This is a genomic window from Mesobacillus subterraneus (genome assembly GCF_000934845.1).
Classification (GTDB): Bacteria; Bacillota; Bacilli; order Bacillales; family Cytobacillaceae; genus Mesobacillus; species Mesobacillus stamsii.
This window is the reverse complement of record NZ_JXIQ01000029.1, coordinates 1-57,671: the sequence shown is the minus strand read 5'-3', so window position 1 is coordinate 57,671 and position 57,671 is coordinate 1. Positions and strand designations below refer to the sequence as shown.

At 42.0% G+C, this 57,671-nt stretch carries 53 protein-coding genes and 2 pseudogenes; 11 read left to right on the top strand and 44 right to left on the bottom strand.

What is annotated here, in order from left to right:
• Positions 1–80: 80 nt before the first annotated feature.
• Together UB32_RS05410 and sirA are read right to left on the bottom strand one after the other, a co-directional pair.
• Positions 81–296: a YneF family protein gene (locus UB32_RS05410; protein ID WP_044391884.1), complete on the bottom strand. Its 216-nt coding sequence runs from the start codon at positions 294–296 to the stop codon at positions 81–83.
• A gap of 168 nt (positions 297–464) precedes the next feature.
• Positions 465–905 carry a sporulation inhibitor of replication protein SirA gene (gene sirA, locus UB32_RS05405; RefSeq protein ID WP_044391882.1) on the bottom strand — a complete coding sequence of 147 codons (441 nt, stop codon included), beginning with the start codon at positions 903–905 and terminating at the stop codon, positions 465–467.
• Positions 906–1,143: 238 nt separating this feature from the next.
• Between sirA and UB32_RS05400 the strand changes: the two genes are divergently transcribed.
• Positions 1,144–1,779 (top strand): FMN-dependent NADH-azoreductase, encoded by a 636-nt coding sequence (locus tag UB32_RS05400; RefSeq protein WP_044391880.1) that lies wholly within the window; start codon positions 1,144–1,146, stop codon positions 1,777–1,779.
• Between the two features lie 27 nt (positions 1,780–1,806).
• On the opposite strand, the gene UB32_RS19995 is transcribed toward UB32_RS05400, so the two are convergent.
• The 7 genes from UB32_RS19995 to yneA all read right to left on the bottom strand — a co-directional run bounded on the left by UB32_RS19995 (position 1,807) and on the right by yneA (position 7,293).
• Positions 1,807–1,956: a hypothetical protein gene (locus UB32_RS19995; RefSeq protein WP_157841614.1), complete on the bottom strand. Its 150-nt coding sequence runs from the start codon at positions 1,954–1,956 to the stop codon at positions 1,807–1,809.
• A gap of 152 nt (positions 1,957–2,108) precedes the next feature.
• Complete coding sequence (locus UB32_RS05395) at positions 2,109–2,741, bottom strand: lysozyme family protein (RefSeq protein WP_044391905.1); 633 nt, start codon at positions 2,739–2,741, stop codon at positions 2,109–2,111.
• 159 nt (positions 2,742–2,900) lie between these two features.
• Positions 2,901–3,647, bottom strand: a complete 747-nt coding sequence (locus UB32_RS05390) for an SDR family NAD(P)-dependent oxidoreductase (protein ID WP_044391878.1) — start codon at positions 3,645–3,647, stop codon at positions 2,901–2,903.
• Positions 3,648–3,726: 79 nt separating this feature from the next.
• Positions 3,727–5,736, bottom strand: coding sequence for a transketolase (gene tkt / locus UB32_RS05385; RefSeq protein ID WP_044391876.1), 2,010 nt, complete (start codon positions 5,734–5,736; stop codon positions 3,727–3,729).
• A gap of 257 nt (positions 5,737–5,993) precedes the next feature.
• The gene (locus UB32_RS05380) at positions 5,994–6,227 is read right to left on the bottom strand and encodes a DUF896 domain-containing protein (protein WP_044391874.1); all 234 of its coding nucleotides are present in this window, start codon (positions 6,225–6,227) and stop codon (positions 5,994–5,996) included.
• Positions 6,228–6,302: 75 nt separating this feature from the next.
• Positions 6,303–6,950, bottom strand: a complete 648-nt coding sequence (locus UB32_RS05375) for a YneB family resolvase-like protein (protein WP_044391872.1) — start codon at positions 6,948–6,950, stop codon at positions 6,303–6,305.
• Positions 6,951–6,978: 28 nt separating this feature from the next.
• Positions 6,979–7,293, bottom strand: a complete 315-nt coding sequence (gene yneA / locus UB32_RS05370) for a cell division suppressor protein YneA (protein ID WP_044391871.1) — start codon at positions 7,291–7,293, stop codon at positions 6,979–6,981.
• Between the two features lie 154 nt (positions 7,294–7,447).
• On the opposite strand from yneA, the gene lexA reads away from it, so the two are divergent.
• Both lexA and UB32_RS05360 read left to right on the top strand, forming a co-directional pair.
• The gene (lexA, locus tag UB32_RS05365; RefSeq protein WP_044391870.1) at positions 7,448–8,071 is read left to right on the top strand and encodes a transcriptional repressor LexA; all 624 of its coding nucleotides are present in this window, start codon (positions 7,448–7,450) and stop codon (positions 8,069–8,071) included.
• Between the two features lie 167 nt (positions 8,072–8,238).
• A complete protein-coding gene (locus UB32_RS05360; protein ID WP_044391869.1) occupies positions 8,239–8,439 on the top strand; it encodes a hypothetical protein in 201 nt (66 codons plus the stop codon).
• Between the two features lie 49 nt (positions 8,440–8,488).
• Here the strand turns inward: UB32_RS05360 and UB32_RS05355 are convergent, their stop codons facing one another.
• Entirely contained in the window at positions 8,489–10,411 is a 1,923-nt protein-coding gene (locus UB32_RS05355; protein ID WP_044391868.1) for an ATP-dependent DNA helicase, read from the bottom strand.
• A gap of 232 nt (positions 10,412–10,643) precedes the next feature.
• Between UB32_RS05355 and UB32_RS19785 the strand changes: the two are divergent.
• The 5 genes and pseudogenes from UB32_RS19785 to UB32_RS05335 all read left to right on the top strand — a co-directional run.
• Positions 10,644–10,771, top strand: a pseudogene (locus tag UB32_RS19785) (glutamate:protein symporter); the annotation flags it as partial.
• A gap of 5 nt (positions 10,772–10,776) precedes the next feature.
• Positions 10,777–10,938: pseudogene (locus UB32_RS20400) on the top strand (glutamate:protein symporter); the annotation flags it as partial.
• Positions 10,939–11,399: 461 nt separating this feature from the next.
• A complete protein-coding gene (locus UB32_RS19775) occupies positions 11,400–11,681 on the top strand; it encodes a hypothetical protein (RefSeq protein WP_128721496.1) in 282 nt (93 codons plus the stop codon).
• A 256-nt stretch (positions 11,682–11,937) separates the two neighbouring features.
• The gene (locus tag UB32_RS05340) at positions 11,938–12,435 is read left to right on the top strand and encodes an RNA polymerase sigma factor (protein WP_044391862.1); all 498 of its coding nucleotides are present in this window, start codon (positions 11,938–11,940) and stop codon (positions 12,433–12,435) included.
• Positions 12,432–13,877 (top strand): zf-HC2 domain-containing protein, encoded by a 1,446-nt coding sequence (locus UB32_RS05335; RefSeq protein WP_044391860.1) that lies wholly within the window; start codon positions 12,432–12,434, stop codon positions 13,875–13,877. The genes UB32_RS05340 and UB32_RS05335 overlap by 4 nt, the downstream gene beginning before the upstream one ends.
• A 497-nt stretch (positions 13,878–14,374) precedes the next feature.
• Here UB32_RS05335 and UB32_RS05330 read toward each other — a convergent pair whose 3' ends face one another.
• The 7 genes from UB32_RS05330 to UB32_RS05300 form a co-directional block, all read right to left on the bottom strand.
• The gene (locus UB32_RS05330; RefSeq protein WP_347230905.1) at positions 14,375–17,470 is read right to left on the bottom strand and encodes a DEAD/DEAH box helicase; all 3,096 of its coding nucleotides are present in this window, start codon (positions 17,468–17,470) and stop codon (positions 14,375–14,377) included.
• 182 nt (positions 17,471–17,652) lie between these two features.
• Complete coding sequence (locus UB32_RS05325) at positions 17,653–17,979, bottom strand: ArsR/SmtB family transcription factor (RefSeq protein WP_044391858.1); 327 nt, start codon at positions 17,977–17,979, stop codon at positions 17,653–17,655.
• Position 17,980: 1 nt separating this feature from the next.
• Positions 17,981–18,394, bottom strand: a complete 414-nt coding sequence (locus UB32_RS05320; protein ID WP_044391856.1) for an SRPBCC family protein — start codon at positions 18,392–18,394, stop codon at positions 17,981–17,983.
• Positions 18,395–18,496: 102 nt separating this feature from the next.
• On the bottom strand, positions 18,497–20,155 hold the full coding sequence (locus UB32_RS05315) for a ribonuclease J (protein ID WP_044391854.1): 1,659 nt from the start codon (positions 20,153–20,155) through the stop codon (positions 18,497–18,499).
• Between the two features lie 886 nt (positions 20,156–21,041).
• Positions 21,042–21,836 (bottom strand): ABC transporter ATP-binding protein, encoded by a 795-nt coding sequence (locus UB32_RS05310; protein WP_044391852.1) that lies wholly within the window; start codon positions 21,834–21,836, stop codon positions 21,042–21,044.
• Positions 21,811–22,842, bottom strand: a complete 1,032-nt coding sequence (locus UB32_RS05305; RefSeq protein WP_044391850.1) for an ABC transporter permease — start codon at positions 22,840–22,842, stop codon at positions 21,811–21,813. The genes UB32_RS05310 and UB32_RS05305 overlap by 26 nt, the downstream gene beginning before the upstream one ends.
• An 18-nt stretch (positions 22,843–22,860) precedes the next feature.
• On the bottom strand, positions 22,861–23,856 hold the full coding sequence (locus UB32_RS05300) for an ABC transporter substrate-binding protein (protein WP_044391848.1): 996 nt from the start codon (positions 23,854–23,856) through the stop codon (positions 22,861–22,863).
• A 269-nt stretch (positions 23,857–24,125) separates the two neighbouring features.
• Here UB32_RS05300 and UB32_RS05295 point away from each other — a divergent pair, with 269 nt between their 5' ends.
• Positions 24,126–24,647 (top strand): gamma carbonic anhydrase family protein, encoded by a 522-nt coding sequence (locus UB32_RS05295; protein ID WP_044391845.1) that lies wholly within the window; start codon positions 24,126–24,128, stop codon positions 24,645–24,647.
• A 40-nt stretch (positions 24,648–24,687) separates the two neighbouring features.
• Here UB32_RS05295 and UB32_RS05290 read toward each other — a convergent pair whose 3' ends face one another.
• The 9 genes from UB32_RS05290 to miaA form a co-directional block, all read right to left on the bottom strand.
• Positions 24,688–25,362 carry an NAD(P)H-dependent oxidoreductase gene (locus UB32_RS05290; protein ID WP_044391843.1) on the bottom strand — a complete coding sequence of 225 codons (675 nt, stop codon included), beginning with the start codon at positions 25,360–25,362 and terminating at the stop codon, positions 24,688–24,690.
• 230 nt (positions 25,363–25,592) lie between these two features.
• The gene (glnA, locus tag UB32_RS05285; protein WP_044391841.1) at positions 25,593–26,933 is read right to left on the bottom strand and encodes a type I glutamate--ammonia ligase; all 1,341 of its coding nucleotides are present in this window, start codon (positions 26,931–26,933) and stop codon (positions 25,593–25,595) included.
• Between the two features lie 60 nt (positions 26,934–26,993).
• Entirely contained in the window at positions 26,994–27,398 is a 405-nt protein-coding gene (locus UB32_RS05280; protein ID WP_044391839.1) for a MerR family transcriptional regulator, read from the bottom strand.
• A gap of 112 nt (positions 27,399–27,510) precedes the next feature.
• Positions 27,511–28,782, bottom strand: coding sequence for an aminotransferase class I/II-fold pyridoxal phosphate-dependent enzyme (locus tag UB32_RS05275; protein WP_044391837.1), 1,272 nt, complete (start codon positions 28,780–28,782; stop codon positions 27,511–27,513).
• A gap of 27 nt (positions 28,783–28,809) precedes the next feature.
• Positions 28,810–30,069: a GTPase HflX gene (gene hflX / locus UB32_RS05270; protein WP_044391835.1), complete on the bottom strand. Its 1,260-nt coding sequence runs from the start codon at positions 30,067–30,069 to the stop codon at positions 28,810–28,812.
• A gap of 118 nt (positions 30,070–30,187) precedes the next feature.
• Complete coding sequence (locus tag UB32_RS05265) at positions 30,188–30,418, bottom strand: glutaredoxin family protein (protein ID WP_044391833.1); 231 nt, start codon at positions 30,416–30,418, stop codon at positions 30,188–30,190.
• An 83-nt stretch (positions 30,419–30,501) separates the two neighbouring features.
• The gene (gene spoVK / locus UB32_RS05260) at positions 30,502–31,461 is read right to left on the bottom strand and encodes a stage V sporulation protein K (RefSeq protein WP_044391831.1); all 960 of its coding nucleotides are present in this window, start codon (positions 31,459–31,461) and stop codon (positions 30,502–30,504) included.
• Between the two features lie 270 nt (positions 31,462–31,731).
• On the bottom strand, positions 31,732–31,962 hold the full coding sequence (gene hfq, locus UB32_RS05255) for an RNA chaperone Hfq (protein ID WP_044391830.1): 231 nt from the start codon (positions 31,960–31,962) through the stop codon (positions 31,732–31,734).
• Positions 31,963–31,992: 30 nt separating this feature from the next.
• Positions 31,993–32,946 (bottom strand): tRNA (adenosine(37)-N6)-dimethylallyltransferase MiaA, encoded by a 954-nt coding sequence (gene miaA, locus UB32_RS05250; RefSeq protein WP_044391903.1) that lies wholly within the window; start codon positions 32,944–32,946, stop codon positions 31,993–31,995.
• 274 nt (positions 32,947–33,220) lie between these two features.
• Here miaA and mreBH point away from each other — a divergent pair, with 274 nt between their 5' ends.
• Positions 33,221–34,228, top strand: coding sequence for a rod-share determining protein MreBH (gene mreBH / locus UB32_RS05245; protein ID WP_044391829.1), 1,008 nt, complete (start codon positions 33,221–33,223; stop codon positions 34,226–34,228).
• A 61-nt stretch (positions 34,229–34,289) separates the two neighbouring features.
• Here mreBH and UB32_RS05240 read toward each other — a convergent pair whose 3' ends face one another.
• The 9 genes from UB32_RS05240 to UB32_RS18955 all read right to left on the bottom strand — a co-directional run bounded on the left by UB32_RS05240 (position 34,290) and on the right by UB32_RS18955 (position 46,031).
• The gene (locus UB32_RS05240) at positions 34,290–34,736 is read right to left on the bottom strand and encodes a hypothetical protein (protein WP_044391828.1); all 447 of its coding nucleotides are present in this window, start codon (positions 34,734–34,736) and stop codon (positions 34,290–34,292) included.
• Between the two features lie 151 nt (positions 34,737–34,887).
• Positions 34,888–36,816: a DNA mismatch repair endonuclease MutL gene (mutL, locus tag UB32_RS05235; RefSeq protein ID WP_044391827.1), complete on the bottom strand. Its 1,929-nt coding sequence runs from the start codon at positions 36,814–36,816 to the stop codon at positions 34,888–34,890.
• Positions 36,817–36,846: 30 nt separating this feature from the next.
• Positions 36,847–39,489, bottom strand: coding sequence for a DNA mismatch repair protein MutS (gene mutS / locus UB32_RS05230; RefSeq protein ID WP_044391826.1), 2,643 nt, complete (start codon positions 39,487–39,489; stop codon positions 36,847–36,849).
• Positions 39,490–39,833: 344 nt separating this feature from the next.
• Positions 39,834–40,451, bottom strand: coding sequence for a response regulator transcription factor (locus UB32_RS05225; RefSeq protein WP_241768426.1), 618 nt, complete (start codon positions 40,449–40,451; stop codon positions 39,834–39,836).
• Positions 40,432–41,469, bottom strand: coding sequence for a histidine kinase (locus tag UB32_RS05220; RefSeq protein ID WP_044391825.1), 1,038 nt, complete (start codon positions 41,467–41,469; stop codon positions 40,432–40,434). Before UB32_RS05220 ends, UB32_RS05225 begins: the two co-directional genes overlap by 20 nt.
• Before the next feature lie 172 nt (positions 41,470–41,641).
• On the bottom strand, positions 41,642–42,538 hold the full coding sequence (gene nrfD, locus UB32_RS05215) for an NrfD/PsrC family molybdoenzyme membrane anchor subunit (protein ID WP_044391824.1): 897 nt from the start codon (positions 42,536–42,538) through the stop codon (positions 41,642–41,644).
• A 6-nt stretch (positions 42,539–42,544) separates the two neighbouring features.
• A complete protein-coding gene (locus UB32_RS05210; RefSeq protein ID WP_044391823.1) occupies positions 42,545–43,081 on the bottom strand; it encodes a 4Fe-4S dicluster domain-containing protein in 537 nt (178 codons plus the stop codon).
• Positions 43,081–45,276 (bottom strand): molybdopterin-containing oxidoreductase family protein, encoded by a 2,196-nt coding sequence (locus tag UB32_RS05205; protein ID WP_044391822.1) that lies wholly within the window; start codon positions 45,274–45,276, stop codon positions 43,081–43,083. Before UB32_RS05205 ends, UB32_RS05210 begins: the two co-directional genes overlap by 1 nt.
• 143 nt (positions 45,277–45,419) lie before the next feature.
• Positions 45,420–46,031 carry a TorD/DmsD family molecular chaperone gene (locus UB32_RS18955; RefSeq protein ID WP_052806960.1) on the bottom strand — a complete coding sequence of 204 codons (612 nt, stop codon included), beginning with the start codon at positions 46,029–46,031 and terminating at the stop codon, positions 45,420–45,422.
• 347 nt (positions 46,032–46,378) lie between these two features.
• Between UB32_RS18955 and UB32_RS05195 the strand changes: the two genes are divergently transcribed.
• Positions 46,379–47,293, top strand: coding sequence for a 4Fe-4S binding protein (locus UB32_RS05195; protein ID WP_128721494.1), 915 nt, complete (start codon positions 46,379–46,381; stop codon positions 47,291–47,293).
• Between the two features lie 98 nt (positions 47,294–47,391).
• On the opposite strand, the gene UB32_RS05190 is transcribed toward UB32_RS05195, so the two are convergent.
• The 9 genes from UB32_RS05190 to rny form a co-directional block, all read right to left on the bottom strand.
• Positions 47,392–47,934 (bottom strand): outer spore coat protein CotE, encoded by a 543-nt coding sequence (locus UB32_RS05190; RefSeq protein ID WP_044391818.1) that lies wholly within the window; start codon positions 47,932–47,934, stop codon positions 47,392–47,394.
• 255 nt (positions 47,935–48,189) lie between these two features.
• Positions 48,190–48,627 (bottom strand): RicAFT regulatory complex protein RicA family protein, encoded by a 438-nt coding sequence (locus UB32_RS05185; protein ID WP_044391816.1) that lies wholly within the window; start codon positions 48,625–48,627, stop codon positions 48,190–48,192.
• A gap of 1 nt (position 48,628) precedes the next feature.
• A complete protein-coding gene (gene miaB / locus UB32_RS05180) occupies positions 48,629–50,173 on the bottom strand; it encodes a tRNA (N6-isopentenyl adenosine(37)-C2)-methylthiotransferase MiaB (RefSeq protein ID WP_044391814.1) in 1,545 nt (514 codons plus the stop codon).
• Between the two features lie 280 nt (positions 50,174–50,453).
• Positions 50,454–51,320: a 2-oxoacid:ferredoxin oxidoreductase subunit beta gene (locus UB32_RS05175; RefSeq protein WP_044391812.1), complete on the bottom strand. Its 867-nt coding sequence runs from the start codon at positions 51,318–51,320 to the stop codon at positions 50,454–50,456.
• A 1-nt stretch (position 51,321) separates the two neighbouring features.
• Positions 51,322–53,055, bottom strand: a complete 1,734-nt coding sequence (locus UB32_RS05170; protein WP_044391810.1) for a 2-oxoacid:acceptor oxidoreductase subunit alpha — start codon at positions 53,053–53,055, stop codon at positions 51,322–51,324.
• A 280-nt stretch (positions 53,056–53,335) separates the two neighbouring features.
• Complete coding sequence (locus UB32_RS05165) at positions 53,336–54,271, bottom strand: dipeptidase (RefSeq protein ID WP_044391808.1); 936 nt, start codon at positions 54,269–54,271, stop codon at positions 53,336–53,338.
• A gap of 92 nt (positions 54,272–54,363) precedes the next feature.
• Entirely contained in the window at positions 54,364–54,624 is a 261-nt protein-coding gene (gene spoVS, locus UB32_RS05160; protein WP_044391806.1) for a stage V sporulation protein SpoVS, read from the bottom strand.
• 369 nt (positions 54,625–54,993) lie between these two features.
• The gene (locus tag UB32_RS05155) at positions 54,994–55,791 is read right to left on the bottom strand and encodes a TIGR00282 family metallophosphoesterase (RefSeq protein ID WP_044391805.1); all 798 of its coding nucleotides are present in this window, start codon (positions 55,789–55,791) and stop codon (positions 54,994–54,996) included.
• A gap of 113 nt (positions 55,792–55,904) precedes the next feature.
• Complete coding sequence (gene rny, locus UB32_RS05150; protein ID WP_044391801.1) at positions 55,905–57,467, bottom strand: ribonuclease Y; 1,563 nt, start codon at positions 57,465–57,467, stop codon at positions 55,905–55,907.
• Between the last annotated feature and the right edge of the window lie 204 nt (positions 57,468–57,671).

Below are 57,671 nucleotides of genomic sequence, written 5' to 3'. Positions count from 1 at the left end.
TTGTTTGCGTCAATCTGTTTTCGATCCTCTCAAAAATAAGAAAAGCACCCATCCATGAGGTAAGTGCTTGTCCATCTTTATTATTTACCAGACTGCTTGTTCATTGCTGACATCATTTGATTGATTTTCTTCTGCGATGGCTTCATACCCATCTGCATCATCATCATTTTAAGCATTTGTTCGTTGATTGGCGGATTTTTCTTTAAGTAGCTCTCCATGTATTTACGAGCAATGAAAAATCCTAGCGCTACACCGACAACCAATGCCAGTATACCAACTAGAATTATTGTCCACATAAAACTTCCTCCTTCGTGTTGTCTAACATACAGTTTACTAAACCAGCAGCTATTATACAATATCTGTGTGCATTTTTTTGTCTATCCAAACCCTATTTTCGATAGTTTTTGTAAGTTTTCCAACAAAGATGAATCAATCTTTACTTCGATCTAGAAAAATCTTTTTTTTCATACGTATTTGCGCTCTTTTATCGGCTTCAGCCAGCCATATTTGTTTGATTCAAGATCGATCGCAAGGAAAGCAGATTCACATTTCCGAAGGATTTCAAAAAAGACTGTTTCCGTGTCAATCTGTCCATCCGATTCTAGCTCTAGCCACCGTTCATGGACTTTTAGTATGGCTGAACTATTGTTTGTTTTGTTTTTATATACATATGATCCGTTATCGACATAGAATCCTTGAGTTTTTTGGAGTTGCTGATGCAAAAGCTGATGGATGCGAAGTACAGGGATGGGCCTAGTTACGAAGTCAACCTGTTTTGAAATGATTGACTTCAGATACCCTTTTGTTTGTCTATATTCTAAAAATAATTGGTAAAACATCCGCTCTCTTCCTAAATAATGGGAGGCGAATTCATCTTCTATTAAATATAGCTGGTAGGATCGCACTTGATCCCCTCCTCTGCAGACAAGCTTTTGTTTTAATTATAGAAAAACATTTGATCTGCGTTTGTCTAATGATGACGATAATTTTCACTAATTTTGTCGAATTCAAAACTTTCTTACTCTTTATTATAAATAATACCTAACACATTGTCACGAATCTCGATGTTCATAATAAGCGAATACTGTTTTGTATTGAGGGGAATATATCAATGTTACTTTGAAAGAGAAAGGATGAATATACATGGCTACAGTACTTTATATTACAGCAAATCCTAAACCAGTTGAGGAATCATTCAGTTTGTCGGTGGGAGAAGAGTTTATTAAGGCTTACCGTGAGAATAACCCTAATGATGAAATTGTAAGACTGGATATTTATAGAATAGACATTCCGTTTATAGATACGGACGTTTTCAGCGGCTGGGGCAAATTACAGCAAGGAACTGCTTTCGAACAGCTTAGTGACGATGAAAAAGAGAAAGTGAGCTCAATCAATCAACTTACTGACCAATTTATTTCTGGAGATAAATACATCTTTGCGACTCCTTTGTGGAATTTCAGCATTCCGCCAAAAATGAAAGCTTATATTGATAACATCGCCATTGCCGGAAAAACATTTAAGTATACAGCCGAGGGACCGGTTGGCTTGTTAGGTAATAAAAAAGCCCTTCATATCCAGGCTCGTGGTGGAGTATACTCTGAGGGGCCGGCAAAAGAATGGGAATTTGGTGATCGCTATCTTCGTGCAGTACTTGCGTTCATGGGAGTGACAGATATTGAAACACTAGCGGTAGAAGGTATGGCAGCTACTCCTGATAAAGCCCAGGAAATTAAGCAGCAGGCAATCCAGCACGCTTACAAACTGGCAAAACAATTTTAGTTTAAAAAAAAGCCTGAAATTCCAGGCTTATTTTACTCCGTCTAATGGGATATCCTTGCGGTGGTCAAAATTAAAAGATGTACCTTCACTGATTTGCCTTTTCTCTTCATTACCTTGTTGAGCAGCCTGATTTACCATAGCACCTTCCAAAGGAATATCCTTGCCATACTCAAACATTCTTTACACCTCCTTACTATTATTATGGGCATTTGTTCCTAATATATTTCCCTTTTCTTGTCAAACCTGCGACATTTTTTATTAAGAAAAGCTATAACGTCACGCCCTGTGGCAAGCAGAGTATTTCCATAATCCTTGATTAGTATATAGAGTTAAAAGGAAATTTTAGTGGGCTCGTCGATTAAATTCGCAGGATTGTTGACAGAAATAGTTTCCATATGCTTAGCAACCTTTGTGCTATAGGTAAAATCTCCATAACAATAAGGATAGCGAAAATTATTCTTATTTCCTCCGCAATTATAAGTTTGCGGATTTTTATCTACCTGAATTTTCGAAAACTTCTTCGCGAGTTCCTCACTGTGCTTTTTCCCGTTTTTGGCTACATAGTCAATATAGCCGATTCCCATGTTATATGACTGAATAACTGTAGGAAAATCAACTTGCATCTTTTCTCCATAACTCATAACCTGTTGAAAATACTTTACACCCTGCTGTATGCTTTTTTGCGGGTCTTGAATGGTATTAGGGGCTAATCCCAAAGATTCAGAGGCTTGCATGGGATCACCGCCCTTCCCTTTGCTTTCCTGCATCATTAAAGCTGCAACGGTAACGGTATACTCCTCCAGATCAATCTTTTCCAATTCTTTTTTTATGACTGGCGTATACTTTGCAACCTCTCCAATCGAACTATTTGCACCAACATTAATTTTCTTTAAACTTTCATTATATAAATCAAAGAATCTATCAAATAGGAATAACCCTATGAAGAACAAAAACAATAACATTACCAGATTAAAGTTTCTTTGGATCTGCTTTTTCTTTTTTGGCTTCTTTTTCGTGGATTTCATTTTATGACTTCTCTCCTAAATGATCTTCTTCCTCTATTTTAATAGAAATCATCTAAAGAATAAAGGGAGCAGCAATTTTTTGCAGCTCCCTTTCCCCTATTCTTCATAGATCATTTTCCGAGTCATGCCACCATCAATAATCAAGTTTTGCCCATTGATAAAATCATTCTCTGGATCCGCCAAATACAGGCATGCCCTTGCTATATCTTCCGATTTCCCGACCCGGTTTGACCAGTGCTGATGATGATCTTTTTCCCGCAGTTCATCATAGTTTGATGTCTGGATCCAGCCTGGGCTAATAGAATTCACTGTGATTCCTTTCTCTTGAAGCGAAGCAGCAAGTGCATGTGTCAAGGCAACGATTCCTCCCTTAGAGGAGGCATAAGCTTCTGAATTTGGTTCAGACATTATTGCCCTAGTTGATGCCATGTTGATAATCCCTCCCCCTTTATTCATCTTTTTCGCGGCTTCACGAGAGCCAATGAAGACGCTCCTAAGGTTCGTGAAAATGACATCCTCCCATTCTTCTGTTGTTAATTCAAATAGAGGCTTGAACCGAGACACCCCTGCATTATTAATCAATACATCGATTTGCCCGAAATCATTCATAATCCTATCTAGTAGGTTAACAATATCTTCTTCTTTCCTAACATCTGTTTTATAAAAAGCAGCTTGTGCTCCGAACTCTTTTAGCCTGCCAATCAATTTCTTTCCCTTTGCTTCATCTATGTCAGCAATACATACATTCGCATGCTCTTTCGCAAATGCTGCTGCGATTCCTTCTCCTATACCATTAGAACCACCGGTTATGATAACGGTCTTGCCCTGAAACTTACCTGCCATAAATAGATCCTCCCTCTCTTTTGTATTAAATAAGCCAGACTGCAATTGCAGTCCAGCTTATGATTACTTTTCTTATCCTTTAGTTTTGATAAAGTAATGCTTTTACACGTGATACGACATTATTTATAGAAAATCCATACTCTTCCATGATTTTTTCACCTGGAGCAGATGCACCAAATGTATCGATTGCAAGTACTTCTCCCTCGTCGCCGACATAACGGTGCCAGCCGAGTGAAGATCCCATTTCGATTCCAAGGCGTTTCTTGACAGATTTCGGAATGACAGATTCTTTGTATTCTTTTGATTGCTGTTCAAAGCGATCCCATGATGGCATGCTGACAACAGACACGTTAATGCCTTCGGAAGCTAAAGCTTCTTGTGCTTTGACAGCTAGGCCGACTTCTGAACCAGCTGCAAGAATCATGGCATCTGCACTTTCTTTCCCTGCCGGAGATATGACATAAGCGCCTTTTGACACACCTTCATATGCATTCTTGTCCGTGTTCTTAATGGTCGGCAAGTTTTGGCGAGTCAGCACTAGAGCAGTCGGATTCTTTGTTGATTCAACTGCTAGCTTCCAAGCAGCTGCTGTTTCGTTTCCATCAGCAGGACGAATCACTGACAAGTTTGGCATTGCGCGCAGCCCAGCCAGTTGCTCAACAGGCTCGTGTGTAGGACCATCTTCCCCTACTGCAATGCTGTCATGAGTAAATACATAGGTCACAGGCAAGCCCATTAATGCAGCAAGTCTGATTGCAGGCTTTAAGTAATCAGAGAACACAAAGAAAGTGCCACCAAAAATTCTTAAACCGCCATGAAGTGCCATACCGTTCATGGCTGCGCCCATTGCGAATTCACGTACACCAAACCAGATGTTCCGGCCCTCGAATGAACCTGGGAAGAAGTCACCTGATCCTTTGATCATTGTCTTGTTTGAACCAGCAAGATCAGCTGATCCACCGATTAAATAAGGCAGGTTTTTAGCGATTTTATTTAGTGTTTCACCGGATGATGCGCGGCTCGCAAGGCTCTTTCCTTCTTCGTAAACAGGGATATCCTTATCCCATCCTTCCACTAGTTCACCCTTCAATGCTTTTTCAAACTGGGAACCCAGTTCAGGATAGTCACTCTTATATTGTAAGAACATTTCATTCCATGCCTGTTCTGTTCGTTCCCCTTTTTCAGCAATTTGCTGTTTGAAATGCTCATAAACTTCATTTGGAACATAGAAATCATCTTCAAAGGTCCATTTATAAGCTTCTTTTGTTAGTTTCGATTCATTCGCACCAAGTGGAGCACCGTGAACATCTGATTTACCAGATAAATTAGGAGAACCATATCCGATGATTGTCTTGACTTCGATCATAGTCGGGCGGTCTGCATCTGTTTTTGCTTCCTCAATTGCTCTCGAGATTTCTTCCAGGTTATTGCCGTCTTCAACACGGATGTACTGCCATCCGTACGACTTGAAACGGCCTTCCACGCTCTCGGAGAATGACTTATTAAGGTCCCCATCCAGTGAAATATCGTTTGAATCGTAAAGGACAACCATTTTCCCTAATTTAAGGTGTGCTGCTAGAGAAGCGGCTTCAGCTGAAACGCCTTCCATTAAATCGCCATCGCCACAAATGCTATATGTATAGTGGTCAACGATGTTATAGTTATCCTTGTTGTAAACTGCTGAAAGATGACGCTCTGCCATTGCCATACCAACTGCCATGGCAATCCCCTGACCAAGCGGCCCAGTAGTTGCATCCACACCAGCAGTGTGTCCAAACTCAGGGTGTCCAGGGGTCTTACTTCCCCATTGACGGAATTGCTTAATATCTTCCATGGATAAATCGTATCCTGAAAGATGCAGCAAGCTGTATAACAACATGGATCCATGTCCAGCAGACAGGACGAAACGGTCGCGATTGAACCATTGGGGATTTTTAGGATTGATGTTCATGTAACGTGTCCACAATGTATAAGCCATTGGAGCTGCACCCATCGGCATGCCAGGGTGACCAGAATTTGCCTTTTCAATCGCATCAATAGATAATGTACGAACGGAATCAATGGAAAGCATATCAATTTCTTTAAACATTAAATACATCCTTTCTATAAGTACTAACTACACCCTTAATATTATAGCGCGAGAAAATATTATACAACAAATTATGCCTGAGAGAGATGGAAAGGCTGTATCATTATTTATTTTGTCTCATACTCGCTACCCTTATGTAACCAAACGATGAAGGCGGAAGGGTCTTTCATTTAACCTATTTCTGCTGTTAGTGTTTTCTACGATGCTGTCGAAATCAAAAAGGGATACATCCTCTTCTGTATCCCAAATTGAATATATCAATGAAGTTTACTCTTCATTTTTTCTTCTTTTAATTTTTCAGGTGTTACATCATTGCCCTCTGGGTCAACAATGGTAACTCCCTTTAGGGTATTAAGCATCGAAGAACGAAATGACTGGAGGTATTCGGCACGAAGCTTAGTTTGCTCCTTTGCTTCTTCTTCAGTCAACATGGATGATTTTGCTTTCCTTGCCAGTTCATTGATCCTAGCAATCTTATCACTTGATAGCATAGTAAAGCTCCTTTGTAAAAAATTATATCAACTGTCATCTTACTAAAAAGCATAATGTATTACAAGAAAGGAGCTTTACTCTTCCTCCGACTCTATATACTCCAGATATCTTCTATTCACGGTTGCTTTGGATACATTATAGCCAAATCCTTTAAGGGTAGCGGCGATTTCTGAAAATGTTAGGCCATTATTTCGCAGCCTTACGATTTCCCCTACCGGCATGTCCTTCCTGTCTCTGCCGGAATGCACACCCTGATTTTTGAGATTCTGCTGCGGCTGGTAACCGTGCTCCACCGCTCGTTTCATTCCGCGTTTAATCTTAATATTATGGATTTTCCTCTGGTACTCTTCTACCATGCTGACAATCTGGAGTACCATAGAATCGGATTCAGATAGTTGAAGCTCCCCATTGTGTGAGATGCTATATAGCTTTACATTCTCCTTAAGGATGCAATGAAGGATTGCGACTTTTGCATTCCCTCTGCCAAGTCTGGTTTCATCCTGAATCAACAGCGTACCGATCGCTTTGTCTTTTATCAATTCTAACAGCTCCAGTATGCCATCTCTTTCAAGGTCATAACCGCTTGCCTGTTCTTTAATTATGTTCACTACTTCAAACCCATATTCATCCGCAAGATGGCACAATTCCTCCTCTTGCCTGGCAAGCGATGTTTCCTGTGTTTCCTTAGTTGTACTTACGCGGCAATAAATAATCGCTTTCATGTTGTCATCACCTTATTCTACGTCTAAGTTATCTTTCCGCGCCAGCGATTTGAGTTGGTTGTCCAAATTCAGCCGTCACAGGAATAACAAGCTCATCTCCCGGAAAAATCCTCTCACCGATAATTCCATTTTCCTTTTCCACCCAGCTCACGAATTCATTTTCAGATAAATGATGCTCAGCTGCATAAGTTTCAGCGATCTCCCATAAGGATTGCCCTTCTTCTATAGTAACAGTTATGTATTGTTCACTGTTATTGAAATGTGCTTTTGCTACAAGTGAAAAAATCAGACTGACAGCAATCAGAATAAAAGTGTATGAATAGCCATCCCAAATTTTTTTCATCTTTGACACCCCTTATCGAATATACGTTCGCTTATTTGAATTTATTATAATGCGAACATCCGTTTCATGTCAACAGAAAAATTCGAACTTATGTTTGTATCTACTGACCGGACATGGTATAATAAGGACAAGAAAATATACGAGGTGCGTGAATATGACAAAGTTATCTAAGAGGCAACAAGATATATTTGAATTCATAAAAGCTGAAGTCAAGAAAAAAGGGTATCCGCCATCCGTTCGCGAAATTGGCGAAGCAGTTGGACTGGCCTCTAGTTCAACCGTACATGGCCACCTGGCAAGGCTTGAAAGCAAAGGGCTGATCAGACGTGACCCCACAAAACCGCGTGCGATAGAAATTCTTGAGCTGGACGAAGAAACGCGAATTCCTAAATACAATGTCGTAAATGTTCCCGTGGTTGGGAAAGTTACTGCTGGTGTGCCGATAACTGCAATTGAAAATGTTGAAGAATACTTCCCACTTCCAGATCGCCTGGTTCCGCATGATGAACAGGTTTTTATGCTGGAAGTTATGGGGGACAGTATGATTGAAGCTGGGATCCTCGACGGAGATTATGTTATCGTCAAGCAGCAAAAAACTGCCAATAATGGTGACATTGTTGTTGCCATGACAGAGGAGGATGAAGCGACGGTAAAACGTTTTTTTAAGGAGAAAGACCATTTCCGACTTCAGCCGGAAAACTCATCGATGGATCCAATTATCCTTCGAAATGTATCCATTCTCGGTAAGGTGATCGGTGTATATCGTCATATGCACTAAAAGCAAGCGGACACCGCTTGCTTTTTTCGTTCTATTATTCTTTTTTATGTGAAAGACTATGAAAAGTGCACATTTTCGTACGAAATAGGTAGAATTACTACCAACTTGTCCCTTTCCGAATAAGATGAGGTGTAAGCATTTTTAGAAGGGAAGGAGTTGAGTCATAGATGGGATACAAACGAAATGGCAATGACGTTGCAGGGGTTTATTATCCTAACCACAACAACAATCAAGTAAAAGCAACGATTGATTTTGAGGACCTTTGCAGAGCAGTTCGACGTTGCATCATCAATGATTTGGTTGCCGATGCTCAAGATGAAAATTCTGAATGTGGTTGCGGCTATAAAAAGTGCAAGTGCAGAAACTAATTGTATCAAAAAATCCCGACAAGCCTAAGCCTGTCGGGATTTTCCCTGATTAATGAATATTTGCAGCAGGAAGCACTTCTCTTATCTCTCCCATGAATTTTTCTTCTTGCGCTTTCGTAAGCCACAAATGAACCGTGCCATAATCCTGGCTGTTCCTAATCAAACGGCCAATTCCCTGTCTTAATCGAAGCAGCATATATGGTATGTCAATTTCTGCTGCAGGATTTTCTGCTTGCTTTCGTTTTGCTTGGAAGACGGGGTCATGAGGTGGGAACGGCAAGGAGGCAACGATCACTTGAATAAGAGGTTCTCCAGGGACGTCTAGACCCTCCCATAAACTGTATGAGCAAAGCACCGTACTAGTAACATTCTGGAAGTCTTTAACCGTTTCACTAATCTCTCGGTCTCCTTCGAACAGAATGGCAAAATCCCATTTTTGATCATTCGACCAGATTCTGAAACGCTCCATTTCTTGTATGGAAGAAAACAATACAAGGGTGCTTCCATTGGTTGTTCGCAGGTCTTCCCCTATCTTTTTCCATTTAATGCATTCATCATCTTGAACATGAATTTTCACACCCATCTGCTCTGCGTAATCAAATGGGGACGCGACAGTGAAGGAGGAATATTTTTCAATTCCAAGACTTTTCGCTATATAGTGGAAATTCCCAGCTTGCGATAAAGTTGCTGATGAAAACACAAACGGGATGTTCTGTGAGAAAACTTCCTTTTTCAAAATGTCCTCCACCAGTCGAGGCATAATGACAAGAGAAGATTGGACTTCATTTTCCTCAAGCCAGAAGATACCTTCTTCATTCTTCAAGAATATGGATAATCCATAAGCAAAAAACTCAAGATATTCCTCCATGATCTTCAAATGATATTCATCAATCAGGAACATTTCCGCATCAAAAACGAGCTGGTCCATTAATTCGCTGACCTTCTTCTCCAGTGTCTCAGCCGTTTTCCTGATAGATAGGTGCATCGCTACTTCTTTTCTGTTTGAACCTTCCACTGCAGTGGCGTTTTCGACTAGAAGATCGAACCATGAATCATGAAGTTCTATTATATCTTCAATTAAATAAAGAGATTCCTCCCTGACATCCTGATGCATATATCCTGTTAACACCGTCGCCAGAGTCTGTGAATTAAATCTGTAAGTCAACCCTTTTTGTGCCGCAAATTCAAGCAGATGGCCTTCATCAAAAATGACAGTGCTTGCTTCGGGCAGCAGGGGCATCTGCCCTTCTCGTTTCCGCGAATCTTTTGTCCAAACATGCTCCATATAAAAATCATGGGAACAGATAATCAAATCCCCGGCATGTCGATAGTAATCCCGATTGAGTGTTTGTCCACAGCGATGGCGCCAGCTGCATGTCGAGCATTGCTGAAGTGGGTCCCACGCCAGCTGTGACCATTTTTCATTTGTCACCCATGGATATTCCTTTCGATCACCATAACGGGTAAACGAATTCATGGAAATGCCTTCATCAAAAATAAAATCAGGAAGCTGATCATGGACGGCCAGGATATCGAGATCGTCTGACGTATTTGAAAGCTCATCCAGCTTCTTAATACAAACATACTGTTCTCTAGCCTTTGCCAGACGGACATCTACTTTCAGTCCCAGTGCCTGCTCAAGTTTTTGGATATCTCCGTCTTCTTTAACAAGCTGTTCGATCAACGTTTCATCTGAACAGGAAACGATAGCAGGTTTTCCCATATAGCGTGCATATAGGATGGCATAAATAAGGTAGACGAATGTCTTCCCTGTTCCAACCCCCGCTTCCGCGAAAACAATTCCTTTGTTCTTAAAGGCCTGCTCTACCTGAAATGCCATATAAATCTGTTCGTCACGCAGTTCATAGCCTTTTTCCGGCAAAATATCATAAAATACATCCCCAATATAATCTCCTAATAAATCAAAGAACGTATCATTTTTAGTGATGGTAAATGGAAGGTTATTTGTCATTCAAGTTCTCCTCAATGAATTGATTCGGGCAAAAAGCCAACTCTTATCATAACAGAAAATAGATCATTAAGTGAAATAAATTAAACCATTGATGCTGCAACTTGTATGAAGAGTACGTATCTCGCCTGCACTTCGTTTCTATTTATATTTATGCAAACACTTTTGTTCCCGATTAAGCTACCTCCTCACGAATTCAAATCAAATGGAAAGCGAAATCCACTTCGTTGTTTTTGCAGATGGCGATACGCTTGCAATCATCATCTTTTTTTTCCTTGTATTTGGTTTAGGAATTTCGGCAATCGGCGAAAAAGAAATACAAGTGATTGCTTCTTCCAAGGAACAGCTGACGCAATGTTATATTGCTTGTTCAAGGTTTAGCGTTCATTGCCGGTATTGACAGAAATCTTGATATGGGTCGCACTGCCGTAAATATAGTCGAAAATTCTCTTGTAACGAATGTAATCGCAAAATGGGAAGGCGTATTCAAGCCAAGAAAGCAATCAGCTGCAATAACGAAAGCTTCCTAAATTTAGCAATAGTCAATAGGGACCCTGTTGACTATTTTTTTTGCTTTATGACCGCAGTCAGGAAGTTTTCCATACTCTTCATAAGTTAAAGGAAAAACCCTGCTTCACTCAAACCTTCAGCTTAAATGCTGCAAGTTGTCCTCCACCAGGGTGAAATTTCTGTCCCGACAAATCCAGCCCTCTTGTATACTGCTCTTACTCCTTCGTTTTCCCGGTTATATGAGTTGTAAATTTAGCATCATGAAATTACTCCTCGTACATTAGTAGTAAGAGCTCTTTCTAGAAAAATTTCCAGTAGATCCGGATCCTCTGAAATTACTCTAGGACCTATTCATAGTTGTTAACAGGTTGACCTCTCGGCTTCCTCAGCTCTTTCAAAGTTATGGAAAAGCTGTTTTAATAAAAAGAGGATTTAATATAATTTTGGAGAATATTCTTATTAAACCACGAGGAGAGACAGCATGAGGATAAATTGGAATACTTTTTCTTTAATATTATCAATATGCTCCTGGATATTATTTTTATTAGTTGCATTTTTCTTTAAAGTTTCAGAAACAATTAGAATCAACATGTTGGGAATAGATTTAATAATTGCTGTTTTGGTTATATATTTCTCAATTTTAGGGTTGAAAAATATCCACAATTGGAAATTTGCTTTAAGTAGCCTTTTAGCTTTAGTGTTAAGTATCTTATTAATTTTAAGTATTAGTTTTATACTATTTGTTGGTAATTTAGCAAACTGAATTATGTGAGGCATTTAAAAACAAAAGTGAAAGCGCCCCTGTTTCCGCAGGGGCGCTTTCACCAATCCAAAAAATTATAAAGGTAACTTTTTTCATTAAAAATATAAAACTTATCCGATGATATTATCGTTGATATTTTAACTAATTTTACCATTTATTCAAACATTCTCAACCTTCCTAATAAAAATTTTTATAAAATAAGGTGTAACTTTTACCATTATCAAATGTCTATGTTTACCAGAGAGAGGGGGATGGAATGTCGGACCCGCGGATTGAATTATATGAAACCTACAAAAATGCGATTTTCTTGTATCTTTACCGTTCCACGTTAAATAAACATGTTGCAGAAGACCTGACTCAGGATACTTTTTTGAAAGCTTTCCAGTCATTAGCCAGGTTTCGGGGAGATTCCTCCTTGAAAACATGGCTTTTTAAGATTGCCAGGAACACTTATATCAATTACAGCAGAAAAAAACAAACCAGCATGGAGTTTCAGACTGATAGGATAAATCAGCAATTAATCCAGCAACATGATCCATACAAACGCGCAGATGAACAATCTGCGATTGAATCAACCTTGATGAGACTGCCGGAAAATTACCGGACATATATTATTTTGCGTGACGTGAACGATCTTACGTATGGGGAAGTTGCGGCCATCACAAACGAAACAATCGGCCAGGTAAAAGTTGGCTTGTATAGGGCCCGTAAGAAATTCAAGGAAATCTACAGGGATTTGGGGGAACGGGAATGAATTTGGAACATGAAATTGTCCAGGATCTATATCCGTTGTATGTAGAAAATGATTTAAGCCCTTCCGTAAAAACAGCAGTGGATGAGCATCTGAAGGATTGTGAGGCATGCCAGAAGTTCTACGAAACTGGGGAGAAAACGATCCAGTTGACTGATATGGAGAAGCCTTTCGTATCAAAGTCTCTTGATGAAAAAATCATTTTAAAAATGAAGCTGAATCGTCTAAGGCTCCTTTCTGTTGTTCTTGCCGGAATTCTTTTTTCGATAATATTGACAGATTACATCAATGAGCGGGAACAATTATTCATGGCGACAGATGGTTATTATGATGTTCTGGAGCAAATGGACATAGTAATTGAGGCAGTTAAAAATAAAGAACAAATGGGCTTTGAATCCTATGAAATGGGGCGTTTCATTGAATATAATAACGCGCTTAAAGAGAATATGAACGTCATTGAGGATTATAGCAGGAATTCAACAGAATTCAAACTAATCCTGAATACTCAAAAGCTGAATGAGATGCTTAAGGTGATGAAAATCCGGTACAATCAGGGCAGGTGGTCTGAAACGGACGAAGCAGCATTTCAGGCGTTAAAGAAGGATATTCAAAGTCACAGACAAGATTTTAGAGAGGCCTATGAAAAAACCCACCATGGGTACAGCTCATACCTTTATACACTAGATGTAAAAGAAATAGATAAATTTTATGAGAATGTTAATTCATTAAGCTACAGCTATACTCGTTTCCACAAACTACCAGATCAAATCAAGCCGTTGAAGGAGTCGGAGTTGAAAAATAGGATCGCCGACGCTCTGGATATCAATAAAGGGGAAATCGAACTAGTAAAGGAAAGCCCTATCAATAACCTATACGTCTACCATTTTGAGAATAAAAATGGATTTGGCGGAGAAATCGATGCAATCACCGGCCAAATCACTCATTATAACGGGGATACTGGCCCGTTATCTGACGGGCCTATTATGAAAGAAGGAAAAGCGGAAGAGAAAGCCAGGTATTATTTAGAAAAAATTTATGGAAAAGATATAAAGCTGGAAATCATATCTTTAGGTTTTAATTATCATTCTTTTTCAGATGATTCCAGATATAAGGTTTATAGCTTCAAAGCGATCCCTAAGGTTGAAGGTTATACATTTTTTACACCATTAGAAACTGAAACATTTCTGCATGTTAATGCCAGGAATGGTAAACTTGAAAGCTTTTATCACAATCGCCATATTCCTTCCTTTGACAAGCTGGATCAAGTAGACCTAACAGCTTCCTTCAACAATAATGGTGACAAACAAGCAGTTGTCATTTACTCCGCTTTAAGCGGAAATTTCGAATTGGTCTACATGAAACCTGATTTGGAGCATTTTGAAGAAGGGAAATTTATTTCAGCCAAAACTGGCCTAGAGGAGAAAGTTTACTTGGACGACTTATAATCTCATCTAAAAGACTGCCTTGCGAGGCAGTCTTTTATGCTACATAAAGGCTTTTTGCATCGTTCGGAAACTTCCTTACCTTTTATAAATACTCCCTCATTTTCTGCTCACACTCCAAAGGATCGATCCCCCGGACTCTTCCTGACGTCAACAAAAGGATATCTTATTAGTTCCTCGACTTGTTTGTCCGAAAAATAATGCTCTCCCATAAAATCACCCATCTTCACTTAAATGCTGGACTTCCTCGACAATCTTGAAAATTTCATCAAGTGCTGGACGGTCAAATTGCGAATCGCCTATATAGCTGTAGCGGATCACATGCTTTTCATCCAAAACATAGGTGCTTGGAATCGCGATCCGGAAACTATCCCATTTATTGTTAACTCTTAGAAGCTACAACATAAGAATCTCGCGGATATCTTCCTCTGTCATGGTTGATGAGGACTGCTCTTCTATAATTTCTTCTATCATATTACGCTTTTTATTCTGGAGTTCATTCATCTTTCTTCAATAGTCCCGCGAGAAATGAGCTTAATAACCTGGACGTTGTTTTTCTGGCCCATTCGATGTGCTCTATCAGCAGCCTGCTGTTCTACCGCTGGATTCCACCATAAATCATAGAGGATCACTGTATCGGCTCCAGTTAAATTCAAGCCTGTTCCCCCGGCTTTTAAGGATATGAGGAAGAAGTCACGTTCTCCAGAATTGAACTTTTCGCATGTTTCCACCCGATCTTCGGATGGCGTTTGTCCGTCCAGATAAAAATATCGTATGCCCTGATTTGCTAACTCCCTACCTATCAAGTGGAGCATTTTTGTAAACTGTGAAAAAATAAGCACTCTCCTGCCGGCATATCTTGCTTCAGCAACGATTTTCTTCAATTCTTCAAACTTAGCCGAGGTACCTTCATAACCGTCAACAAATAAGGCAGGATGGCAGCATATTTGCCGGAGCCTTGTCAATCCAGCAAGGATTTTAATCCGATTTTTCCTGATTGTAGCCTTATCAAGCTGCTTTAATGTTTGATGACGGAGCTTAGCCAAATAAGCTGCATATAGCTTTTTCTGTTCAGGTAGCAAGTCTACCATCTCGATCGATTCGATTTTCTTTGGGAGCTCTCCAAGGACTTCCTCTTTCATCCTTCGCAGCAAAAAAGGCTGAATCCTGCGAGCTATTGCTTTGCTTGTCAGCTGGCTATACTGCTTTAATCCATGAAAAAGCTCCGGAAAAACCACCCTGAAAATCGACCATAATTCTTCTGTTGCGTTTTCAATCGGCGTTCCGGTCAGCGCAAAACGGTGCTCTGCCTGGATATTCATGACGGCCTTTGCTGTTTGTGTCAGCGGATTTTTGAAAGCCTGTGCTTCATCAAAAAAAACAGTGTGAAAATGGGTTTTTTCGTACAAATGGATATCTCTCCTCAAAAGCATGTACGATGTAATAACCACATCAATTCCCGACATATCGGGATCTATTCCCGACATGTCGGTTAACAACCTTGTTCGTTCGGTCCTGTTGCCGTCGATGATCACAGCCTCTATTTCCGGGGTGAATTTCAGGAATTCTCCTAGCCAGTTGTAGACGAGGGACGAGGGACATACAATCAGGAATGGAAGGTTCCTATCTCTTCCATCTGCGAGTTCGGATGCAATATAGGTGATGCTTTGAAGCGTTTTTCCTAGCCCCATATCATCAGCCAGTATGCCGCCAAACCGATAACTCGCCAATGTTTTCAGCCATTGATAGCCCTGTTTCTGATAATCACGCAAAATAGGCTCCAATTTTTCAGGAATCTTGAATTTTGTTTTACCAGGGCTGGTCATTTCTTCTAAAAATTGCCGGAATGATTCTTCTGCTTTAAAGACAGATTCACCCTCGAAAGAATCCACCATCTGCATTCCGCGGACAATTGGCATATTTAACCCTGTTTCCAGGTCCTCTGCTTGAATTGGACCAGCTTTCAGGAAGCGCTGGATTTCCTCCCATTCTCGTGTTTCAAGCGACATAAGTGCCCCATTGCGCAAGCGGAAATACTTCCGCTTTTCCTCTAGCGCTTCAAGGATCTCACGAATTTGCTTTTCCGGTATTCCATTCATTTCAAATTTGAATTCTAGCCAGTTTGTCCGTTCTTTTTTTACTTTCACACGGATTTGCGGCCTGGCAGGCTCTCTGAAAATTCGGTTTCTGACAGCTGTAGAAGCATAAACCTGAGTCATTTTTTGTAACTTCGGCAGGACATGATAAAGAAATTCATATTCAAGTTCTTCATTATGCAAAAGATAGCCGCCATCTGTTTTTGCGAATGAACTGTCATCCAGCATTTCCATAATTTCTTCTTCTTTTTCCATTTCCCTAATCAATAAAAAATTCACTCTCGGTTCCCTTTGTTCGAGGGGATTGAACACCATGTTGCCGTACTGGAATTCCAGCCCTGCCAGCAAACGGTTATGGACCCGGTCCAGATAAAGCTTTGCAACTAGAGGTTCATTCAGGAAGAGCTTTGCGACATCGCCATGAATTTGCACCTCGCCAATACGGCGAAGGCCGGGAACGACTTTTTCGACAAAGAATCCCATTTGTTCTTGTAAAATTGGGATACTGTCTGCGTTAGACTTTGCAAGCATGTTTTTCAACTCACAAATTCTGCTTGAATCCTCCGTGCTTAGCTCGACCAATTGGGCATTCGATAGGACTAGATTATATTTGGTCAAGACAGTTAACCCATTGATCCCTGAAATTCTTAAAGCATAATCATGCCCTGTGCTTTTTTCAAAATTGAATTTCAGTGGAAGCGTTTTGTTTGTTACAGATAAATCGGCCAGATTTTCACTTGCTTCCAGTTTTACATCTGGCATCTTCTGAAACAGCGGCAAGAGTTGCTGCCAAAAGAATGGCGAAATGATCAAGATGGAATCGTCGTGCTCTTCTTCGATGACGAATTCAGCATCCAAGACAATTTGAGTAAGAAGCATGATTACTTCATCAGCTTCCGTTTGAAAACAATGAAGTTTCGGATCATACAGAAATCCATTTGAAAGCGTTGCTGGATTCCGATTAGCTACACTTAGCAAAAAGGAAGAAATATCCTGTACGCTGACGAAATCAATACTCATGGAAACACCAAGCAGTAGTTCCTGATTCCTGTTAGCAACCGGCTTAACCCTAAACTGAGCATGCAATACCTTCCTCGTTTCAAAGTGCCGTTGGTGGCCACTGGTTCTACGGGACTCTTCATTGAAAATAGCCAGCACTCCTTCTACAAGGTCCTGATTCGGTTCGTCCATCCTATTTGATAAACTTGAAACTCTCCGTTTTTGCTCATCGAAAATCGCCAGCAGGACAGAAGCTACATGCTGGCACTCATGTTTGACAGAGGAAAGCTTCGGACAAGTGCATTCAGTCTGGAAACGCCCATCTCCGCTTTTTTTTACAGTGACAGAGAAGTCATCTGCGCCTGTCACGATTGCTTTTGCACGTTCAGAATGGTACTCAATAAACTTCACTTTATCCGCTCGGTAAAATGCATCCCCGCGCTTGAAGGAAACAGTTCCGCATAAATCTTTGATCGCTTTGTGACTCAGTTTGATATCCATGGCCTGCTCCCCTCCTGGCAGATGCGTGAATCAATAATTAATAGTATACTTTCTCACAGCATTTGTTAAGCAGGAATGTAAAAAAGCATGGAGAAAGCTCCATGCTCTAGTATTTAGTCAAGACGTGCTCGTCAAAGGAAACGAAGGAGAATCATCCTTCCTTTTTCCTGACGGGAAAGCACCTATTCTTTATCTGATTCGACAAAATTTTTAAGTGAGGATAATTTGTTATCCCAATAGACTTCAAAAAAGGAGAGCCACTCCTGCAATTCACGCAGCGGATCCGGCTGCAATTTGTAACGTGTTTCTCGTCCGATTTTCCTGCTTGTGACAAGCCCCGCTTCTGATAACACAAATAAATGCTTATTAACGGCCGTCCTGGTTATCGGGAATCTTTCCGTTATGGAAGCGATCGGCATCTCCTTATCGGCGAGAAGTTTTATTATTTTTCGGCGAGTTGGATCAGCAACAGCCTGGAACACATCATGTCTCGCTTGAGAAACTGGCATGTTAACCCTCGATATAGGAAGGAAGTGCTTCTTTGACGATTTTATCCCAGCCACTTTCCATGATTCCCTGGACGATGCTATGAGGCTGTCCAAATTCAGTAACCTTTTCAGGATCCCAACCGGAGTGGATTAGGGTAAATTCAGTCTTGCCGGCAAGCTCCCTTAATTCAAATACTAGATGCCAGTCTTTTCCCCAATCAAATCCGAGACGATTCGGCGGATCCAATTCTGTCACCTTGCATGTTGAATCTCCAAATGGCTTTGCATGAAGAATGAACTCCTTGCCGAGTTCTGCTTCAAAGGTGTTTGGCATCCACCAGGCAGCAATTCCTTCTGATGTTGCGACAGCTTTCCAAACTTTTGCGATCGGTGCATTTAAAATAACTGATTTGCGAATTTCACTTTGTACACTCATGTTTGACCTCCATTCATTTGTGACACCTTTTTGTGTCACTTAATGATTATAACACCTTTAAGTGTTATGTCAAGAAAAAGCCAGATACTAATTAGTATCTGGTTAGATTTCAATAATTATCGGCAGGATCATTGGCTTTCTTCTCGTCTGCTGGAAAATATGCTGGCCTACTGCTTTTTTGATTCCCTGCTTAATGGCATTCCAACGATGGACATTATCCTCATGCAATTCCGTTACCGTTTTAGCAACTAGGTTATTTACGTCGCGCATAAGATCTTCAGAGTTTTTCACGAATACGAACCCGCGAGAAATCGTATCTGGCCCCGAGATAATTTTCCGTTCCGACTTGCTCAAAGTCAGGACGATCACAAGCATTCCATCCTCAGAAAGCTGCTTTCTGTCTCTTAGTACGATTTCGCCGACGTCTCCGACACTTATACCATCTACATAAGTGTCACCTGCCGGAATGTTTCGAGTCTGTCTTGCTTCTCCATTTGCAAGATCAACGATGTCTCCATTTCTAATGATGAATGTATGTCCTTTTTCTACGCCAACTGATTCTGCAAGCAAGCGATGATGATGGAGCATGCGATATTCCCCATGGATCGGGATGAAATATTTCGGTTTCATCAGTGTCAACATTAATTTGAGATCTTCCTGGTAGCCATGACCGGAAACATGCATACCGGTCGTGCTACCTGAGCCGTAAATCACATTGGCTCCGAGCTTAAAAAGGTTATCAATGATTTTTGATACATCTTTTTCATTGCCTGGAATCGGTGACGCAGCCATGATGACCGTATCTCCAGGATAGACCGATACATCTCGAAAATTCCCGGTTGCAAGACGGGCAAGTGCTGCCATCGGTTCACCTTGACTGCCCGTACATAAAATTGTAACCTTTCCAGGGTCCAGCTGGTCGACAACATGCGGTTCAATTAGCATTCCCTCTGGAACATCGAGGTAGCCTCTTTCTATCGCAACATCTACAACATTCACCATGCTCCTACCAAGCAAAGCAAGCTTCCTGTCTGTTTTGACTGTCGCCTCGACAACCTGCTGAATCCTGTTTACGTTTGAGGCAAAAGTAGAGACAAAAATTTTCCCTTCCGCCTTCATGAATGCTTCTTCCAAATGACCGGCGACCATTCGCTCTGATGGCGTGAGCCCTATCCGCTCCGCATTCGTACTTTCAGACAGCATGGCCAGAACTCCTTCAGTTCCGATTCTTGCCATTTTATGAATTTCTGAGTGTCCATCATTTGCTGGGGTCAGATCGAATTTGAAGTCTCCTGTATGGACAATATTCCCCTCTGGCGTGTGGAAAACAACCCCGAGACAATCCGGAATACTATGGCTTACTTTGAAAAACGAAACCTTTACCTTGCCGAAATTTAATTCTGAATCTGAATTGATTTTCTTCAGCTCTGTATCTCGCAACAGCTTATGCTCCCTTAATTTTAACTCGATCAAGCCAAGCGTGAAATTAGTAGCATACACAGGCGCTTTTAGCTTTTTGAAAAAATAGGGAATGCCCCCGATATGGTCCTCATGTCCATGGGTCACGATCAAGCCGCGAATTTTTTCGCGGTTTTCTTCTAGATAAGTCATTTCCGGGATAATCAAATCGATTCCAAGCAGACTCTCATCAGGAAATTTTCCGCCGCAATCAATCACAAAAATATCGTCCTCATATTGGATTACATACATATTTTTGCCGATTTCATTGATTCCTCCCAAGGCGAAGATCGATAAAGTCACGTCATATCCTCCTAAACCGTAGTCGATTTTGTTAGTATTGCCCACTATAATTCCGATTATTTCGTTTGGAGTAGAATATCTCATCTTTTCTATACCCATTAAGTAGATGGAAATCCGTTTATTGGCGAAAATTTCATTTTATTGGCGGAGTTCACCATTTTATTGGCGATAATGCTATAGTTATTGGCGATAAATTTTTTTTATTGGCGATAATTTATTTTTATTGGCGAATTGGAAAAAAATGCGTATTTTTTCCAGCAGTTTTTACACTCTCGTATAAAAGGCCAATTCATTCGGCCTACTCTTTCTATCTCTCGATCCAGGTATACAAGAATTAAACCATCCTTTTGGCAATCTGCTTCAGTCGTCCACGGAATGCAAGCATCAATGAGATGTTGTTGGAAGCAACTCTTGGATCCGCTTCGAAACCTGCTTTTGAACCGCTCGGAAGCAGACTGTCGGCTGCCTTATCTTCAACCAGCTGAACCCACTCCCGAGACTCGAAGCTATCGTTCAGAACCTACTTCCGAATCCTTCGCAACCAGTTGTTCGGAACCTGCTTCCGAACTTTTCGCAGCCTTACTAACTCTTTATCTTGCAAAAGCCAATCCATCTTGATCAGTTATTCAACCTGCTGGATCAGAACCAGTAACCGCCATTTTATTTACCACATTTTCCAGGGTTCGCACGCTCCCAACAACAGGAACAATTAACGCTTCAGCATTTTCCAGAACATTCAATGCCGTTTTTACACACTGTATCAGTCTTACTGAAGCTTGCCAGTTGTTCCTTGAGCAGATTGCCCTCCATTCTCCACAGCTGATACCAATTTCTGTTTTTAAAAAGACACAAAAAAATCAACCAGCATATAAGCTGGTTGATTTTTTTAGCTAAGCAATGCCCTGTCACTAGCCATTTTCGTTCCGCGAATACGCTGGAATTCTTTCAGCAAGTCTTCGATTGTCAGCTTCGCTTTTTGATCTTCATCTACTTCAAGGATAATCTGCCCGTTGTCCATCATGATCAACCTGTTGCCAAGATCTAGTGCCTGTTGCATATTGTGCGTGACCATCAGAGTTGTAAGGTTGTATTTATCCACAATTTCTTTTGTCAAATTGGTAATAAGTTCTGCCCGTGACGGATCAAGTGCTGCTGTATGCTCATCCAAAAGGAGGATCGATGGCTCGGTGAAGGTAGCCATCAGCAAGGATAGGGCTTGTCGCTCTCCACCTGACAGCATTCCGACTTTTGCATTCAAGCGGTTTTCAAGGCCAAGGTGGAGGGATTCCAATACTTCTTTAAAAAAATCACGTCGTTTCTTGGTGACTCCACGGGCAAGCGTCCGTCGCTTGTTCCGCGAAAAGGCAATCGCCAAGTTTTCTTCGATGGTCATGCTCGGAGCAGTGCCGGCCATTGGATCTTGAAAGACTCGGCCAATCATTTTCGACCGGTTATACTCAGATATATTGGTAACATCTTTTCCATCCAGTTCCACCCTTCCGTGGTCAGGGAGCATAACACCGGAAATGACATTCATTAAAGTAGACTTACCTGCCCCATTACTGCCAATTACGGTAACAAAGTCTCCTTTATTTAATGTAAGATTGATATTATCCAGGGCTGTTTTTTCATCTGGAGTGCCTTCATTAAAAATTCTATGAATCTGACTTAAGCGCAGCACCAGCCTTCCCCCTTCCTTCAGAAGAAACAACAACCATTTGCAGATTGTCAAGCTGTCTTTTGACCTTCCGCTTTTTCTCTCTATAGCTTTCGATCATCTTCGGAGCAGTCAGCGCCAGAATGACGATCACGGCTGTGATCAATTTCATATCACCTGGTTCAAGGAACTCCACTCTTAGCGCCAGAGTAACCACAATGCGATAGATAATCGATCCGCCAATAACAGCAAGCGTTGTCCTGGCGATTGATTTAGTTCCGAACAATGCTTCACCAATAATAACAGAAGCAAGTCCAATGATAATCATCCCAATTCCCATGCCAACATCCGCAAATCCACCCTGCTGGGCAATCAGTGCACCCGAAAATGCTACCATCGCATTCGAAAGACCAAGACCAAGAATAATCATCAAATTTGTATTGGAAGAAAAGCTGCGAATCATCCTTTTGTTATCTCCAGTAGCCCTGATCGCAAGGCCTACTTCTGTTTTTAAAAATGCATCAGTAAGGAATTTTATCGCAAATGTCACGATAAGCATGAACAGCAAAATTCCCCAAGTCTGAGGGAGGCTGTCTCCCAGTCCTACTGCTGTCAGCAACCCATTCATAAATCCATCGATGCCAGTTTTTTCGAAAAAGCCCCTTACGGAGGTCATTGCAGTATCGGTATTCAGCAGCGGCACATTTGATTTACCCATTATTCTTAGGTTGATAGAATACAAAGCAATCATCATCAGAATACCTGATAAGAGCGCATTGACTTTGCCGACAGTGTGAATCAAGCCTGTCAGGCTACCTGCAATAAATCCCGCAACAAGAGCCGTCAACGTAGCAGCAAACGGATTAGAGCCATTCACGATCATAATCGCGGCAACGGCCGCTCCTGTTACAAAGCTGCCGTCTACCGTCAAATCTGGAAAATCAAGTATCCGAAAGGACAGGTATACGCCTAGAGCCATAATGGCATAGATAATGCCCGACTCAAATGCTCCAAATATTGATGTAAACAAGTTGAACCATCCTTTCCCTTATTCTTCGTAAAACTCTGCGTTGTCTCCCCATTCTTCCTTGACTACAACTCCTTGTGCTTCCGCAGCCTTTTTATTGATGGTTAATGTCAAAGATTTTGGAAGTTCTACAGGAATTTCAGAAGCTTTCTTGTCACCTGCTAAAATTTGAGCAGCCATAAGCCCCGACTGATAGCCAATGTCAAAATAGCTAAACCCGCTGGCAGCAACTGCTCCACGCTTCATTGAATCAAGTTCGCCGACAAACAATGGAATCTTCTTGTCGTTTGCGACAGAGATAACCGATTCAAGCGCAGAAACGACTGTGTTATCTGTTGGTATGTAAATTCCATCCACACGACCCACAAGTGATTCAGCTGCCTGTTTAACTTCAGCAGATGTTGAAATCGATGCTTCGACTACACTCGCTCCATTTGCTTCCGCAAGCTTCTTCACTTCCTTCAGCTGAACTTCGGAGTTCTGTTCACCTGCATTATAAATCACACCGATTTTCTTAGCACCAATTTCATTCGTCATGAAATCAATGGTCTTTTTCGTCGCTTCTGGATGGTTATCGGTTGTACCAGTAATATTGTCGCCTGGCTTGTCAAATGCTTCTACAAGGCCCGCTCCCACCGGGTCTGTCACGGATGTGAAAATGATTGGGATATTCTTTGTTGCATTAAGTGCGGCTACAGCGCTTGGAGTTGCATTGGCAAAGATCAGGTCCACCTTATCACCAACGAAATTATTGGCAATGGTTGCTGTATTGTTCATATCAGCCTGAGCGTTCTGAAAGTCAAAAGTGACATTCTCCCCCTCCTTGAAGCCTTTTTCTTCAAGTGCTTTTTTAAATCCGTCTGTTGCAGCATCAAGAGATGGATGCTCTGCGAATTGTGTCAAACCGATTTTGTATTGTTTTTCTGCTGAGCCATTGGATGTTTCCTTTCCTCCGCAGCCAGCCATTAGCAGAGCACTAGCTAAAATAAGAGAAATTGCTTTTCCTGGTTTTTTCATGGTAATCCCCCTAGATTTTTTTAAAAACCGGCTTTGATTTATGTATGTTTTATTATAAGGTCTTTTGGTTACTTTACCGCTTTTATGCATAAAAGTAAAGATGTATTTTATCATTTTTTTCTGATTTATTAACTTTTATCAAAAGAATGAGCATGCCTCATTTTATAGAAAGTTATGGGGAAGCTCTCCATACAAAATTCACAAAATAAGCCTTGATTCATGTTATAATTTTTTTATAATTAAGACAATTAAGATAAGGAGAGGCTCACATGATTCTATCTTATTTAGAAAAAAAACCTGCAGTTCATGAAACAGTGTTCCAAGCACCTGGAAGCTATATTATCGGAGATGTGAAAATCGGAAAAAATTCGACTGTCTGGTTCAATGCCGTTTTGCGAGGGGATGAAGATACGATTACAATAGGTGAAAGGTGCAGCATTCAGGATAATGTTACCTGCCATTTGTATGAAGGCTCACCTCTTGTTATTGAGGACGAGGTGACTGTTGGCCACAATGCAATTCTCCATGGCTGTACGATCAAGAAAAGATGTATTATCGGAATGGGATCGACAATCCTGGACGGAGCAGAAATCGGGGAGGAATGCATCATCGGAGCCAACACCTTGATACCATCGGGGAAGAAGATTCCGCCACGTTCTCTTGTAGTGGGTGCACCTGGTAAAGTAGTTCGGGAAATTGGTGAAAAAGATTTGCAGCTCATTCAGCTTTCCATCGAAACATATGTCCAAAAAGGCAAGGAGTATCGCGAAACGCTGGAAGAATCACAGTAACTGAAAAAAGCCTGGCATTAGCCAGGCATTCGAATTCCCTTTACACCCATTTAACGATGTCATCAAGCGGCCTTCTTGTTTTCGGCTTTGGCTCATTCATTCGGTAGCCAAACGCGCACATAACGGAAATGCCAAAATGCCCATCTTCTAGCAACCCTTCCTCTTCGAGCAGTTTGTTCATTTTTTCAAAATTAAACCCTTCAATTGGACAGGAATCAATGCCAATTTGCGCTGCTGCGGTCATCATATTAGCAAGGGCAATATAAGTTTGCCTGCATGCCCAATCAAAAAGCGGGCGATCACCATCGAGCAATTGAAAATCAGACTTTTGGAATTCCTCGATGCGCTTTAGGTAATTGGCCATGAAATCTTCTGGCATCTTTTTTTTATTTCTGAAATGATCTTGCAAGTATTCAGAATCATATTTTGTGTCAAGCTTTGTTCTTGCGAGAATCACGACAAAGTGGCTTGCTTCCGGAAGCTTGCTATATGCCCCCCAGGCTGTATTCTTAATTTTTTCGCGGAGAGCTGCACTCTGAACGACAAGGAAACGCCATGGTTCAAATCCAAAAGAACTAGGGGACAGCTGCCCTATCTCGAGAATAAAACGAAAGTCCTCCTCCGGGATTTTCTTATTTGGGTCAAATTCCTTTGTTGCATGCCTAAAATGGAATGCATCCAAAATTTCTTGTTTAACCATCCCTTTATCGATCATCAATATCCTCCCTTTCCTACCATCACTTTGTATTAACTTATCATATTTTGATCCGAAAATTCTATTAAAAAAGAAAATTGCCGACAAACATTTTGATGCAACCAACGTAAATTTTCTAGGTAAAAGGGCACTCTGAAAAGAATTTTTTCTGTAGCAGTTTGTACATCCATAGAAAATCGTCCCAAAAAGCAAAAAACCCTTCATACCAATGGTATGAAGGGTTAATCTTGTTAGTACATGCTCATATACTGCTCGCGTTCCCAAGGGTGTACTTGTGTGCGGAACATATCCCATTCGATTTCTTTTGCTTCGATGAAGTGGTCAAGGATATGGTCGCCCAATGCCGCGCTGATGACTTCATCTTTCTTCAGCAGATCAAGTGCAGCTATTAGAGTTGGCGGCAAATCGTTGATCCCTTCCTCTATACGCTCTTCTTTGTTCATTACATAGATGTTGCGGTCAACTGATGCAGGAGGTGCCATCTTCTTTTTAATTCCATCAAGTCCTGCAGCCAGCAATACTGCCATCGCAAGGTATGGGTTAGCAGACGGGTCCACACTGCGCACCTCAATCCGTGTGCTCAGACCGCGTGATGCCGGAATTCGGATCAATGGAGAGCGGTTCTTAGCGGACCACGCTACATAACAAGGTGCTTCATAGCCAGGAACTAGACGCTTATAGGAGTTTACAGTAGGGTTGGTTACTGCAGTGAATCCAGAAGCATGCTTTAGTGTTCCTGCGATAAACTGGTAAGCAGTTTCACTTAGTTCCAGTTTTTCATTGGATGGATCATAGAATGAATTCTCGCCGTTTTTGAATAATGACAAATTGCAGTGCATACCAGATCCATTCACGCCAAACAACGGCTTTGGCATGAAGGTTGCATGCAGTCCATGTTTCCTTGCAATTGTTTTGACAACAAGCTTAAAAGTTTGGATTCGGTCGCATGCAGTTAATGCATCTGCATATTTAAAGTCGATTTCATGTTGGCCAGGAGCTACCTCATGGTGTGATGCTTCGATTTCAAAGCCCATCTCTTCCAGTTCAAGGACGATATCGCGGCGGCAGTTTTCCCCAAGATCTGTAGGTGCAAGGTCGAAATATCCACCATTGTCATTTAACTCGAGTGTTGGCTCGCCATTTGCATCAAGCTTGAACAGGAAGAATTCCGGTTCTGGTCCAAGATTAAAATTAGTGAATCCGATTTCTTCCATTTCTTTCAAAACTCGCTTCAGGTTTCCTCGAGGGTCACCTGCGAAAGGTGTGCCATCCGCATTATTGATATCACAGATTAAGCGAGCAACTTTCCCTTTTTCTGCTGTCCATGGGAATATGACCCATGTGTCAAAATCAGGGATTAGATACATATCAGACTCTTCAATTCGAACGAACCCTTCGATTGAAGATCCGTCAAACATCATTTTATTATCAAGAGCTTTTTCAAGTTGACTGATCGGAATTTCTACGTTTTTGATTGTTCCCAGAATATCAGTGAACTGCAATCGAATAAATTTCACGTTTTCTTCTTTTGACAATCGGATAATATCTTCTCTAGTGTATGTTTTCGCCATCCTTGCTTTCCTCCTACATCCTCTTTTTTTGTGCACGCAACGAAATTTACTAAAATACCTTTAATGAAAAAACCTCGACATGTCTCCTCTGTCTGTTGAACGATGGAAGCGGCCTGCCTGTAGCAATTCTTTGCGAAGCAATTTTCTTAAGTCTGCATCGGAAAGATTTGGCCTCGTTTTTTCCACATTTGACGTCTCCGTATCCTTCATGCGTGCCTCTTGTTTTACATGAAATAGTTTCTTGATGCCTGCCATGTTGACACCCTGATCAATCAAATCTTTGATTTCTAAGAGTTTGTCTATATCGTTTAAGGAAAAGAGCCGTTTGTTTCCCTCGGTTCTAGCTGGAGAAATCAATTCATGCTCTTCATAGTAACGGATTTGCCTGGCAGTCAAATCTGTCAGCTGCATGACAATTCCGATGCTGAAAAGTGGCATATTCCGGCGAATTTCACTACCGTCCATTATGATTTCTCCTCCCTTCCTTAAGATATTTTTATTATAATCAATGTAAGATATGTTGTCAAATGCATGTTAGATTTTCTTACATAAAAATATTCATCTTTTGTATCGTTCCCTATTTTACTAGGATTAAACCTTTCTCTATTAAAGAATCGACTGCAGTAAGAACCGCTATCTTCACATGGGAATAGGTCAAGCCACCTTGTACATACGCTGTATACGGTGGCCTAATAGGCCCATCCGCGGTCAATTCGATACTTGCACCCTGGATGAATGTACCAGCAGCCATGATGACATCATCTTCATATCCAGGCATATAGGCCGGGTATGCAGTTACATGGGAATTGATTGGGGATGCATACTGGATCGCCTGGCAAAAGGCAATCATTTTGTCGCGGTCATCGAATTGGACAGACTGGATTAAATCGGTTCGCCCTGCATCCCATTTCGGAGAAGAATTCATTCCTAAACGATCTAGCAATGCAGCTGTGAACACTGCTCCCTTTAGTGCCTGGGCAACAATATGCGGCGCCAGAAAGAAGCCCTGATACATTTCTTGTAGAGAGTACAAGGATGCTCCAGCTTCTGCACCAATTCCCGGAGAAGTCATCCGGTAGGCACAGGACTCGACATATTGCGCCTTGCCGACAATATATCCGCCTGTTTTAGCAATACCACCCCCGGGATTTTTGATCAATGAACCTGCCATCAAATCTGCACCGACATGACAGGGCTCCAGCTCTTCGACAAACTCGCCATAGCAATTGTCGACAAAAACGATGAGCTCCGTTTTGATTTCCTTCACAAACCTGATCATTTCGCCAATTTGTTCTACAGTGAATGAAGGCCTCGTTGCATAGCCTTTTGAACGCTGTATGCCTATCATTTTCGTTTCAGGCTTTATTGCTTGTTTTACTGCCATCCAATCGATCTCGCCTTTTTCTGTGAGACTAACCGAATTGTAGCTAATCCCGAATTCCTTCAAGGAACCATTCCCGGTTCCGCGAATTCCAACAATCTCCTCCAGAGTGTCATATGGCTTTCCAGTAATATATAAGAGCTCGTCTCCAGGACGCAGGATTCCAAACAAAGAAATAGAGATCGCATGCGTTCCTGATATGATTTGCGGGCGGACAAGTCCTGCTTCAGCACCGAACACGTCTGCGTATATTTTTTCAAGCGTCTCGCGTCCTGCATCATCATACCCATAGCCTGTCGTCGGGATAAAATGAGAGTCGCTCACGCGATGTTTCTGGAAGCTTCGCAGCACCCTGAATTGATTGGTATCGATTCGTTCTTCCAATTTCCTGTGTACTCCGGCAATTTGCTGCTCCACTTCCCTTACAAGCGGCTGCAGCAAAGGCCCGTTCTTCAATTGTGTAAACATGCTGTTCTCCTATCTAATATCTCATTTTCACTTTGAAAATCGCTTTAGCTGCCCTGTTATTTGATGGTCAGTTAAAGAGAATCCTTTGCATTCATAGTGTTGTTTTTCCTCATCAAAGCGGAGCTCACGGAGAATGGTGTCATTTTTCAGTTGAACCAGCAGTTTGCCCTCATCAGATGGCACCATGACATGGTAAGGCTCCATTAAACCTATAATAGACTGTTCCATTTTGATGAGCAGATTCTTCCGATCTTCCTCACTGAACGCACTGATGAATGCCGTCTCGTTCCTTGCGTTAGGTACGAAATCTTGATGGGCAATATCCCGTTTATTGTACACGGTAATCTGGGGAATTTGATGAACATCGAGATCCTCCAGCAGCTTGTTGACTGTCTGTTCATGGGAAAAATAATCCTCGTTCGACATATCGACAACATGAAGAAGCAAATCCGCTTCCCCCACCTCTTCAAGTGTGGAACGAAATGCGGCAATCAAAGTCGTCGGCAAATCCTGGATAAATCCGACTGTGTCTGTTAGCAGCGCAGTAAAGCCACTTGGCAAAATCGTCTTTCTAGTCATTGGATCCAGCGTTGCGAACAGTCGGTTTTCCTCGAATGAATCTGCTTCAGTCAATCGATTGAACAAGGTTGATTTTCCGGCGTTCGTGTAACCGACAAGAGCAATTTGAAAAGCCTTGTTCTTTTTCCTTCTTTCTCTATAACGATCACGATGCTGAACGATAACGGACAGCTGACTTTTAATATCATCGATCTTCTTGCGGATATGGCGGCGGTCCGATTCAAGCTTTGTTTCACCAGGACCCCTTGTCCCGATGCCGGCACCAAGCCGCGACATTTCAATCCCCTGTCCACTAAGACGCGGAAGCAAATATTGCAGCTGTGCAAGCTCAACCTGAAGCTTCCCTTCTTTCGATCTTGCTCTTTGTGCGAATATATCAAGAATCAGCTGCGTACGATCAATGATCCTCGCCTTCAATCCAGATGACAGATTCCGATTTTGGCTAGGGGAAAGCTCATCATTGAATATGATCAAATCCGGCTCAAGTTCGTCTACAAGTGCCTGCAGTTCTTCCACCTTGCCTTTCCCTATGTATGTAGCAGGATGGATCTTAGGCCGCTTTTGGACAATCTGCATCAGGACTTTTCCCTTCGCAGTTTCCGTTAGCGACTCAAGCTCCTCCATCGAGTATTGAAAACGAAGGTCCTCATCCTCCGTCGTCTGGCAGCCTACAAGAATAACTTTTTCAAAAACAGTATCCTGTTCCACATCGTACCCTTCTCTCCTTAGATAACTAAAGTAATCATACCAAAATAGATCGGCAAAGAAAAATACAGAGAAAATGAAAAAAGGATTCCAGTAGTACAGGAATCCTTTTTTCATTCTATTATTTCAGGAAGGACATAATGGAATTCGGATCAAATCCCAGTACCCAGTTTCCATTGACATTGGATTGTGGCACTCCCATTTGTCCGGTTGCATCCACCAATCTTTGCGCTGCGATCGGATCACGCTGGACATTCACTTCTTTGTATGAAAGTCCTTTATCATCAAGAAAATTCTTCAACATCGTGCAATAAGGACATGTGTTCGTTGTGTATACCGTAATTTCGTTCATTTTGCATTCCTCCGTTTCGTTTAATATACCTATATGGGTATATTAACAACTTCAAAAAACAATGTCAACAATATGTGCTGACATTATTTTCCCCTTCTGCCATCCGAAAAAACAAGGTCATTGCTCCTTAAAGTCATCAGTTCATGGCGATCATATTGGTTTTGCAGCAGTAAACGCATCGCCTGGGCCCTAATCGATTTTTCAATAATATTTCTTACGTATCGTCCGTTTGAAAAAGCTACAGCACTAAGCGTCGATTTCACTGTTACTAGATGTTCCCTCAGTTTCCGTTCGGCTTCATGGCTCAAGCTGTATTCTCTTTCTTTCAACATCTGCTGGCCGATTTCCATGAGCTGGTCGATGGTATAGTCAGGGAAATCAATAACCAGCGGAAATCTTGATTGAAGCCCAGGATTCAAGGTCAAGAAAAAATCCATTTCCCGCGAGTAGCCTGCAAGAATTAAGATGAATTCATGTTGCTTATCCTCCATATGCTTTACCAAAGTATCAATCGCTTCTTTGCCGAAGTCTTTCTCTCCTCCACGGCCAAGTGAATACGCTTCATCAATGAACAGAATTCCCCCCATTGCTTTCTTTATCAGATCCCTTGTTTTCTGCGCCGTGTGTCCAATGTATTCCCCTACTAGGTCCGCTCTTTCGGCTTCAATCAAATGCCCTTTTGAGAGGACATTCATCTTGAGAAAAAGCTTCCCAATAATCCTCGCCACCGTTGTCTTTCCGGTTCCTGGATTCCCTTTGAACATCATATGGAGAGCCTGTTTTCCAGCTCTTAGTCCTATCTCTTCCCGCTTTTTGTTCACATAGATCCAGGCATAGATTTCTTTGATGATTCTTTTCATTTCTTCCATACCAACCAGTGCTCCGAGCTCTTCTTCAATTTCCTTTAAAGCGGTATGCTCCTGCGGGATCGACTTTGGAACCAGCTGCGACTCTGGCAAATCCTTCGTCAACGCTTTTCTTTTTTGTGCATTTAGTACAATGCTGATTTGACCATTGTTTTTCTTGCGTAGCGGTTGGTCCAAAAATTACACCTCTCATTCTCAAAACAATAACAGCATAACGCTGTATAGGTGCCATTCATTCGGTTTTTTCAGATAATGCCAGACAATTTTATCTTGTCGTATTTTGTTGGTTTCCCAAGAAAGAAAACTCCTATATTTATATGTATTCAACAACCTTGGAATTCATTTTTAAAATAAACTTTTCATTTTCTTTTTCGCTCCCATACAGGACTATTGCAACTCCACAAGAAAAAACCCGCAATCAGCGGGTTTTCTTCTTTCAATATTAGATTAAGCCTGAGCTTCAAAATCAATTTGAACATTTTTTTGCGGCGCAAAGGTTGAAATAGCATGCTTATACACAAGCTGCTGTTTCCCTTCTGACTCAAACAAAACAGTAAAATTATCAAATCCTTTTATTTGGCCCCTTAGTTGAAAGCCGTTTAATAAAAATACGGTCACATTGATGTTATCTTTGCGCAGCTGGTTTAAATACTGGTCTTGAATGTTCACTTGTTTCATGGGTGGAATCCTCCTCTTTTATCTCTATTATTATGTATTCGCTTTTATATTAAGCTTTCCTTCAATAAAGAGGGAAATTTCAGCGATTTTTTTTCCCGCATCATTACAGTCTGTCATATCAAACCATTCCACATTCATCTTGTTTCGAAACCAGGTAAGCTGTCTTTTTGCATAGCGACGTGAGTTTTGTTTTAAATTTTCAATCGCTTCACTCAACAGAACTTTCCCATCAAAGTATTCGTAGAGCTCTTTGTAGCCAATTGCCTGGATCGATTGGCAGTCTCGCAATCCTTTGTCATAAAAATACTTTACCTCATCAAGGAGCCCCTGTTTCAACATAAGATCGACACGAAGGTTAATCCGGCTGTATAGCAACTCTCTCTCCATCGTTAGTCCGATGAGTGCCGTATCATACACTAGTTCTGGCAACTGATTGGCCCGCAGCTCGCCTGCTGTCTTTCCAGTGCAATGATTCATTTCAAGCGCCCTGATCACACGGCGGACATTATTGGGATGAATCCTGGCTGCACTTTCCGGGTCGATTCTTTTCAGTTCCTTATGGAGAGAGTCCGGGCCTTTTTCTTCTGCTTCTTTCTCTAGCCTCAGTCGGAATGCTGGGTCGGAAGGGGCCTCACTAAAATGATAGTCATAGATAGCAGACTGAATATATAAGCCTGTACCACCAACAACCATTGGCATCTTTCCACGTTCGCTGATTTCCACTATTTTTCTTCTGACAATCTCCTGAAACTCAGCGGCTGAGAAACTTTCCTCCGCTTCTTTCACATCGATTAAATGATGTGGTATGCCTTCCATCTCTTCGGGGCTGATTTTAGCCGTGCCGATATCCATCCCTTTATAAATTTGCATGGAATCGCCGCTGATTATTTCTGCATCGTATTTTTTCGCCAGTTCCATGCTTAATTTTGTTTTGCCAACAGCAGTTGGCCCAATTAGTACAAGTAATTTCTGTTTTTCTTTCAAAAAATTCACACTGCCTTTTTACGGAGGAAGTCCGATTTTAAATTAGGACATCTTACATTTAGTTTACCATTAAATAAGAAGCAGTTGAACATTTATGCATTATACCCTTCTTTCTAAGTATTATTCTCTCCTTTCCTATAATGAGAAAAATTTCCTCAACCTTTACAGTTCCATAACGATTCGGTAACAAAAGCCTTCCCACCCCCAAAATCATGATAGGTTAATAGAAGTTTATGATGGTTTAATAATTATGAAGGAACTGGGTGAACAAACTATGTTATCAACAACAGAAATCGGAATTGACTTAGGTACTGCCAATATTCTAGTTTATAGTAAAAATAAGGGGATTGCCCTAAACGAGCCTTCCGTTGTAGCAATTGACACAGAAACGAAGCAGGTTCTTGCGGTTGGCAAAGAAGCAAAGGAAATGATCGGAAAGACACCTGGTAAAATCGTTGCCATCCGACCATTGAAAGACGGAGTGATCGCCGATTTTGATATGACGACAGAAATGCTGAAACAAATAATGAAAAAAGCCTCCAAAAAAGGCGGTTTCTCCCTTCGTAAACCAGATGTTGTTGTCTGCACACCTTCTGGTGCAACTAGTGTAGAGCGCCGCGCAATTCAGGATGCCGTCAGAAACGCGGGCGCAAAAAAAGTCCATCTAATAGAGGAGCCCATAGCCGCAGCGATTGGGGCTGGACTTCCTGTCGATGAACCCGTCGCAAATGTTGTTGTCGATATTGGCGGAGGTACGACGGAAGTGGCAATTATCTCTTATGGGGGCGTAGTCGCCTGCCACTCCATTCGAATCGCCGGCGACAGACTGGACGAGGATATCATTCAATATGTCCGCAAGGAATACAATGTTCTGATCGGTGAGAGAACTGCGGAGAAAGTCAAAATAGAAATTGGCTACGCGCTTATTGACCATGAGAAATTGGAAATGGACATTCGCGGCCGTGACCTCGTAACTGGGCTTCCAAAAACGATTACTCTTCATTCCTATGAGATTAGAGATGCTATTAAGGAAGCTCTGCTACATATCATGGAAGCAATCCGCGCGACTTTGGAAGATTGCCCAGCAGAGCTGAGCGGCGATATAGTTGATCGCGGCGTAATCCTTTCTGGTGGCGGCGCCCTGCTGAACGGCATGCAGGAATGGCTTGGGAGCGAAATGGTTGTCCCAGTGCATATCGCTCCAAACCCACTGGAATCTGTTGCCATTGGTACAGGGAAAGCCTTGCAGTATATCCATAAACTTCAGCCGGCAGTCAGGTAAACTCCTTTTGATGAAAAGACCGCTATAATAGCGGTCTTTTCCATATTCCGAAAAATTCTCTTCACTCAGATTGATGCTTCCTCAGTCTGTTGAAGTAAAGAAAAACCGGAAGTGGAATGACAATAAAACCAAGACTCTTAATGATTTGATTGATCGCCCCGTCTTTTTGACGTAATTTTTCCTCTTTTACATAGATCTCGTAATTCCTTCGCAGTTCATCCTCGCTTGTTTCCGTTTTTGAACCTTCTATTTTACCAGCTATCGTCATTTGCTTATAGTCTGTAAAACTTTGATAATAACCTGTCGGGCTTGCAAGGTCTGCTGCCGCCATAAAAATGGACACCCCTCCGCCTATAACCATCATCAATGTCGCAAATAAAACTAGGTAAGTGTAAATATGTCTAACCACTTTTTCTCCCCCCTGCTCCTTATTTTTCACTGCAAAAGCTACAATAAAAACGAGTATCACTATTGGCATAACTAAAATCAGTAACAAAAAGACCACCATAGAATCCCCCCTCCTATTATCCTATAAAAATCAAGTAGTAAGAATGATCTCCTTGAAAAAATTTTCTATTAGTGTAATTTTACACTAATAAACATACTTTTTAAAGAGTTAAAAAAACAGTGTCCTCTTTTAGGAACACTGTTTTCTCAGACTACATCACTCTTTTGAACATTTTCTCCATTTCATAGGTTGAATAATGAACGATGATTGGTCTGCCATGTGGGCAAGTGAATGGATCAGACGCACGGCGGAGTTCATCCAGCAAAGCCTGAATTTCATCAATACGTAAGAAATGATTCGCTTTGATCGATGCCTTGCAGCTCATCATGATCGCCGCTTCCTCTCTCAGCTTTTTAATATCCACCTTTTTCATTAGCAAAAGCTGTTCAATCATGTCTTCAATTAACTCTTTTTCCTCGCCGTTAGGGAGCCACTGAGGGTGTGAGCGGACAATGAAACTATTGTAGCCAAATGGCTCTAGAATGACACCAACTCGCTCAAGCTCATGCTGATATTCGCTGATTTTCAGGCATTCATCGGCAGAATACTCAAGGGTGATCGGCACCAGCAAGTCCTGCAGCTCAGTCGTCACCTGGCCTACTTTTTCCCTGAAATATTCATATTTAATCCGTTCCTGAGCAGCATGTTGGTCAATGATGTATAAGCCACGTTCATTCTGGGCAAGAATATACGTTCCGTGCATTTGCCCGATTGGGTATAAAGGAGGAACGCGTAATGCTTTCTCCTCTGCTTGAATTTCAGAATCGTCCTTAACGTCCTCTGTACCGAATTGGCTATTGATCGGAACATTATGCTGTTCCTCTTGCACTTTGAACTTCGGCTCCATGAAGGGCTCCTGGGCCACTATGGCATTTTGCCAGTTTGGCAGCTCATTTTTAGGGAATTCCTGCTGTCCTGCTGCTTTATAGCGCTCGCTCAGCTCTGCTGCTTTTTCCTCGACGAAAGGTTTGCTGACCCCAGGTGTTGATCCGTTATCCTGCTTGTGGTCAGCATCTTCCGTGTGGTCCAGTTCCAAGAAGAATTGTTCTGATTTGGCCTTTTCTTGTTTTTGTGCAACAACCCCTGCTGGGATCAGCTCTTTTGTCTTAAAAGCATCCTTAATCACACTGGTGACAAGATGATTAAGTTCCTGTTCCTTGCTCAATCGCACTTCCATTTTTGAAGGATGGACGTTCACATCAATGAGCAGCGGGTCCATTTCGATGGTAAGCAGGACAACCGGATATCGGCCAATCGGGAGCAGGGTATGGTACCCTTCTTGGATCGCCTTCACCAGCGCATAGTTCTTGATAAACCGTCCGTTGATCATCGTCGATATATAGTTTCTTGATGCCCGTGTAATCTCAGGCATCGAAATATAGCCAGTTATTTTATAATCCAATGACTCTCCGGAAATCGGGATCATTGATTGGACCATATTGATGCCGTAAATAGCAGCTAGCACCTGGCGAACGTCTCCATTTCCGGTCGTCTTCAAAAGTTGACGTCCATTATGAACAAGCCTGAATGAAATACTCGGATTTGCAAGTGCCAGGCGATTCACAACATCGGTGATATTGCCAAGCTCAGTATGGACGGTCTTCATATATTTAAGGCGTGCAGGAGTGTTAAAAAATAGGTCAGAGATCGTGATATCCGTTCCTTTTCGGCTGGCTGCCTTTTCAATCGTTTCAACTTTGCCGCCTTCAATCAACACTTTATTGCCTTCTAATCCGGTAGATGTCTTCATTTCGAGCCTGGAAACAGAGGCGATACTTGGCAAGGCTTCTCCCCTGAACCCGAGAGTTCTGATCCGGAACAAGTCATTTTCATTCTTGATTTTGCTTGTAGCGTGCCTTTGGAAAGCAATCAGAACGTCTTCTTCCTCGATGCCATCGCCATTATCTGTAATCCTTATCTTCGCTAGTCCTGCTTCCTCCAAATCAATTTCAATTACCGAACTGTTGGCATCAATCGCGTTCTCAAGCAGCTCCTTTACAACAGAAGCCGGCCGTTCAACCACTTCACCGGCAGCAATTTTATTCGATAGTGCATCATCAAGCTGAATGATCTTCCCCAATTTTCTTCCCTCCAGCTGGTATATTTAGTATTACTTACGAAGCTTTTTTTGCAAGTCATAGAGCATATTCATCGCCTGTAACGGGGTCATATCGAGAATTTCCAGTTCACTTAATTGCTCGAGGATCTGCTTTTCCTTCTTGCTTGCTTTATTGTTTTTTGGCTGTCCAGGCTCTTCATCGAAAAAGGACAATTGTGCTGCCGCTGCTGTTTCCCTTGCCTGAAGATTTTCTTCCGCAGATGGTCGAATGGTATTCAATCCATTTTTCAAATCGTGGACATCAGAACTCTGATTGTCCGTCTGCTCGAGGATCTGCAGGATTTCCGCAGCGCGTTCAATCAGTTCCTGCGGCAATTCAGCCAGCTGGGCAACATGGATACCGTAACTCTTATCAGCTGCACCTTCTCTGATTTTATGAAGGAACACGACCTTGCCGTTTTGTTCCACTGCGCTGACATGAACATTTTTCAATTTCCGTAAATCCTTTTCCAAGGTGGTCAGTTCATGATAATGCGTTGAGAACAATGTTTTCGCACCAATTTTATTATGGATGTATTCAATCATTGCCTGAGCGAGTGCCATGCCGTCATAGGTGGAAGTTCCCCGGCCGATTTCATCGAATAAAATCAAGCTGTCTCCGGAGGCATTCATGATCGCGTTCCTCGCCTCGAGCATTTCGACCATGAACGTACTTTGACCGGAAACAAGATCGTCTGCGGCCCCGATTCTAGTGAACACTTGGTCAAAAATCGGCAGTTCGGCCTCATCAGCAGGAACGAAGCAGCCAATTTGAGCCATAATGGCGGTCAATGCAATCTGGCGCATATAGGTGCTTTTCCCGGACATATTCGGACCTGTAATCAACAGGATTTCACGATCCTTGTCCATATAGCAGTCATTAGGCACGTATTCTTGCGCATCCATCACTTTTTCGACCACCGGATGGCGTCCATCCTTCAAGTGTATTTTCCGGTCAGGGGAAAATACAGGTCTGGCATAATGCCTTTGCTCACTAAGCTCTGCAAAGCCTAGCAGGACATCGAGTTCACTGAGCGCCTTGGCAAGGGCCTGCAATCTCGGAATATATTCTTTGATCGTCTCGCGAATGCCGGTAAATAGCTGGTACTCTAGCTCGATGCTTTTTTCCTCGGCAGCAAGGATCAATTCTTCCTTTTCCTTTAGCTCAGGAGTAATGAACCGCTCTGCATTGGAAAGAGTCTGCTTTCTTTCATATCGCCCTTCCTGCAGCAAATGCAAATTCGCTCTGGTCACTTCAATATAGTAGCCAAACACTCGATTATAACCAACTTTTAGTGATTTAATGCCCGTCTTTTCCCGCTCCTCGCGCTCCAGCATCGCAATCCATGTCTTCCCATTCCGACTGGCATCCCGATACTGGTCCAACTGGTGGTCATAACCGTCCCGGATGATGTTTCCTTCTTTTACAGAGATAGGAGGATGGTCAACGATTGCCGTCTCGAGCAAATCGGCAGCTTCCTCACAAGGATCAAGCCTTTCTGCCATTCTTTTTGCTTCATTGTGATCGAGATTCACCAGTATATCCTTTAGCACAGGCACCTGAAGCAATGATCTTTTCAGCTGCATCAAGTCTCTTGGATTCAGATTGCCAAAAGCAACACGGCCGGCCAATCGCTCCAAATCGTATACTTCCTTCAATTTTTCCCGCAACTCCTGGCGTTCAAAAAACTGGCCAACGAATAATTGAACTAGTTCCTGTCGGCGGCCGATATCAGTTTTGTCAATCAGCGGCCGGTTGATCCATTGTTTCAGCATCCTTCCGCCCATCGCTGTCATCGTTTCATCCAGCAGCCACAAAAGCGTGCCTTTTTTCGCTGTCGAACGGATTGTTTCCGTCAGTTCTAAATTTCGCTTAGAAAAATAATCAATCTTCATATATTGCTGCACTTGATAAACGGTAACTTTTTGTAAATGATCAAGACTTCGCTTTTGGGTTCGGTAAAGATAATGAAATAATCTGGAAGTGGTTGTGATCAGCGCCTCCTCATCCAGTTCCGAAAATAACGCTGAAAAATTCTCATTCACGTCGCTGTTATCTTCAATGGAAAAGGCCAGAATGGAGCGTTCCTTTAGTTTTTGCTGGATTTCCGGCGGTAGCGTGCTTTCGATGACAACTTCTTTTGCGCCAGAAATCGATAGTTCGTTGATTAGCTCATCCATACTTCCTTTAATTAAGGTAGCCCTGCTTTCTCCTGTTGAAAGATCGCTGCAGGCAAAACCGTATTGATTATTAGAAAAGACAGTTACCGTGGCAATAAAATTATTCTCTTTTTCCAGAAGTCCATGCCCTTCCATCACTGTTCCAGGTGTGATCAACTGGACTACCTCACGCTTTACGACGCCTTTGGCTGTCTTTGGGTCTTCCGTTTGTTCACAGATAGCCACTTTATAGCCTCTATTTATCAGCTGCTCAATATAATTTGGAGCAGCATGGTACGGCACCCCGCACATCGGAATCCGTTCCTCCCCGCCGCCCTCTCTGCTTGTAAGTGTGATCTCTAGCTCCTGGGATGCCTTGAGCGCATCCTCAAAGAACATTTCATAAAAATCTCCCAGTCGGAAAAATAAAAAGGCATCTTGGTAATCCGCCTTCACTTGCAGGTATTGCTTGATCATAGGGGTATATGTAGCCATATTATCCTCCAACATTCTTTTTGCGTTTTTATTCTGCATTATTTTGCATTTGTCGTTGTAGCACCGACTCTTTCCAGGTTTCAAGGAAACAGTTTCGACTCCTACTCTAAATATCTATTATAACTCGACACAAAATAATTTTCGATAGAATCCACTTAAAAAGAATGACCAGCCCATAAATCCGGCAAGGATCCGTGTGATAGGGGTTTCTTGACAACTTTTCCCCTCTCACTTCCAAACCTGTCAAAATAACGTCGCTTTTTTGACAACTTTGTCCCTCCTAACCTCTAACCTGTCTAAATATCAAACCTCAGAAAAAAACAGGACACTTATCGGCCCTGTTACTAAGAATAGAATATATTGTATTTCCTGGCGGTTTCTACCCATTCATAACGCTTGTGGGTACCGAGCTTCTCGCCAATTTTCTGCCGGTGGTTTTCGACTGTTTTTACTGATATGTCCAGTCTTTCTGCAATATCTTTTTGTGAATATCCTTTAACTGTCAGGACAAAAACTTCTTTTTCACGTTTGGTAATCGGAAGATCGACCAAATTGAAACCAACACCTTGTGAACCGTTTTCCCAAATATGCGTATCGAATACCTTCTGGTTTGCCAAGATCTGGTCAAGGGATTGGATAAGATGATCCCGCTTCAACTGTTTAATTAAAAAGCCGTCCGCTCCTGCCTCATATGCTTGTTTCTGGTAGCCGATATCATCGTGCATTGAGAAGATGACAATTTTAGCCTCTGGAAGCAATTTCCTTAGTCTTTCCAGGGTTGACATCCCATCCAATCCACCAGGCATTGAAAGATCTAAGAGGACGAGATCTGCTGGAAAATTTTCGGCAGCTTTTACAGCCTCATACCCATCACAGGCACAGATCCTTCCGTCAATACAAAAAGATTGTTGAAGCAGCATGCTTAATCCATCCCTGACAATCTCATGGTCGTCGATGATCATTACATTCACTTTCCCTCTCTCCCTCCGTTTTGATCAAAGATACAAACCCTTCGATTCTGGTTGGTCCTCCCTCTTTGCTAAGCCATTTGATATCTCCATCAAGCATTTTGCAACGCTCATACATATGCTTTAAACCTAGGCCTTTCTTTTTCCCTGCTTCTAGTTTAAATCCGTTTCCGTTATCGTAAAAATCAAAGAAGACATATTGATAATAGGTTTTTAAATGAATGGAGATATAGGATGCTTGTCCGTGGCGAACCGAATTAGAAATACTTTCTTGTATGACTCTGAATAAATGAAGCTCCTTTTCCGGGTCAAACTTCTGTTCGTTATCCAGCTCCATTTCAAGGAAGATTTCGATCTGATACAGTTTTCTCCAGTCCCTTACTGCCTGACGAAGCGATTTTTCGAGGCCAATATCATGGATCATTTCTGGACGAAGGCTTTTGGTCAGCTGTTTAATATTTTCAAGTGTTTTCTCAATAACGTTCATCATATTGAATAGATGTTGCTGGTATTTGTGATCGAAAATCCCCTGTTTTATAACCTCCAGACCAAGGAAAATACTATACACACTTTGTCCAATATGGTCATGTAATTCCCTAGCAATCCTCTTCCGTTCCGCTTCCTGGGCTAGCAGCGTCTCGCGGACTAGTAGCTCATGGAACCGGGCACGTTCGCTGTTTTCATTATGCACAGGCTTCTGTATCCGGAGAACATAATAATTCTTCCGTTTTTTCAAGGACATTTCAAACTCTTCAAGGCCTTCATACACAGCTAGGTGGGAGTTAAAAGATGGAATGGGGTTATCCGCAGTAAGAATACAGCGATTCTCATCCTCGTTCACTGCTCTTCCCTGGCAATAAGAGCAGTATGGCACCTTCTCTCCTAGCTTCCAGCCAGTCATTTTGCTGCCCTTTTTATTAAGGTAATGAATTATCCGCTCTTCATCCATGATAATCATGCCTTCAGGCAGATCATCGACAATTTCTGCCAAATATTCTGTTTGCATTAACATTGCAATCCCTCACCACCGCGATCTCTATACAACTCCATTGTAACCTCCGATTTTAAGAGTAACGTGGTTTGTTTATTAACATTGAGTGACATTACGCAAAAAAACGTGAAGTCTTCTCCCACGACTTCACGTTGATTCGTTTTTCTTTTAATATTACTTCAAGAAACATCTTTTATAAAAAGATGATAGGCACTGCAGCGGCGAGCAAAAGATAACGCAGGATAAATCCGCCGGCAAGAACGGCGCTTTCAGTTAGGAGGGTGGATGTAATTCCGCTTGTACCTCCTGCTGCAACTTCTTGTCCAGCGCGGCTATTACTCAGTTTTTTATATGAAAACAACTCTAGTCCTTCGATAATGATTGGCACCAGAAGTCCGATGATCACCAAGCCAACCCAGAAGAATGCACTGTATTCGCCAGTCAACAGCTTAGATACAGATTGGGCGGCCGATTCATTGGTGGAAGAAGTGACCAAAAACATGGTGAAAAGCAGGAAGACTTCCGTAACAAGCAATGTTAAGTGAATTTTTTTAATGGACAATACTTGATGGATGACCTTCTTATCAACCAAAGCTGCCCCGAGCATTGTGCCAGCAATTCCTGTTGAAAGTGCAGAAACGACGAACAAGATTGGTAAGATAGCTGTATTCCATAGCGGAACGGCACCGATTACACCAATCAGAAATCCTGTGTAAATGGCAGTTGCTACAGCAAAAACGATGCCTACATATTCGATGACTTTGTTTATCTCTTTTTTCAACAGCTCCATTAAGGCAATATAAGCGGCAGCCATCATGAAAAAACTAATGAAATACGTACCGATCGTCATAACTGATTTGAAATTTGTAAACAAATAAAGGAAGCGTAATGGATTCTTTAGACCAGCCTCGGCATCTAAAATGAGAAGCAAAAGGCCAATTCCCATCAAGATTGGACTAATGAGTCTGCCAACAATTCGGACGTCAGCAGAATTTGGATATCTCCTCGCTGAATAGGAAGAAGTTAAAAACGCGCCGGCGCTGAGACCAGCTAGGAATAAATAAGCTGCGATAATCGTTCCCCAAACCATTTATATTCACCTCACGTAATAAATTTTTGCCTTTCCTAAATCCGGTCTTAAAGGCTGAGCATTCAATCGGACAATAGCCCTTGATACCTCACTGTTCGGATCATCAAGGTCACCGAAAATCCTGGCATTGCTGATGCATGTCGTTACGCATGCCGGCTGTTTCCCTTCCGCCACAAGCTCAGAACAGAATCGGCATTTTTCTACTACTCCGGTTTCGTGATTCTGTGTTCTTGCTCCGTAATCGCACGCTACCATACAATATTTACAGCCTATGCATTTCTCAGAATCAACAAGGACGATGCCTTCTGCAGTCGTGTAGGTAGCCTTTGTCGGGCACACACTTACACATGGTGCATCCTCACAATGCTGGCACTGCACTGGGATAATCTCATTTTTGACGTTAGGGAAAATACCCGTTTCTTTTTCATAAAATTTAATAAACGACTCTTCCACCGGGAGTTCATTCTGCATCTGGCAGCTTACCCGGCATGCATAACAGCCGACACATTTTCTAGTGTCTATCATCATTCCATAGCGTGCCATCAGCTATTCACCTTCCTAACCTTAACGATGACTTCATGAATATTTCCTGCTCCGCTCCATTTCTCAAAATCGAACGGTACATGCTCCATGTAGCTAAAGCCCACACCGTAACCAGTCCTTAAATCCTTAGATGTGATTCCGTAGTGGCTCGGAACAAAAATTGCCTCAGGATGGATTCGTTCTGTTACTTTAACGCGGATTTTGCTGGTAGCCTCACTAGATTTCACTTCAACAAGGTCGCCATCCTTTATTCCTAGTTCTTTAGCACGAACAGGATTGATCCAGATTCTTTCTAAATCATAATCTTTTGTAATTTGCATTAAAATTGGCAAATTCGCAGTTTGAGTGTGGCTGTGAATCGCCTGTTTTCCCGTGATTAGCCGGAATGAATCATTCGCAGGACTCACTTTAGGCTCAATCCATTCGACAATTGGATTATAACCCGCTTTTTTATACGTTTCACTGTAAAACTCAATTTTTCCGGATGGGGTCTTTACTTTTGGCATTTCACCTATTGTAATTTCCTCCGCAGGAAACATAATGGTGCCTTTTTCTTTAAGCTGTTTATAGGTTATACCAGTCGGTGCAAGCTTTGCTTCGTTCAATTCATCTAGAGAAAAATTAAAGTATTGACCAACACCGCATGCTTTTGCTAACTCTGTGTAAATCTCATGAATTGGCTTTGTGTCAGGGTGAACCTTTTCAACCATTTGCTGTCTTAAGGCAATTCCAGGCACCTTACCTGAAAGACTCTCGATAACTTCATCCCGTTCAATATAAGTTACCTCTGGCAGAACATAATCAGCTAATTGAGCTGTTTCAGACATTTGCACATCTATCGCGACAACAAGGTCCAGTTTTGAAAATGCTTCTTTCATCACTTTAGGATTCCCATAACCAAGGGCAGCATTGGAATGGTAGTAAATAGCCGCCTTCATTTTTCCTTCCAGTGCTTCTTTCGCGACGATCGTGGCAACACCACTACCCTCGTAGGCAAGAGGGAATTCCTTTTTGCCTGCTTTTGGTGCCTCTGGTTCCTTTGGATTAGGGTATTTTTGCTCATCCAGTTTTCCTAAATGCGGTTTAACTCCAAAGATACTTCCGCCTTTTTGCTGGTAATTTCCTAGTAACGCATTGAACATGGCCACCGCACGGCCGGTTTCTGTGCTATTTTCATAGTTGCAGCCAAATGCACCTCTCCAGGATTGTTCAATCAGGGCTTTTGGTTTTGCTTTGCCCATATCAATTGCGATACGGCTAATATCAGCAGCCGGAATTCCCGTGATGCCCTCTGCCCATTGCGGAGTATATTTTGCTAATTCTTTGGCATATGCTTCAAAACCAACGGTGTATGTTTTAATAAAATTCAGATCGTGGAGATTTTCCTTGATTAAAACATGTGACATTGCCAGCACGAGGGCAAGGTCGGTTCCTGGACGAATTGCCAGCCATTCTGTTGCGAGATTAGCCGTATTATTCAATCGAGGATCCACGATGACTATCTTTGCCCCATTGTCCCGGGCGGCTGCCAAAGACTGGACCGAACTCGGACGAATCCCATCTCCATAGCTCCTGCCAATGAACATGATGTATTTTGCATTGCTGATGTCAGCACTTGTTGCAGTTACACCAACCGTATGAAGAAAACCTGCATCTCTTGAGTTGGAACAAACGACATGATGTGTATAATAATTGGCTGAGCCAAGCGCATTAATGAATCTTGGCGAATAGAATTTCCCTGAAGCTCTTGGATCTTCTGTTAACGCAACTGCCTGGGGACCATGCTCTTTGATGATCTGTGTCAATTTTCCAGCAATCTCTTTATAGGCCTGCTCCCAGGTGATCGGCTCGAATTTATTCTCTCCTAATCGTTTCAATGGCTGGGTCAGCCTGTCTTGAGAATATACAACTGTTGCATATCCATGGCCTCTGGCACAAAGTTTTCCTTTGGAATAAGGATGATCTGGATGCCCGGTAAGCTTCCATAATCGTCCATTCTTTACATGTCCAACCATTCCGCATTTGCTTGAGCATGCATTGCAAGTACTAGGAATCTCTTTAATTTTCGTGTTAGCACTTGCTTTCACATATTCTTTCGACCACTCATTAAAACCAACCGTCCCCGCTGATGCCAGGACAGCTGTTGCGGCAGAAGCTTTAATGAATCCTCGCCTTGATAGTTTTGTTTCTAGCATGATACTAGCCCTCCTTTTTCTCTTGACCCGTCCCCGCCTTCCGTTAGGCAGACAGCCTCGTACAAATTCAAACCGGCCTCTCCCTCTGGCAATTGCATCATTGCTCGCACAGAAAGCACCACCACCTTCATTGACCTTTTCCATCAATCATTTTTCTGTGCTTCTATTACTTTTATTAAAAAATCAGTAATCCCTTCATAGAAAGGATGGGCCGATTTTTCCTTCAGCTTTGTTTTAAAATCAGGTAGCCAGTCCAGGTGGTCCTCCATGAACTCCCTACTGAATTTTTCTGGAGCATGCTCTAGGAAATACGCTGCCAGCTCAAGCAAAATAGACAAATGATCGGGGATACCATTGTACTGTCTAGGAATTTCTATTTGCAGCTCATTTAAAAGGAAGGCAATATGCATGGTAGGATCCCCTTGCAGATAGCCTTTTTCTCGGGCGAATGGAAGAGTACAAGTTTCATCCTGTGTCCACGGTTTATACAGCGACTCTACCGGGAGAACTGCTTTCTCTGCTACAGACCCAATCACCTTTTTATGTAATTCGCAAAAATGCTCAAAGTCTTCAGGTAAGATTCCGTCTAATGGGAATTCGATACCATATAAATCCCTGGCCATTCTCTCCAGCTTATTCAGTAGCTGGTTATCCTCGATTTCTTGCCATGTCTCCATAGTAGGCGGCTTAAATAAGTCTGCAATAATAGTGAAAATCATCGCCGATCCTGCTCTTTTTTCCATTGACGCTATCATCTGATTACACCACCTTTCGATTACATCTTCACTATATGGCAACAAAGTTTGTGAAACAATAAACATTATGTGGAGAATGACCACTTACTATGTGAAGGATTTCACCTAATCAGTCATAGGGTTTTTCACTGATCGGCCCATCATTTCCTGTGTTAAACCCGATATTTTCTGCTTTTTTTTTCAAATTCATGTTAGTTGTTTTGTGAACATTCCTTTACATCTAGATGAATTTCTGACGAACACGCCTTTTTTAACAGACTTTCATCGTAAAATAATAAGGAAGTAGTATTGTGCCTTGAGCGCAGCGAAAGGAATGATACTTAAAATGAATATTGGGGTGACCTTCCATGTCGCTAATTGGCAATTGGATTGAGAGCTTAAGTTATGAATTGGAAATTTCTTACTCGTGTACAAGAAAAATCAGTCCTATGAGTTCCTGTACAACCTGCATAGACAAATGTCCAACTGAAGCAATAAGAGTTGTTAATGGAGAAATAACTATTAGCAACCACCTGTGCACAATCTGTGGTGTTTGTACCACGGTTTGTCCGGTACAGGCGATCAAAGGCAAATCTCCATCCAGGAGAATCATCCGGAATTATGTATTGCTGGAGAATGGCTATGTATTACCCACAGTCGCAGAGCTCCTTTATTATCATAAAAAAGGAATACGATCTATCCATGAATCTTCTGTTAACGAAGAACTTAGCGAGGTAGTGAGCCGGGTAAATAACATACTTGCGAAAATGGAGCTTGAGCAACTATCCTTTGTAGAACATGTGGAAGCAGAGAGCGAACATCCGCAAATGATATCAAGGCGTGCTTTTTTTGCCAGAATTGGTTCCAATAGCAAAAATACCGTTCTTACATCTTTGACGCCAATTAAATGGCGGTTCAATGAACACAGTTTCAAAACTTCAAACCTATTTAAAGGTTGGTCATTTTTTAAGATAAAGTTGAATCATGAAGATTGTACATTATGCAAAGCCTGTTTTATGATTTGTCCTTCTGATGTATTCCGCATTGCTGAAGACTCACTCAAGCTAACAGACCATAACTGCTGTGGATGCCGACTTTGCAGCGATATTTGCAGAGAAAAAGCGGTGCAAATCACTGATAATGTTCACATAAGTGAGGAAGAAAGTTTTTCGCTCGTCCAAGCTAATTGTAAAAAATGTCACACTAACTTCCCTTCCTGGAAAGGGGCAGAAGAATTATGTCCGATTTGTAGCTCTGGTGATAAACCGAATTTCTTTCTGTAAGCACCTATTCGAGAAAAGAAGCGGCTTCCAGATGGATCGAAAGCGTAAACGACTTTTTAAAAAAAAAAACTAGGAAGTAGAAGCTTCCTAGTTCGTTGTTATTCTTCCTCACCAAGCAGGAAGTCTGGGTTCAAGTCTTCAAATTCTTCATCATCGATTCCGTGTCCCCACTCGTCTTCGTCACTGTCGCATCCGTCTGGGTGAGTAACGACACAAACCTTTGTTTCACCGATAACTTCGACTAGGAATTCCCGTTCGACGTGAACAATGATTTTATTGCCATTTGGAGAAATGACGGCTTCGATGCAGTTAGGCTGCTGAAGAACTTCAACGAGTACGTCATGGTCATCCATGCAATCCGGATCGCGGTACTTTAACTTGATGACATCACAGTAAGTTACTTTCTCGGTGACTACTTCTGTTTTTGTGTTATCATCACAGGAGTACCAGATGTTTGCCTCGTATGACCCGTTTACCTCCACCACTTTCCCTACTTTTTTCGCCTTGTACTTATGGTTTATGACCCAAGCGCCAAGAATGCTGCTTGGATTATGCGCTGGGGTGATCGTATGATTGGACTGTGTAAATTTACGTCCTTTCGCTACAACTGCTTTCGTGATAATCTCTCTGTAATCTCCCATGCGAGCGAAACCTCCTCAATCTTTTTCAATTCATCCTATGCGTGATATTAGACTAGTGTGCGATAAAATTAGAACCGCTGTGAAAAACTTAGGCATAGTTCATTGTATGCCCACAGGAGATGAATGTTCCCGATTGATAGCAAGCGAGGGGAGATTTCATATGTATTTAGGGAGAAACTGATGTAGAAGTTGAAACAATTGATTGGAATAAAAAAGACACCTGAAGGAAACAGGTGCCTTGTTTTAACTCAATGCTTAATGATCATGGGTATGGCAGCTCTTTCCGTTCTTCCGTGCTGCACCAGTTTCACCGCTGAGGAGATCTCCTCCTGTTGATACGACGATTTCGTCTGTCACGGTATTGGAAATAGTTGTCGCAACCATTTGCAGCAGATCATTCACATCAATTTGGGATTGCTTGAATTCCTGTACAACCGGAATTGCGTCAAGCTCTGCTTCTAGAGCGGCGATTTTTTCTTCCGTCTTCTTCAACGCTTCCGTTTTCCCGTAATGCTGAAAGTTCACCGCTTGTTTTTGGAGACCTTTTATCGAAGAAATAAGCGTTCTTACTTTTTCATTTTCATGAATTTGCGCTTCTGCTCGCTTGAAAAAGTCTACTTCTTCTGTTTCTGCAATCATCCGTGCGATTTCTCTGGAACGCAAAATAATGTCATCTTTATTGTACTTGACCAAATTACTTCACCTCAACTGGTTCGTTTTCTTCTGCCATTTCCCCGTTTAAAGACCAAGTTTTTGCATCGGTGATCTTTACCTTGACGATTTTTCCGATTGCAGACTTTGGCCCGACAAAGTTGACAAGCTTCATCTTGCTTGTATATCCTGCAAGTACATCAGGATTGTTTTTGCTTTCGCCTTCAACCAATACTTCGACAATTTGATCCTGATACTTCTTCATCGACTGAGCCGACTGTTCATTCACAAGTGCATTCAAACGCTGAAGACGTTCCTTCTTCACTTCCATAGGAATATTATCCTGCATTTTTGCCGCCGGAGTTCCTTCTCTTGGAGAATAAATGAAGGTGTACGCAGATTCATAGCCTACCTCACGGACTAACGACAATGTTTCCTCGAATTGTTCATCTGTTTCATTCGGATATCCGACGATGATGTCTGTTGTCAAAGTAACATCTGGAATCTCCGCCTTGATCTTGTGTACAAGTTCTAGATATTGTTCACGAGTATACTTCCGCGCCATGATTTTCAATACCTCAGAAGAACCGGATTGGACCGGAAGATGGATATGGTCCATCAAGTTTCCGCCTTTTGCCAAGACTTCAATCAAGTGATCATCAAAATCACGTGGATGGCTCGTAGTGAATCGGATCCTTGGGATATCGATTTTACGGATTTCCTCCATCAAGTCTCCTAAACCATATTTTAAATCAGTGAAGTCTTTTCCATATGCGTTTACGTTCTGGCCTAGCAGGGTAATTTCCTGATAGCCCTGTGATGCAAGCAAGCGGACTTCCTGGATGATATCTTCAGGACGGCGGCTTCGTTCTTTGCCCCGTGTATAAGGAACGATGCAGTACGTACAGAATTTATCGCAGCCATACATAATATTAACCCATGCTTTAATATTCCCTCTGCGGACTTTAGGAAGGTTTTCAATTACATCTCCTTCCTTTGACCAAACTTCGACGACTATTTCTTTAGACATGTATGCTTCCTTTAGAATATTTGGAAGGCGATGAATATTATGCGTACCAAAAATCATATCCACCTGGTGATAGGTTTTCAGAATTTTGTTGACGACTGATTCTTCCTGTGACATGCAACCACAAACACCCAAGAGCAAATCTGGATTTTCTCGTTTCAGATGCTTCAAATGACCTAGTTCACCAAATACCTTGTTTTCAGCGTTTTCCCGAATCGCACATGTATTCAGGAGAATGACATTCGCTTCCTCGACACTATCAGTAGGTTCATAGCCCAAACCAAGGAAAATACCCGCCATCACTTCCGTATCATGTTCATTCATCTGACAGCCATACGTACGAATATAAAATTTTCGGCCATTTCCCATTTTTAAGAACTCTTCAGGAATATCGAAATCCTTATGATACGTAACCTCTTCTTTTCCGCGCTTTTTGGCATCCTTCAAAGAAGGAGCAGTATATACTGTTTCAAAGTACTTGCTATAATCCTTACTGGATTTTTTGTCCGAAGAATTATTTGTTGCTACTTGTTGACCTTCCAAGCGTTGATTTTCGTTCATGACGACCAATCTCCTTTCATAAAAAAACGTGCATTAAGCGAAAAATTCCTAAACTGCATTCGTTGAAAAAAGGGAATATTTCGCCCTGAAAATATGAAATATACACATTATACTAGTATAAACTCTTGAATCAATGAAAACAATAGTAGTATTGCTGATACTGGCTTTACGAAAAAATTGCTCTCATTTTCGTAGTGATCCTTATTGTTTAAATACAACTTTGTACAATAAAACCCCAATCATTAGATGATTGGGGTTTTATGTAAAAAGTACAGATTTATTACATAAATTCAGCAACTAGCTTATCAAAATGAGCTTGATCAAGCTTAAGGTCTGCTTTAGAAAGCGGTGTTTTTGAATAACCGTTTACCAGTTCCTGATATGATTTGCGCTCTGTGTTTTGATAGATTAAGCCTGTAACCAATCCGTTATGTTTCATCAACGTCTGCATTGCTGCTTCACGATTTGATGGATCATATCCTTCGATATCGCTAAGTTTTGTCAGGTTTTCTTTAAACCAATCGTAGGTGTTAACCTTGTTATAAGTTACGCACGGACTGAAAACGTTGATTAATGAAAAACCTTCGTGCTTAATACCTGCTTCAATTAGGGCAGTCAAGTCTTTCAGATCAGTTGAGAAGCTTTGCGCCACAAAAGTAGCGCCAGCTGTCAATGCCATTTCCATTGGAGAAATGGCTTGTTCAATTGAACCTGCTGGAGTTGACTTTGTTTTGAAACCAGCAGCTGAACGCGGGGACGTTTGCCCCTTCGTCAGACCGTAAATTTGGTTATCCATGACGATATAAGTAATGTTTATGTTACGGCGGATTGCATGGATGGTATGCCCCATTCCAATGGCGAATCCGTCCCCGTCACCGCCGGAAGCAATAACCGTTAAATCACGGTTTGCCATCTTCACTCCTTGTGCGATTGGAAGAGAACGGCCATGGATTCCGTGGAAGCCGTAGGAATTAATATATCCAGAGATACGGCCAGAACAGCCGATACCTGAGATTACAGCCAGATTTTCTGGCTCCAGGCCAACATTAGCTGCTGCACGCTGCATGGCAGCCTGTACAGAGAAGTCGCCACAGCCTGGGCACCAATTTGGTTTTACATTGTTACGAAATTCTTTAAAAGTCGCCATCCTAGAACAACTCCTTGCATTTTGTGTGGACTTCCTGCGGCAAGAATGGGTTTCCGTCGTACTTGAGAATCTTGTGAATCTTCTCATGTCCTCCGACATTCATCTTCATGATGTTTGCCAGCTGTCCTGTCGCATTGTTTTCAATCACTGCCACTTTCTTCGCAGATTTTACAAGCTGCATCATTTCCTCAGCCGGAAATGGGTGGATCAGACGAACATGGGCGTGGTTTACTTTCAATCCGTCCTTCTCCAGTCTTCCCATTGCCTCTTCGATTGCGCCTCGTGTAGAGTTGAAACCTACGATCAAAAGATCAGCTTCCTCATGTGGAGCATTTTTATGGATTGGCGTATCAAACTTCAGATGGCTAATTTTGCGGAAACGCTTATCCATTTGGGCAATGCGGTTCGCTGCAGATTCTGAAGGTTTTCCTGTTTCATCATGCTCGACACCTGTTACGTGGTGGATGCCGTTTTTCATTCCTGGAATAACACGTGGTGAAACGCCATCTTCTGTTACTTCATAACGTTTGAAGTACCCTTTGTTTTCAATCTCAGGAAGATCATCTGCCTTCAGCTTGCCTCGGCGAATCTCCACTTTATCAAAGTTAAGCGGCTCGACTGTTTGCTTTCCAAGTGAAAGCTGTAGGTCAGTCAAAACGATCACTGGGCACTGATACTCTTCAGCAAGGTTGAATGCTTCTGCTGCATCATAAAATGCTTCCTGGACCGTACTTGGAGCCATGACAATCTTAGGAATTTCACCATGCGTTCCGTAGATCATTGCCATAAGATCAGATTGTTCCTGTTTGGTAGGAAGCCCTGTTGATGGACCGCCACGCTGGGTATCGACAATAACGATTGGCGTTTCCGTGATTCCGGCCAAGCCGATTGCTTCCATTTTCAGTGAAAGGCCAGGTCCCGCAGAAGCTGTAATCGCACGGACACCGCCATAGTTGGCGCCGATTGCCATTGTAGCAGCAGCGATTTCATCTTCAGTCTGAATGACAGTTCCGCCAAGAGCAGGCAGTTTCTTGATCAAATATTCCATAATTTCTGAAGCAGGTGTGATCGGGTAGGCAGCCATGAATCTGCAGCCTCCTGCAAGTGCTCCCATGGCAATTGCATCATTGCCAATCATAAATAGACGCTTCTGACCATCAGCCTTCTCAAGATGCATCGGCTCTGCTCCAGCCAATTTTTCCTTTGTATATTCGTAGCCAGCCTTAATGGCTTCCATGTTTTTATCAACTACTTGTTGTCCTTTTCGTCCAAAAATTTCCTGAACAACTTCCTCGAAAACCTGGATATCCAAGTCTAGGATGGCACTAGTCGCACCAATTGCAACCATGTTTTTCATAAGAGATGTCCCTAGTTCAGAAGCCATTTCTGTAAATGGAACCGCATACAATGCAGCTTGAGTATCTTCTGGCTTCTTAGGGTCAAACTTCGCATCAGCTAAAATGACGCCTTTCTCATGCAATTCCTTGTAGTTAACATCAACCGTTTCCTGATCAAAAGCTACTAGAATATCTAAATCGTCAGAAATAGATCGAACCTCTTTAGTGCTTACCCGGATCTTGTTGTTTGTGTGGCCACCCTTAATACGTGACGAAAAGTGACGGTAGCCATACAAGTAGTAGCCTAGACGGTTCAATGCAATAGAGAAAATTTCCCCGGTAGATTCAATTCCTTCTCCCTGCTGTCCGCCAACTTTCCATGAAAGTTGATTGATCATCTCTTACACCCCTTTAGATATGTAAAAACGCTTTGTTTTTAAGTGTAGCACGTATCCAACATATTCACTAGAATGGTTATTTCTTCAATCCCCTGTCAAATCTAGTAAAATGTATCGTACTAAACGCTTTCAATTCTAGACCTATGTGAAAAAAAAAGCAACCCTTTCAGAATAATTATTGACGAAAATATGAATATTTTTTTATTTGTTAAAATATTTAAAGTTCTTTGTTTTTCCAGCACCTTTTTTCCTATTTAAAATTCGATTGCGTCTATTGATTTTAGCCATTTTGCAATGGAAGTCTTGATGCCATATTATCAAAAAAGAATTTCTTAACTTGTATATCAGAATAATATTTTTGCAACTCGTTCCAAAGATTTTCATATTGATCATTTCCAGAAAGCTTCATCACCGTAAACTCTAGCCCATCAAAGTCTGAACCGAAGCCAACATGATTTTCTCCTCCGAGAGTACAGACATGCTCCAAATGGCGGATGATATCATCGATCGACGCTGATTCTTTTTTACCTGACAAAAATTTTGGAACAAAGGTGAGACCCATAACAGAATCCAAGCTGATCAGCGCTTCGATTTGATCGTCCCTTAAATTCCTCGGATGCTGGTATTTCGAATAGCAGTTGGAATGAGACGCAAACACGCGGTCTGATACTTCCAGCACATCCCAGAACCCCCTCTCCGATAGATGGGAGACATCACAGATCGTTTCCGTTTCATTCAGAAGCTGAACAACCTGGCGCCCGAATTTTGTCAGTCCTGCTCCCCTTTCTTCTAACGCCCCGTCAGCGCAATAATTACCAAAGTTCCACGTCAGCCCTACTGACCGGACTCCAAGCCGTAAAAGCGTCCGCAATTTCAATAAGTCCTGTCCTATGGCATCGCACCCTTCTAGCGTTAGGACAGCACCTATTTCATTTTCAGCAAGTTCCCTAATCTGTTTTCTATTCGTTATCAGCTTCATTTGCGGACTCGGCAATAAAACTTTTTCGTAAAACAAATCCACCATCCTAAGTGCTGCCATGAATTTCAAATCAGGATGTACCGATTCAGGCACGTAAATGGCAAACAATTGGACTTTCGTTCCGGAAGCTTTTAACTTTTCCAAGTTGACCTGTAATTCCGCTGCTTGAATGTAATCAAGTGTCGGATTCATTAATAGTTTATAGAGAACATCACAATGAGCATCATAGATTTTCACTAAAATCCCCCCTCTAGCAATTTCACAAGAGAAATAAAGAAACCTGCTTGCACATGCAAACAGGGAATATAGCAATTTCATATGGGTTTCTTTTATCGTGGTTCAACAATTAATTTTATGGCTGTCCGCTCTTCGCCATCAATCAGAATATCAGTAAATGCCGGGATGCAAATTAAATCAACGCCGCTAGGAGCTACGAACCCTCTTGCGATCGCTACTGCCTTCACGGCTTGATTTAATGCACCCGCCCCAATTGCCTGAATCTCTGCGTTCCCTCTCTCGCGCAGTACTCCAGCAAGCGCACCAGCTACAGAATTAGGATTAGATTTTGCTGAAACTTTTAAGATATCCATTCCTGGCTCCTCCTTATTTATCCCGTACCAAATGCCCGTGTGGACATCCAGTTTAGTCTGTTCCACTGCTACTATATTCAGGAGAAATCCCACATATGACCTTCAGTAAAAAAAAGCAATGATATCTCTCCGGCGGAAGATGGTGCCTTATGCGTACCCTTTCCTCTTCATAAGGGTATCTTTCGGGTGGAATGGTACCCTTATGTGCACCCGTTCCTCTACATAAGGGCATCTTTCGGGTGGAATGGTGTCTTCATAAGACAGGGAATCCCTTAATCCATCGCCAAAAAACCAAATTACAGCATAATAAAGACTGCAGACAAAGTAGCATACGTTAGTCTCCATTCTAAAGATGGTAAATCTGATGTTCTATTCATAAAAAGGATGGTCTTCATTAATAAGGATTTTCTGAATCTTTACTGCTTTACCGGTCTTTTTATCTAAATCGATCAATACTGCTGATAGCTGGCTCCTTCCGTCCTTGACAACTTCAAAACGGGTCGGCAAGCTTGTGAGAAACCTTCGGAGAACCGCGTCTTTTTCTACCCCTAATATCCCATCATATGGTCCGGTCATGCCTACATCGGTCAAAAACGCAGTCCCAGATGGTAAAATCCGCTCATCAGAAGTCTGGACATGAGTATGCGTACCGACAACAGCGGAAACTTTGCCATCAAGATACCAGCCCATTGCCTGCTTTTCGCTAGTCGCCTCTGCATGAAAATCGACAAAAATGAACGAGGTGCGCTTTTTCGCTTCTTCAATCAGTTCATCTGCTTTTTTAAAAGGGCAATCAATTGGCGTTAAAAATGTCCGTCCCTGTAAATTGATTATTGCCAGTTCTTCCTGATTAATCTTTAAATATACAATCCCTTTTCCGGGTACCTCTTTCGGAAAATTAGCGGGTCTTATCAAATATTTAGCTGCATCAATAAACTCAAAAATATCGCGGTTATCCCATGCATGGTTTCCTAATGTAACTGCCTGTGCTCCCTGCTCAAGAAACTGCCGGTAAATCTTCTCGGTTATCCCTTTTCCGCTCGCTGCATTCTCCCCATTAATGATCGTAACAGTCGGACGAAACTTTCCCTTTAGCTTTGGTAGGTATTCTGTAACCATATCCCTGCCAGGAGAGCCTACAACATCTCCTACAAATAAAATTCTCATTGGTTTTCATTCCTGCCTTCAAGTTATTTATGTAAAAATTGTATCATAGCATCGTCATTTGATGAAAACCAGCAAAGTAGCTCTAATACAAAAAGCGGCGCCTAAGCACCGCTTTATTTTGCGTATTCAACTGCACGTGTTTCACGGATGACTGTAACCTTGATATGCCCAGGATAATCAAGCTCTTCCTCAATTTTTTTGCGGATATCACGAGCAAGGCGGTGTGCCTGCAAGTCATCAATTTGATCAGGTCTAACCATGATCCTGATTTCTCTTCCCGCCTGAATCGCGAAGGATTTCTCGACTCCTTCATAGGATTCAGAGATTTCTTCGAGTCTTTCAAGACGGCGGATATAGTTTTCCAATGCTTCGCTGCGGGCACCAGGCCTTGCAGCGGATAATGCATCGGCAGCAGCAACTAAAACTGCGATGATCGAAGTTGGCTCCGTATCACCATGGTGGGAAGCAATACTGTTGATAACAACAGGATGTTCCTTGTATTTCGTCGCCAGCTCTACGCCGATCTCAACGTGGCTGCCTTCTACTTCATGGTCAATCGCCTTTCCGATATCATGCAGGAGTCCTGCACGGCGAGCCAATGTTTCGTCTTCACCAAGCTCTGCAGCAAGCAATCCGGACAACTGGGCTACTTCGATTGAATGTTTAAGAACATTCTGTCCGTAGCTTGTACGGTACTTCAAGCGGCCAAGAATCTTGATCAGGTCCGGATGCAGCCCGTGAACTCCCACTTCGAAGGTTGTCTGTTCCCCAACCTCACGAATATGTTCATCCACTTCTCGGCGTGCCTTCTCTACCATTTCTTCGATTCGTGCCGGATGAATACGTCCATCCTGAACAAGCTTTTCAAGAGCTAATCGGGCTGTTTCACGTCTAATTGGATCAAATCCGGATAAAATTACCGCTTCCGGAGTATCATCAATTATAAGGTCTATTCCCGTCAACGTTTCCAGGGTGCGGATATTCCGTCCCTCACGTCCGATAATGCGTCCCTTCATTTCATCATTCGGAAGATTTACAACTGACACAGTCGTTTCAGCGACATGGTCTGCAGCGCATCTTTGGATGGCAATGGAAAGTACCTCTTTCGCTTTCTTATCGGATTCTTCTTTTGCCCTGTTTTCGCTTTCCTTAATCATTATTGCAATGTCGTGAGCAAGTTCTTGCTCAGTCCGCTCCAAAATGATGGATTTAGCCTCATCACGTGTTAAGCTCGAGATGCGTTCCAGTTCAGCCTGCTGTTTTTGTACCATCTCGTCCACTTTGCTTTCCATCTCTTCAATATGCTGTTGTCTTTTGGTAAGAGCGTCATCTTTTTTCTCTAAAAGAATCTCGCGTTTGTTCAACGACTCATCCTTACGATCAAGATTCTCCTCTTTTTGCAATAAACGATTTTCTTGTTTTTGCAGTTCATTTCTTCGTTCACGAATCTCACGTTCTGCTTCCGTACGCAGTCGGTGATTTTCATCCTTAGCCTCTAGCAAGGCTTCCTTCTTCATTGCCTCTGCTTCACGCTTCGCATCTTCAACAATTTGTTCTGCGGCGTTTTTGGCACCTGCAATTTTTGCTTCCGCAACGGATTTACGATAAAAATAGCCAACAACTGCACCGACGATTAGACCAAGCAAAATGGAGATGATTGAAATAAGTAGATCCATCATTTTCACCTCCTCTTGCTATGAACTTGTGATACGTTTTTTAAAGTGTCGGCATGTACATTGTTATAAGCATCAATATACAGCTCTATTGCTTTTAAACGTTTTTAATACCATGAAAATGTAAAATATACATTTTTAATTGTAAAGCTGCCTAATTTTATTGTCAAGGGTTTGTCCGGTAAGGCAGCTCTGAGGAGTAAACTT

Coding starts and splice junctions, on each gene's coding strand:
- UB32_RS05410 (WP_044391884.1), bottom strand. CDS start 296: ATGTGGACAATAATTCTAGTTGGTATACTGGCATTGGTTGTCGGTGTA.
- UB32_RS05400 (WP_044391880.1), top strand. CDS start 1,144: ATGGCTACAGTACTTTATATTACAGCAAATCCTAAACCAGTTGAGGAA.
- UB32_RS19995 (WP_157841614.1), bottom strand. CDS start 1,956: ATGTTTGAGTATGGCAAGGATATTCCTTTGGAAGGTGCTATGGTAAAT.
- UB32_RS05395 (WP_044391905.1), bottom strand. CDS start 2,741: ATGTTATTGTTTTTGTTCTTCATAGGGTTATTCCTATTTGATAGATTC.
- UB32_RS05390 (WP_044391878.1), bottom strand. CDS start 3,647: ATGGCAGGTAAGTTTCAGGGCAAGACCGTTATCATAACCGGTGGTTCT.
- tkt (WP_044391876.1), bottom strand. CDS start 5,736: ATGTTTAAAGAAATTGATATGCTTTCCATTGATTCCGTTCGTACATTA.
- UB32_RS05380 (WP_044391874.1), bottom strand. CDS start 6,227: ATGCTATCAAGTGATAAGATTGCTAGGATCAATGAACTGGCAAGGAAA.
- UB32_RS05375 (WP_044391872.1), bottom strand. CDS start 6,950: ATGAAAGCGATTATTTATTGCCGCGTAAGTACAACTAAGGAAACACAG.
- yneA (WP_044391871.1), bottom strand. CDS start 7,293: ATGAAAAAAATTTGGGATGGCTATTCATACACTTTTATTCTGATTGCT.
- lexA (WP_044391870.1), top strand. CDS start 7,448: ATGACAAAGTTATCTAAGAGGCAACAAGATATATTTGAATTCATAAAA.
- UB32_RS05360 (WP_044391869.1), top strand. CDS start 8,239: ATGGGATACAAACGAAATGGCAATGACGTTGCAGGGGTTTATTATCCT.
- UB32_RS05355 (WP_044391868.1), bottom strand. CDS start 10,411: ATGACAAATAACCTTCCATTTACCATCACTAAAAATGATACGTTCTTT.
- UB32_RS19775 (WP_128721496.1), top strand. CDS start 11,400: ATGAGGATAAATTGGAATACTTTTTCTTTAATATTATCAATATGCTCC.
- UB32_RS05340 (WP_044391862.1), top strand. CDS start 11,938: ATGTCGGACCCGCGGATTGAATTATATGAAACCTACAAAAATGCGATT.
- UB32_RS05335 (WP_044391860.1), top strand. CDS start 12,432: ATGAATTTGGAACATGAAATTGTCCAGGATCTATATCCGTTGTATGTA.
- UB32_RS05330 (WP_347230905.1), bottom strand. CDS start 17,470: ATGGATATCAAACTGAGTCACAAAGCGATCAAAGATTTATGCGGAACT.
- UB32_RS05325 (WP_044391858.1), bottom strand. CDS start 17,979: ATGCCAGTTTCTCAAGCGAGACATGATGTGTTCCAGGCTGTTGCTGAT.
- UB32_RS05320 (WP_044391856.1), bottom strand. CDS start 18,394: ATGAGTGTACAAAGTGAAATTCGCAAATCAGTTATTTTAAATGCACCG.
- UB32_RS05300 (WP_044391848.1), bottom strand. CDS start 23,856: ATGAAAAAACCAGGAAAAGCAATTTCTCTTATTTTAGCTAGTGCTCTG.
- UB32_RS05295 (WP_044391845.1), top strand. CDS start 24,126: ATGATTCTATCTTATTTAGAAAAAAAACCTGCAGTTCATGAAACAGTG.
- UB32_RS05290 (WP_044391843.1), bottom strand. CDS start 25,362: ATGATCGATAAAGGGATGGTTAAACAAGAAATTTTGGATGCATTCCAT.
- glnA (WP_044391841.1), bottom strand. CDS start 26,933: ATGGCGAAAACATACACTAGAGAAGATATTATCCGATTGTCAAAAGAA.
- UB32_RS05280 (WP_044391839.1), bottom strand. CDS start 27,398: ATGGACGGTAGTGAAATTCGCCGGAATATGCCACTTTTCAGCATCGGA.
- UB32_RS05275 (WP_044391837.1), bottom strand. CDS start 28,782: ATGTTTACACAATTGAAGAACGGGCCTTTGCTGCAGCCGCTTGTAAGG.
- UB32_RS05265 (WP_044391833.1), bottom strand. CDS start 30,418: ATGAACGAAATTACGGTATACACAACGAACACATGTCCTTATTGCACG.
- hfq (WP_044391830.1), bottom strand. CDS start 31,962: ATGAAACAAGTGAACATTCAAGACCAGTATTTAAACCAGCTGCGCAAA.
- mreBH (WP_044391829.1), top strand. CDS start 33,221: ATGTTATCAACAACAGAAATCGGAATTGACTTAGGTACTGCCAATATT.
- UB32_RS05240 (WP_044391828.1), bottom strand. CDS start 34,736: ATGGTGGTCTTTTTGTTACTGATTTTAGTTATGCCAATAGTGATACTC.
- mutS (WP_044391826.1), bottom strand. CDS start 39,489: ATGGCTACATATACCCCTATGATCAAGCAATACCTGCAAGTGAAGGCG.
- UB32_RS05225 (WP_241768426.1), bottom strand. CDS start 40,451: ATGATCATCGACGACCATGAGATTGTCAGGGATGGATTAAGCATGCTG.
- UB32_RS05220 (WP_044391825.1), bottom strand. CDS start 41,469: ATGTTAATGCAAACAGAATATTTGGCAGAAATTGTCGATGATCTGCCT.
- nrfD (WP_044391824.1), bottom strand. CDS start 42,538: ATGGTTTGGGGAACGATTATCGCAGCTTATTTATTCCTAGCTGGTCTC.
- UB32_RS05210 (WP_044391823.1), bottom strand. CDS start 43,081: ATGGCACGCTATGGAATGATGATAGACACTAGAAAATGTGTCGGCTGT.
- UB32_RS05205 (WP_044391822.1), bottom strand. CDS start 45,276: ATGCTAGAAACAAAACTATCAAGGCGAGGATTCATTAAAGCTTCTGCC.
- UB32_RS18955 (WP_052806960.1), bottom strand. CDS start 46,031: ATGATAGCGTCAATGGAAAAAAGAGCAGGATCGGCGATGATTTTCACT.
- UB32_RS05195 (WP_128721494.1), top strand. CDS start 46,379: ATGTCGCTAATTGGCAATTGGATTGAGAGCTTAAGTTATGAATTGGAA.
- UB32_RS05190 (WP_044391818.1), bottom strand. CDS start 47,934: ATGGGAGATTACAGAGAGATTATCACGAAAGCAGTTGTAGCGAAAGGA.
- miaB (WP_044391814.1), bottom strand. CDS start 50,173: ATGAACGAAAATCAACGCTTGGAAGGTCAACAAGTAGCAACAAATAAT.
- UB32_RS05175 (WP_044391812.1), bottom strand. CDS start 51,320: ATGGCGACTTTTAAAGAATTTCGTAACAATGTAAAACCAAATTGGTGC.
- UB32_RS05170 (WP_044391810.1), bottom strand. CDS start 53,055: ATGATCAATCAACTTTCATGGAAAGTTGGCGGACAGCAGGGAGAAGGA.
- spoVS (WP_044391806.1), bottom strand. CDS start 54,624: ATGGATATCTTAAAAGTTTCAGCAAAATCTAATCCTAATTCTGTAGCT.
- UB32_RS05155 (WP_044391805.1), bottom strand. CDS start 55,791: ATGAGAATTTTATTTGTAGGAGATGTTGTAGGCTCTCCTGGCAGGGAT.
- rny (WP_044391801.1), bottom strand. CDS start 57,467: ATGGATCTACTTATTTCAATCATCTCCATTTTGCTTGGTCTAATCGTC.